General features: G+C 69.7%; 48 protein-coding genes (1 of these 48 running past the window's edge). 24 read left to right on the top strand and 24 right to left on the bottom strand.

What is annotated here, in order from left to right; all coding sequences use genetic code 11:
- Nucleotides 1–1341, bottom strand: the 5' portion of a protein-coding gene (gene zwf, locus D2K64_RS13160) for a glucose-6-phosphate dehydrogenase (protein ID WP_120008830.1). 135 nt of this gene lie to the left of the window's left edge; 1341 of the gene's 1476 nt are visible here — the first part of the coding sequence; the start codon lies at nucleotides 1339–1341; the stop codon falls past the left edge of the window.
- Nucleotides 1342–1465: 124 nt separating this feature from the next.
- Between zwf and D2K64_RS13155 the strand changes: the two genes are divergently transcribed.
- Nucleotides 1466–2965, top strand: coding sequence for a serine hydrolase domain-containing protein (locus D2K64_RS13155; RefSeq protein ID WP_120008829.1), 1500 nt, complete (start codon nucleotides 1466–1468; stop codon nucleotides 2963–2965).
- A gap of 87 nt (nucleotides 2966–3052) precedes the next feature.
- Here D2K64_RS13155 and D2K64_RS13150 read toward each other — a convergent pair whose 3' ends face one another.
- The 3 genes from D2K64_RS13150 to D2K64_RS13135 all read right to left on the bottom strand — a co-directional run bounded on the left by D2K64_RS13150 (nucleotide 3053) and on the right by D2K64_RS13135 (nucleotide 8666).
- Nucleotides 3053–6610 carry an indolepyruvate ferredoxin oxidoreductase family protein gene (locus D2K64_RS13150; RefSeq protein WP_120008908.1) on the bottom strand — a complete coding sequence of 1186 codons (3558 nt, stop codon included), beginning with the start codon at nucleotides 6608–6610 and terminating at the stop codon, nucleotides 3053–3055.
- 474 nt (nucleotides 6611–7084) lie between these two features.
- The gene (locus D2K64_RS13140) at nucleotides 7085–7522 is read right to left on the bottom strand and encodes a hypothetical protein (protein ID WP_120008827.1); all 438 of its coding nucleotides are present in this window, start codon (nucleotides 7520–7522) and stop codon (nucleotides 7085–7087) included.
- 118 nt (nucleotides 7523–7640) lie between these two features.
- On the bottom strand, nucleotides 7641–8666 hold the full coding sequence (locus tag D2K64_RS13135) for a serine hydrolase domain-containing protein (protein ID WP_120008826.1): 1026 nt from the start codon (nucleotides 8664–8666) through the stop codon (nucleotides 7641–7643).
- A 134-nt stretch (nucleotides 8667–8800) separates the two neighbouring features.
- Between D2K64_RS13135 and D2K64_RS13130 the strand changes: the two genes are divergently transcribed.
- The 13 genes from D2K64_RS13130 (at nucleotide 8801) to D2K64_RS13070 (ending at nucleotide 22695) form a co-directional block, all read left to right on the top strand.
- Nucleotides 8801–10411, top strand: coding sequence for an ABC transporter substrate-binding protein (locus D2K64_RS13130; protein ID WP_120008907.1), 1611 nt, complete (start codon nucleotides 8801–8803; stop codon nucleotides 10409–10411).
- Between the two features lie 7 nt (nucleotides 10412–10418).
- Nucleotides 10419–11489 (top strand): ABC transporter permease, encoded by a 1071-nt coding sequence (locus D2K64_RS13125; protein ID WP_120008825.1) that lies wholly within the window; start codon nucleotides 10419–10421, stop codon nucleotides 11487–11489.
- Complete coding sequence (nikC, locus tag D2K64_RS13120; protein WP_120008824.1) at nucleotides 11489–12394, top strand: nickel transporter permease; 906 nt, start codon at nucleotides 11489–11491, stop codon at nucleotides 12392–12394. The genes D2K64_RS13125 and nikC overlap by 1 nt, the downstream gene beginning before the upstream one ends.
- Complete coding sequence (locus D2K64_RS13115; protein WP_120008823.1) at nucleotides 12387–13253, top strand: ABC transporter ATP-binding protein; 867 nt, start codon at nucleotides 12387–12389, stop codon at nucleotides 13251–13253. The genes nikC and D2K64_RS13115 overlap by 8 nt, the downstream gene beginning before the upstream one ends.
- Nucleotides 13250–14038 (top strand): ABC transporter ATP-binding protein, encoded by a 789-nt coding sequence (locus D2K64_RS13110; RefSeq protein ID WP_120008822.1) that lies wholly within the window; start codon nucleotides 13250–13252, stop codon nucleotides 14036–14038. Before D2K64_RS13115 ends, D2K64_RS13110 begins: the two co-directional genes overlap by 4 nt.
- Nucleotides 14039–14202: 164 nt before the next feature.
- Nucleotides 14203–15903, top strand: a complete 1701-nt coding sequence (ade, locus tag D2K64_RS13105; protein WP_120008821.1) for an adenine deaminase — start codon at nucleotides 14203–14205, stop codon at nucleotides 15901–15903.
- Nucleotides 15904–16082: 179 nt separating this feature from the next.
- Nucleotides 16083–16721, top strand: a complete 639-nt coding sequence (locus D2K64_RS13100) for a TetR family transcriptional regulator (RefSeq protein WP_120008820.1) — start codon at nucleotides 16083–16085, stop codon at nucleotides 16719–16721.
- 57 nt (nucleotides 16722–16778) lie between these two features.
- The gene (locus D2K64_RS13095) at nucleotides 16779–17933 is read left to right on the top strand and encodes a Gfo/Idh/MocA family protein (RefSeq protein WP_120008819.1); all 1155 of its coding nucleotides are present in this window, start codon (nucleotides 16779–16781) and stop codon (nucleotides 17931–17933) included.
- A gap of 5 nt (nucleotides 17934–17938) precedes the next feature.
- A complete protein-coding gene (locus D2K64_RS13090) occupies nucleotides 17939–19111 on the top strand; it encodes a dihydrodipicolinate synthase family protein (protein ID WP_120008818.1) in 1173 nt (390 codons plus the stop codon).
- Nucleotides 19108–19920: a sugar phosphate isomerase/epimerase family protein gene (locus D2K64_RS13085; protein WP_238384170.1), complete on the top strand. Its 813-nt coding sequence runs from the start codon at nucleotides 19108–19110 to the stop codon at nucleotides 19918–19920. The genes D2K64_RS13090 and D2K64_RS13085 overlap by 4 nt, the downstream gene beginning before the upstream one ends.
- Before the next feature lie 30 nt (nucleotides 19921–19950).
- Nucleotides 19951–20949 (top strand): Bug family tripartite tricarboxylate transporter substrate binding protein, encoded by a 999-nt coding sequence (locus tag D2K64_RS13080; RefSeq protein ID WP_120008817.1) that lies wholly within the window; start codon nucleotides 19951–19953, stop codon nucleotides 20947–20949.
- A 130-nt stretch (nucleotides 20950–21079) separates the two neighbouring features.
- Nucleotides 21080–22048 carry a 2-dehydro-3-deoxygalactonokinase gene (locus D2K64_RS13075; RefSeq protein ID WP_238384169.1) on the top strand — a complete coding sequence of 323 codons (969 nt, stop codon included), beginning with the start codon at nucleotides 21080–21082 and terminating at the stop codon, nucleotides 22046–22048.
- Nucleotides 22045–22695: a 2-dehydro-3-deoxy-6-phosphogalactonate aldolase gene (locus D2K64_RS13070; protein WP_120008816.1), complete on the top strand. Its 651-nt coding sequence runs from the start codon at nucleotides 22045–22047 to the stop codon at nucleotides 22693–22695. Before D2K64_RS13075 ends, D2K64_RS13070 begins: the two co-directional genes overlap by 4 nt.
- 21 nt (nucleotides 22696–22716) lie before the next feature.
- Here D2K64_RS13070 and mnhG read toward each other — a convergent pair whose 3' ends face one another.
- The 12 genes from mnhG to D2K64_RS13010 form a co-directional block, all read right to left on the bottom strand.
- Nucleotides 22717–23088 (bottom strand): monovalent cation/H(+) antiporter subunit G, encoded by a 372-nt coding sequence (gene mnhG, locus D2K64_RS13065; RefSeq protein WP_120008815.1) that lies wholly within the window; start codon nucleotides 23086–23088, stop codon nucleotides 22717–22719.
- Complete coding sequence (locus D2K64_RS13060) at nucleotides 23085–23366, bottom strand: K+/H+ antiporter subunit F (RefSeq protein WP_120008814.1); 282 nt, start codon at nucleotides 23364–23366, stop codon at nucleotides 23085–23087. The genes mnhG and D2K64_RS13060 overlap by 4 nt, the downstream gene beginning before the upstream one ends.
- A complete protein-coding gene (locus D2K64_RS13055; protein WP_120008813.1) occupies nucleotides 23363–23848 on the bottom strand; it encodes a Na+/H+ antiporter subunit E in 486 nt (161 codons plus the stop codon). Before D2K64_RS13055 ends, D2K64_RS13060 begins: the two co-directional genes overlap by 4 nt.
- Complete coding sequence (locus D2K64_RS13050) at nucleotides 23845–25446, bottom strand: monovalent cation/H+ antiporter subunit D (protein WP_120008904.1); 1602 nt, start codon at nucleotides 25444–25446, stop codon at nucleotides 23845–23847. The genes D2K64_RS13055 and D2K64_RS13050 overlap by 4 nt, the downstream gene beginning before the upstream one ends.
- Before the next feature lie 8 nt (nucleotides 25447–25454).
- The gene (locus D2K64_RS13045; protein WP_120008812.1) at nucleotides 25455–25799 is read right to left on the bottom strand and encodes a Na+/H+ antiporter subunit C; all 345 of its coding nucleotides are present in this window, start codon (nucleotides 25797–25799) and stop codon (nucleotides 25455–25457) included.
- On the bottom strand, nucleotides 25799–28696 hold the full coding sequence (locus tag D2K64_RS13040; RefSeq protein ID WP_120008811.1) for a monovalent cation/H+ antiporter subunit A: 2898 nt from the start codon (nucleotides 28694–28696) through the stop codon (nucleotides 25799–25801). The genes D2K64_RS13045 and D2K64_RS13040 overlap by 1 nt, the downstream gene beginning before the upstream one ends.
- A 63-nt stretch (nucleotides 28697–28759) precedes the next feature.
- The gene (locus D2K64_RS13035; RefSeq protein ID WP_120008810.1) at nucleotides 28760–29236 is read right to left on the bottom strand and encodes a PTS sugar transporter subunit IIA; all 477 of its coding nucleotides are present in this window, start codon (nucleotides 29234–29236) and stop codon (nucleotides 28760–28762) included.
- 675 nt (nucleotides 29237–29911) lie between these two features.
- Entirely contained in the window at nucleotides 29912–30733 is an 822-nt protein-coding gene (locus tag D2K64_RS13030) for an ABC transporter permease (protein WP_202910660.1), read from the bottom strand.
- Nucleotides 30730–31923, bottom strand: a complete 1194-nt coding sequence (locus D2K64_RS13025) for an ABC transporter substrate-binding protein (RefSeq protein WP_120008809.1) — start codon at nucleotides 31921–31923, stop codon at nucleotides 30730–30732. The genes D2K64_RS13030 and D2K64_RS13025 overlap by 4 nt, the downstream gene beginning before the upstream one ends.
- Before the next feature lie 11 nt (nucleotides 31924–31934).
- Nucleotides 31935–32699 carry an ABC transporter ATP-binding protein gene (locus tag D2K64_RS13020; RefSeq protein WP_120008808.1) on the bottom strand — a complete coding sequence of 255 codons (765 nt, stop codon included), beginning with the start codon at nucleotides 32697–32699 and terminating at the stop codon, nucleotides 31935–31937.
- Nucleotides 32696–33775 (bottom strand): acyl-CoA dehydrogenase family protein, encoded by a 1080-nt coding sequence (locus tag D2K64_RS13015; RefSeq protein ID WP_120008807.1) that lies wholly within the window; start codon nucleotides 33773–33775, stop codon nucleotides 32696–32698. The genes D2K64_RS13020 and D2K64_RS13015 overlap by 4 nt, the downstream gene beginning before the upstream one ends.
- Nucleotides 33776–33783: 8 nt before the next feature.
- Nucleotides 33784–34356 carry a carboxymuconolactone decarboxylase family protein gene (locus tag D2K64_RS13010; RefSeq protein WP_120008806.1) on the bottom strand — a complete coding sequence of 191 codons (573 nt, stop codon included), beginning with the start codon at nucleotides 34354–34356 and terminating at the stop codon, nucleotides 33784–33786.
- A gap of 699 nt (nucleotides 34357–35055) precedes the next feature.
- On the opposite strand from D2K64_RS13010, the gene D2K64_RS13005 reads away from it, so the two are divergent.
- The 5 genes from D2K64_RS13005 to D2K64_RS12985 all read left to right on the top strand — a co-directional run bounded on the left by D2K64_RS13005 (nucleotide 35056) and on the right by D2K64_RS12985 (nucleotide 41120).
- Complete coding sequence (locus D2K64_RS13005) at nucleotides 35056–36588, top strand: glycosyltransferase family 4 protein (RefSeq protein ID WP_120008805.1); 1533 nt, start codon at nucleotides 35056–35058, stop codon at nucleotides 36586–36588.
- On the top strand, nucleotides 36585–37622 hold the full coding sequence (locus D2K64_RS13000) for a hypothetical protein (protein WP_120008804.1): 1038 nt from the start codon (nucleotides 36585–36587) through the stop codon (nucleotides 37620–37622). The genes D2K64_RS13005 and D2K64_RS13000 overlap by 4 nt, the downstream gene beginning before the upstream one ends.
- Nucleotides 37622–38752 carry a glycosyltransferase family protein gene (locus D2K64_RS12995; RefSeq protein WP_120008803.1) on the top strand — a complete coding sequence of 377 codons (1131 nt, stop codon included), beginning with the start codon at nucleotides 37622–37624 and terminating at the stop codon, nucleotides 38750–38752. Before D2K64_RS13000 ends, D2K64_RS12995 begins: the two co-directional genes overlap by 1 nt.
- A 45-nt stretch (nucleotides 38753–38797) precedes the next feature.
- A complete protein-coding gene (locus D2K64_RS12990) occupies nucleotides 38798–40183 on the top strand; it encodes a hypothetical protein (RefSeq protein WP_120008802.1) in 1386 nt (461 codons plus the stop codon).
- A gap of 79 nt (nucleotides 40184–40262) precedes the next feature.
- Nucleotides 40263–41120 carry an SDR family NAD(P)-dependent oxidoreductase gene (locus D2K64_RS12985; protein WP_120008801.1) on the top strand — a complete coding sequence of 286 codons (858 nt, stop codon included), beginning with the start codon at nucleotides 40263–40265 and terminating at the stop codon, nucleotides 41118–41120.
- Here the strand turns inward: D2K64_RS12985 and D2K64_RS12980 are convergent.
- Nucleotides 41117–42091 carry an alpha/beta fold hydrolase gene (locus tag D2K64_RS12980; protein ID WP_120008800.1) on the bottom strand — a complete coding sequence of 325 codons (975 nt, stop codon included), beginning with the start codon at nucleotides 42089–42091 and terminating at the stop codon, nucleotides 41117–41119. The two genes, D2K64_RS12985 and D2K64_RS12980, sit on opposite strands and share 4 nt — an antisense overlap.
- Before the next feature lie 194 nt (nucleotides 42092–42285).
- The gene (locus tag D2K64_RS12975) at nucleotides 42286–42705 is read right to left on the bottom strand and encodes a hypothetical protein (protein ID WP_157985831.1); all 420 of its coding nucleotides are present in this window, start codon (nucleotides 42703–42705) and stop codon (nucleotides 42286–42288) included.
- 142 nt (nucleotides 42706–42847) lie between these two features.
- Between D2K64_RS12975 and D2K64_RS12970 the strand changes: the two genes are divergently transcribed.
- The 5 genes from D2K64_RS12970 to D2K64_RS12950 all read left to right on the top strand — a co-directional run bounded on the left by D2K64_RS12970 (nucleotide 42848) and on the right by D2K64_RS12950 (nucleotide 48905).
- Nucleotides 42848–44308, top strand: a complete 1461-nt coding sequence (locus D2K64_RS12970) for a fused MFS/spermidine synthase (RefSeq protein WP_120008798.1) — start codon at nucleotides 42848–42850, stop codon at nucleotides 44306–44308.
- A 61-nt stretch (nucleotides 44309–44369) separates the two neighbouring features.
- Entirely contained in the window at nucleotides 44370–45317 is a 948-nt protein-coding gene (locus tag D2K64_RS12965; RefSeq protein ID WP_120008797.1) for a 1-phosphofructokinase family hexose kinase, read from the top strand.
- The gene (glk, locus tag D2K64_RS12960) at nucleotides 45314–46249 is read left to right on the top strand and encodes a glucokinase (RefSeq protein ID WP_120008796.1); all 936 of its coding nucleotides are present in this window, start codon (nucleotides 45314–45316) and stop codon (nucleotides 46247–46249) included. The genes D2K64_RS12965 and glk overlap by 4 nt, the downstream gene beginning before the upstream one ends.
- An 81-nt stretch (nucleotides 46250–46330) precedes the next feature.
- Nucleotides 46331–47317: an asparaginase gene (locus D2K64_RS12955; RefSeq protein ID WP_120008902.1), complete on the top strand. Its 987-nt coding sequence runs from the start codon at nucleotides 46331–46333 to the stop codon at nucleotides 47315–47317.
- 280 nt (nucleotides 47318–47597) lie between these two features.
- Nucleotides 47598–48905 carry a type III PLP-dependent enzyme gene (locus D2K64_RS12950; protein ID WP_238384168.1) on the top strand — a complete coding sequence of 436 codons (1308 nt, stop codon included), beginning with the start codon at nucleotides 47598–47600 and terminating at the stop codon, nucleotides 48903–48905.
- Between the two features lie 166 nt (nucleotides 48906–49071).
- Here D2K64_RS12950 and speB read toward each other — a convergent pair whose 3' ends face one another.
- The 6 genes from speB to D2K64_RS12920 all read right to left on the bottom strand — a co-directional run bounded on the left by speB (nucleotide 49072) and on the right by D2K64_RS12920 (nucleotide 56803).
- A complete protein-coding gene (gene speB / locus D2K64_RS12945; protein ID WP_120008795.1) occupies nucleotides 49072–49983 on the bottom strand; it encodes an agmatinase in 912 nt (303 codons plus the stop codon).
- A gap of 71 nt (nucleotides 49984–50054) precedes the next feature.
- Nucleotides 50055–51848, bottom strand: coding sequence for a glucan ABC transporter ATP-binding protein/ permease (locus tag D2K64_RS12940; RefSeq protein ID WP_120008794.1), 1794 nt, complete (start codon nucleotides 51846–51848; stop codon nucleotides 50055–50057).
- Nucleotides 51849–51972: 124 nt separating this feature from the next.
- Nucleotides 51973–53298, bottom strand: coding sequence for a hemolysin family protein (locus tag D2K64_RS12935; RefSeq protein WP_120008793.1), 1326 nt, complete (start codon nucleotides 53296–53298; stop codon nucleotides 51973–51975).
- Nucleotides 53299–53366: 68 nt separating this feature from the next.
- Entirely contained in the window at nucleotides 53367–54827 is a 1461-nt protein-coding gene (locus D2K64_RS12930; RefSeq protein WP_238384167.1) for a DUF4403 family protein, read from the bottom strand.
- A gap of 100 nt (nucleotides 54828–54927) precedes the next feature.
- Entirely contained in the window at nucleotides 54928–55578 is a 651-nt protein-coding gene (gene upp, locus D2K64_RS12925) for a uracil phosphoribosyltransferase (protein WP_120008791.1), read from the bottom strand.
- 16 nt (nucleotides 55579–55594) lie between these two features.
- Nucleotides 55595–56803, bottom strand: a complete 1209-nt coding sequence (locus D2K64_RS12920; protein WP_238384178.1) for a URC4/urg3 family protein — start codon at nucleotides 56801–56803, stop codon at nucleotides 55595–55597.
- Nucleotides 56804–56837 lie beyond the last annotated feature (34 nt).

The raw sequence follows: 56837 nt of genomic DNA, 5'->3' as shown, positions 1-56837 counted from the left end.
CCAGCCCCAGGCGGCCTCCACCTCGTCGCGGCGCATGAACAGGGTGGTGTTGCCGCGCACCACGTCCATCAGCAACCGCTCATAGGCGTCCGGATAGCGCTGGCCGAACGCCTTCTCGAAGGAGATGTCGAGGCCGGTGGGCTTCAGGTGCAGCCCGCCCGGTCCCGGTTCCTTGGTCATCATCTCGAGCCGCATGCCCTCGGCCGGCTGCAGCCGGATCAGCAGCCGGTTCGGCTGCAGCTCGTGCTGGTCGCGCGGGAAGATCGAGAAGGGCGGCGTGCGGAACTGCACCACGATCTCGCTCATCTTGCGCGGCAGCCGCTTGCCGGTGCGGAGGTAGAAGGGCACCCCCGCCCAGCGCCAGGAATTCACCTGCATCTTCAGCGCCACGAAGGTTTCGGTCAGGCTGTCGGGCGCGCCGAGATCGGCCAGGTAACCCTGCACCGGCCGCCCCTCGGCGGCGCCGGCGGCGTACTGGCCGCGCACCGTGCAGCTGTTGACCTCGTGGGCCTCGACCCGCTGCAGCGCGCGCAGCACCTTCAGCTTCTCGTCGCGCACCGCGTCGGTGTCGAGCGAGATCGGGCTCTCCATGGCCAGCAGGCAGAGTAGCTGCAGCATATGGTTCTGCACCATGTCGCGCAGCGCGCCGGAACGGTCGTAATAGCCGCCGCGCCCCTCGACGCCGACCGTCTCCGCCACGGTGATCTGCACGTGGTCGATGGTGTCGGCGTGCCACAGCCGCTCGAAGATCGGGTTGGCGAAGCGCAGCGCCATCAGGTTCTGCACCGTTTCCTTGCCGAGGTAGTGGTCGATGCGGAAGATCTGCTTCTCCGGCAACACCTCGCCCACCGCGTTGTTGATCGCCTGGGCGGAAGCCAGGTCGTGGCCGATCGGCTTTTCCAGCACCACGCGGGACAGCGCGTTCAGACCGCCATGCTCGGCCAGCCTGTGGCAGATCGGGCCATACAGCTCCGGCGAGGTGGCGAGGTAGAAGGCACGCACCTGTTCCGGCCGCTCCTGCAGCGTGGCCACCAGTTCGGGCCATCCCTGCGGGCCGAGCGCATCCACCGTCTGGTACTGCACCAGGCCGAGGAAGTCCTGCAGCAGCCCGGCCTCCAGGCTGGCGGCGTCGACGTGCTGGCGCAGAGCCGCTTCGGCACGGACCCGGTAGGCGTCGGTGTCGAGCTCGGTCCGCGCCGCGGCGATGATGCGGCTGCTGGTCGGGAACTGCCGGTCGCGGAAGCGGTGGAACAGCGCCGGCAGCAGCTTGCGCATGGTCAGGTCGCCGGTCGCGCCGAACACCACGCCGTCAAAGGAAGCCACGGGGAGGATTCGGGCCATGCTGGCGCTCCTGGATCAAGGAAGCCGCAGCATAGACGCGGCCGCGGCCTGCTCCAAACCGGCCGGTGGTTGACAACGCCGGCCGGATGCGGTGCTCCGGAATGGTGCAGGGAGGAGCGGCGCGATGGTTTCATGGCAGCAGGCGGAAGCCAGGGCGGCGGTACTGGCGAGCGGCTGGACCGCCGACGAACCCGGGGGCGTGGTGCTGGGATTCGACCGCGGCGGCGTGCGCTTCGTGCGGGCCGCCGGCCTCGCCAGCCTGGAACATCGGGTGCCATTCACCGCCGCGACGCCGACGCGGCTTGCCTCCATCACCAAGCACGTGTTCTGCGCCGCCGCGTTGCGTGATGGGCTGGATCTCGCACGGCCGCTCGGCGCCGTGGTGCAGGGCTTGTCGCCGGATATCGCCGCCGTGCCGTTGCGCCGCGCCCTGGACATGACCGGCGGCCTTCCCGATCTGGCGGAAAGCTTCGGCCTGCTCGGCATCCCGAGCACCGCCAGCATCGATCGCCCGACCCTGCTGGAGCTGGCGCGTGGCCTGCCGGGGGTGAACTTCACGCCCGGCCACAGCATCGCCTATTCCAATACGGGCTATCGCCTGGCCGAGGCGGCCTTGTCCTCCCGCTTCGATGAATTGCTGGCGCGGCACTTCCCCGGACACGGCCTGTTCTACCCCGAGGACGAGGCGGAGCCGGTACCCGGCCTCGCCACGGGCTATTGGAAGGATAAGGAGGGACATTGGCAGCGCGGCCGCTACGGGCTGAACTTCTCCGCCTCCGGTGGGCTGGCCTGCTCGGCCGAGGCGCTGATGCGCTGGGCGCAGCAGCTGATGGAGGGGCAGGGCGGCACCGCGGGGCTATGGCAGCAGCTGGCCTGTTCCGGCCGGCTGCAGGATGGCACCGAAACCGGCTACGGTCTCGGCCTGTCCCGCGTGGCGCTGACGGGGCCACTGCTCTGGGGCCATGGCGGTTCCCTGCCGGGCTACAAGAACCACATGCTGCTGGCACCTGAGCTGGGCGCCGGCGTGATCGTGCTCAGCAATCGCGAGGAAACCGCCGCCTACGGCTTGAGCCTCGCGGTGATGGCGGCGTTGACAGGAATGACGCTTCCGGGACCGGGTCGCCTGCCGCCGGGCCTGTTCAGCGAGGTGGACGGGCCGTTCTGGGCCGAATCCACCGGCGACGCGGTGCTGCTGCTGGGAGCGCAGGAGCCGCTGCATGCCGGCGATGATGGCACGATGCGCGGCCTGCAATCCCATCTTCCCTTCGAATTGCGGCCTGGCCCGGAGGGCGGGCTGGAAGGCCGGATCGGCCACCGTGCGGTTCGCCTGGATGCGGTCGAGGCGGAGGCCGGGCTGGATCACCGGCTGCTCGGCCCTTGGCGCGGCTCCGGCTTCGGCGACGAGGCACGATTGGAGATCAGCCTCTCCGGGTCCGGCGCGGTGCTGCGCCTGCCGGGCATAGCAGCGCCGCCGGTGCGCCTGCGCCCGCTGGGCCGAGGCAAGGCACTGGCGGTGCGGCCGAACCCTCCAGGTGCCAGCCGCTTCGCCCTTTGGCTGGAACAGCCGGATACGCTGCTCCTGGTATCCCAGCGCAGCAGGGTGCTGCGGTTCCGACGCTGCTGACCGGCTGAGGTGCCAGACGATTTTACATAAGATAACTTATACGGGATGAAGCAGGAGGTTCTTCCATGGGTCCGCGCGCGGGTTGTGTCAGGACATCTCGACCTCCGCCGCCGGGCGTGTCTGCGGCACGGTCCCACCCCTGCGGAAGGCATCCAGCAGGCGCTCGCGGCGTCGCCAGGCATGGCGGGCGAAGCGTTGGCGTACCGCTCCGAAACCGCGCACCTGATCCGGCAGGCTGGCGATCTCCACCGCCATGGCGTGGTTGGCTGCTGTCAGTCCCCTTGCGATTTCCTCCAGCGCGGCTTCGTAGTCCGCCAAAAGCCGACGATCGAGGCGACGGTCCTCGGTGAAGCGGAACGGGTCCAGAACAGTGCCGCGCAGGCCGCGCAGATGGGCCAGCAGACCGAAGGCACTTAGCATCCATGGCCCGAAGGCCCGTTTGCGCGGGGTTTCGCGCCCCGGTTCCGGCCGCGACCAGAGCGGCGGCGCCAGATGCAGCACCACGCGGTAATCGCCCTCGAACTGCTCCGCGATCCGCTGCCGGAATCCAGTCTCGTGGAACAGTCGGGCGACCTCGTACTCGTCCTTCACCGCCAGCAATTTGTGATAGCCGCGTGCGGCCGCCTCGGTCAGTGCGGTGTGCCCGGCGCAGTGGCGCTGCTCCGCCGCGCGGATGCGCTGCACCAGTGCGACGTAGCGTTCGGCAAGGTGGCGGTTCTGATAAGCGATCAGCTCCTCCACCCGCCGCGCGATCACCTCATCCACCGAGGTGGACAGGCGGTGATGCGCCGGGCGCGGCCGCGCGGGGGCTGCGGCGGCCTCCACCGCGGCAAGATCGAGCGCTGCCTTGCGACCCCAATGGAAGGCCTGCCGGTTCATCGGCACCGCCGCGCCGTTCAACTCGATGGCCTGCAGGATGGCGCGGGGTGATACCGGCAACAGGCCCTTCTGGCTGGCATAGCCGATCATGAACAGGTTGGTGGCGATCGAATCCCCCAGCAGCGCCGTGGCCAGCCGGGAGGCGGGAATCCGGCTGGCGTTTTCTGGCCCGACGGCGGCGGCGATCCGCTCCGCCAGGGTATCGGCCGCCAGATCCGGATCCGCGATGCCGGCTGCGTCGCCGCTGCGGGCCTGCGCAGCCAGTCCCCGCACCACGTCACTGGTCACCGCCACGTCGCTGTTCAGCACCGCACGGGTGGTGCCGAGATTGAGCTTGGACAAGCTGTCCTCCGCCGCCGCCACCACCATGTCGCAGCCCAGCAGCAGGCTTGCCTCACCGGTGGCGATGCGGGACGCATGCAGTGCGTCCTGCCGGTCGGCGATCCGCACATGCGACCAGACGGGGCCGCCTTTCTGCGCCAGCCCGGCCATGTCGAGCACCAGCGCCCCCTTCCCTTCCAGCGTCGCCGCAGTGCCGAGCAGCGCGCCGATCGTCACCACCCCGGTGCCGCCGACGCCGGTGACCAAGATGTTGAACGGCGCTGCTGCGCTGGCCACGTCCGGGTCGGGCAGCTCCTCCCCGGGCGCCAGCGCCGCGATGGCACGGCCCTGCCGCAGCCGGCCGCCTTCCACGGTGACGAAGCTGGGGCAGAAGCCGTCGAGGCAGGAGAAATCCTTGTTGCAGGAGGATTGGTCGATCGCCCGCTTGCGGCCGAACTCGGTTTCCACCGGCACCACGGACATGCAGTTGGATTTGTCGCTGCAATCTCCGCAGCCTTCGCAGACGCGGTCGTTGATCACCACGCGCCGGGCCGGGTCGGGCATCAGGCCGCGCTTGCGGCGGCGGCGCTTCTCGGCGGCGCAGGTCTGATCGTAGATCAGCACGGTGACATCGCGGATGTCGCGCAGTTCGCGCTGCACCGTGTCGAGGTCGCGGCGATGCCGCAGGGAAACGCCGGACGGCAGGGTGCCGGTGTGGCGCCGAGGATCCTCCGCCACCACCACGCAGCGCCCGACTCCCTCGGCGAGCACCTGCCGCGCGATCTGCGGCACGGTAAGCGTGCCCTCCACCGGCTGGCCCCCGGTCATCGCCACGGCGTCGTTGAACAGGATCTTGTAGGTGATGGAGGCGCGGGCCGCGACGGCCTGACGGATCGCGAGCAGCCCCGAATGCGAGTAGGTGCCATCACCCAGATTGGCGAAGACGTGCGGCGTATCGGTGAACGACGCCTGGCCGAGCCACGCCACCCCTTCCCCGCCCATCTGGCTGAAGGTCCGAGTTTGCTCCGGGTTCAGCCACAATGCCATGTAATGGCAGCCGATGCCGGCCAGGGCGCGGCTGCCTTCCGGCACGCGGGTCGAGGTATTGTGCGGACAGCCCGAGCAGTAATGCGGCACGCGCTGCGTCGTGGCGCCCTGGTTCTGCGCGGCGGTTGTGTCGCGGGCGTCCAGAAAGGCCAGACGCTCCTCGATGGCCGGATCCTCATGGAAGCGCCGGATGCGGCGGGCCAGCACGCGCGCGATCAGGGCGGGGGTCAGCTCACCCGAGGCTGGCAATTGCCAGCGATGCGCCGCCAGCTCCCATTCGCCGGTTTCGTCATACTTGCCGGTGACGCGCGGCCGCACATCCTCCCGCCAATTGTAGAGCTGTTCCTTCAGCTGGTATTCGATGACCTGCCGTTTCTCCTCGACCACCAGGATGTCCTCGAGGCCCTCGGCGAAGTGCCGCACGCCTTCCGCGTCTAGCGGCCAGGTCATGCCGACCTTGAAGATGCGCAGGCCGATCGCCGCCGCCTTGCTCTCATCGATGCCCAGCGACACCAGGGCCTGCCGCACGTCCAGATAGGATTTGCCCGTGGTGATGATGCCGAGCTGCGCCCTCGGGCTGTCCAGCACCACCCGGTTCAGCCCGTTGGCGTGGGCGTAGGCCATGGCGGCGTAGACCTTGAACTGCTGCAGCCGGCGCTCCTGCATCAGCGGCGGGTCGGGCCAGCGGATCGACAAGCCGTCCGGCGGCATCACGAAATCCGCCGGCAGCCGACTCTCGATGCGGTGCGGGTCGAGCGCCACGGCGGCGGAGGTTTCCACCGTGTCGGCGATGGCCCGCAGCCCGACCCAGCAGCCGGAGAACCGCGACATAGCCCAGCCATGCAGCCCGAAATCGATGAATTCCTGCACGCCCGACGGGTTCAGCACCGGCATCATCGAGGCGGCGAAGATGTGGTCGCTCTGATGCGGCAGGGAGGAGGATTTGGCGCCATGGTCATCTCCCACCAGCGCCAGGACGCCGCCGTGCCGCGAAGTGCCGGCGGCATTGGCGTGCTTGAACACGTCGACGCTGCGGTCGGCGCCGGGCCCCTTGCCGTACCAGAGTCCGAACACGCCATCATGCTTGGCGTCCGAAAACAGGTTCACCTGCTGGGTGCCCCATACCGCCGTGGCCGCCAGTTCCTCGTTCAGCCCGGGTTGAAAGGTGATGCGGTGCGCCGCCAGCGCATCCCGTGCCCGCCACAGCGCCTGATCGAAGCCGCCCAGCGGCGAGCCGCGATAGCCTGAGATGAAGCCCGCCGTGTTCAGCCCCGCCGCCGCGTCGCGGATCTGCTGCAGCATCGGCAAGCGCACCAGCGCCTGGATGCCGGTCAGAAAGCAAGGTGAGCCGTCGAACTGGAACTGCGCGGAAGGCGGAAGCCGGGCCATGTTTGCCATGATCGTGCTGTCCTGCTGCCGGGAAATCTCAGCCGCTGCCAGAGCGGGGCGCACCGGCTCGTCCGGTGGAGGCTTCCGCCGCGCCGGTACGAGGCGCCGTATGATACGGATGGCCGTTCATCGCCCGCGATCCTCCTGTGCCCGCCCTGCGGCGTGGCTTGGGCAGCCGGTTGATGGCCGCCATGATCATGAAGCCTGCTTGCAGCACGCGGGAAAAGCGCAGAATCAGACCCGGCCGGACCGCCTGCGCCGAGGGCTGAGGACCGATCGCCGCAGGAGTGGCGGCCATCCGACACGGATGGAAAGTCTCACGCCCCAAATCCGACAGCTTCTGAGGCCGGACATTGTCCGGATATCATGTTTGCGCTTTGCGGCAGTCCAGGCCGGCGCAAGGCAGGCGCCGAGGCACGGGTCCTGGAGGTGCACACATTTTCGTGTGAAAGAAAGCGCGGCCCCGACGCGACCGTAACGGCCTCAGGATTTCCCAGTTCGCGGCAACAAGCGACTGACACTGCCATGCACGCTCCGGATCAGGTCCGGAAGATCCGCAGCTTCCAGGGATCGGGCCGCCACCACGGCCGCCACCATCTGAGCCGTGGCGGCGAGAGTCGGGGCCGGAGAGGCCGCGGGTGGCGCCGTCACGACGCTCTCCGCAGGGGAGATGCTCGCCGGCTCCGGCTCCCGGGGCGGCAAGGGCGTGGACGGTTCTTCCGGCGCCGGCTGTTCCAGGATCTGCTGCAGCGTGGCCGCGGTTTCCAGGAAGCCATCCTGGCGCAGCGCCACCAGGGCCTGGGTGCCCTGCCAGAAGATGCGGCGTTGCATGGACAAGGTGCGGACCTGGCGTTCGGAGGCCGGCTCGAAGCGGCAGCCCTGCGCCTCGGCGGCGCGGATCTGCTCGGCGGTGATCTGCATGGGCTTCAGCTTTCAACAAGCGGTCGCGGCGTTCACTCGCAGCCGGCGGAGCACGGTCGGACCCCAGCCATTATGCACGGATCGCGGTTCGCGATCCATGCCGGAGGCGCCGCGTTGCTCAGTGACGTGGCGCAGCCCGCAGCAGCCGTGCCAGCAGCCGACCGAACTGCAGGTCGGACACGGCCGTTCCCTCCTGGTCGGTGTCAACCCGGTGCACCAGCACCGCCTGCAAGGACGGCATCACCAGCACCTTGTGGCCGCGGGTGCCGAAGGCCGCGAAGCTGCCGGGCGGCGTCACCACGCTCGGAAACATCACACCCTCCCGGGATATCCACCACATGAAGCCGTAGGCGCCGCGATGTCCGGCTTCCGAATGCGGCAGCACGCTGAGCCGGGCCCAGTCCGGCGGCAGCACGGCCCGGCCGCCGCAGCATCCGGCATCCAGAAACAGCTGGCCGAACTTCGCCAGATCCCGGGCCGTCATGCGGAACGGATAGGCCGGATGCTGGGAATCGGGCAGCGTGACATAGCTGCCATCCTCGGCCGGGCGGAAATCCTGCAGCCCGCATGGCACGGCGATCCGGTTGGCGAAATCGGCGAAGATGTCGGCCCCGGTGAGTTGCCGGAAGATGCTGCCCAGGGCGTTGAAGTCCCAGTTGTTGTAGCACCAAGTGGTGCCGGGCCCTGCACTGTGCCGCGCCGGCTTGATGGAGAGCATCCAGGGGGATTCGTAGCCGCTCGGGTGATACACGCCGGAGCGGGCGCACAGCAGGTCGTACACCGTGGCCAGCTTTTCCCGCGGCGTCAGGCCGAGCTTGTCGTCGATCCCCAGCGCGTCCAGCGTGGCGCCGAGATCGATGCGGCCCTCCGCCTCGTGGATACCGATCAGCGCGGACAAGATGCTCTTGCGGATCGAGTGCGTGTTGAACCGGGCCGCGACGCGGCCAGCCGACACCAGCACCCGGCCGCGCACCACCAGCATCAGCGCCGCGCTGTCCAGCGTGGACGCGAAGCGCAGGGCATCCGTAAGTGCCGACGTGGACCATCCGGCCGCCTCCGGGCTGCTCCAGACCGGCCAGTCGCCCGGATCGGCCTCCTGCGGCACGGGCACGGGAAGCGCATCGGAGAACGGCAGGGCAGACATGGTGGCGGTCACTCCTCGGGGCGGCAGGCTCGGCCTCGGCATTCTGGCCGTGTTGAAGATCCCGCGCCAGGGGGAGACAGATGGGATCAGGCTTGCTTACCATGTCATCCTTTCGGAAGTCGGGAGTGCTGGGCATGACAGATCGATGCGACCGGAGATGGCGCCTCACCTTGACCCTGCTGGCCGGCGCCGCGCTGGCGGGGCCAGCGCAGGCGGCGACGCCGCGCAACGCGCTGGTGATGGCGTGGAACATCGATGCCATCTCCACCTTCGACCCGGCGCAGATCGGCGAGGTGGTGACCAGCGAACTGATCCAGAACACCTGCGACGCCCTGGCCAGCTTCGACCCGAAGGACGAGGCCAGGGTGGTGCCGGCGCTGGCGGAGCGTTGGGAAGTGGCCGAGGATGGCCGGCAGATCACGTTCCACCTGCGTGACAAGCTGGTGTTTCCGTCCGGCAATCCCGGCACCGCGCAGGATCTCGCCTGGTCGATGCAGCGCGTGGTGAAGCTGGGCTTCGGCAATGCCGCGACGCTAACCGAATACGGCTTCAGCAAGGCCAATGTGGAGCAGATGATCAGTGCGCCGGATGAGCGCACGCTGGTGATGAAGCTCGACAAGCCCTACCCGACCAACCTGATCCTGCAGGCCATCGCCGCCAACCGCGTGGCGACGATGCAGGATCGCAAGACCCTGATGGCCAACGAGGTGAATGGCGACCTCGGCAACAAGTATCTCGCCACTCATACGGCCTGCGTCGGGCCCTACCGGCTGCGCCAGTGGAATTCCGGCGAGAGCGTGGTTTTGGAAGCCAACGAGAACCATTGGGCCGGCGCGCCGAAGCTGCGCCGCGTCATCATCCGTCACGTCGCCGAGGCCGGCACGCAGCGCCTGCTGCTGGAAAAGGGCGACGTGGACGTGGCGCGCGACCTGACGCCGGAGGACATGCAGGCGATCGAGAAGATGCCGGGCATCACCCTGGCGCGCACGCTCAAGCCTCAGCTGGTCTATTGGGGCTTCAACAACGCCCATCCGGCCTTTGCCCAGGAGAAGGTGCGGCTGGCGATGCGCTACCTGATCGATTACGAGGCGCTCGGCAAAACCGTGATGGCCTATAACGGCGTGCCGCGGGCCAGCTTCGTGCAGCTCGGCGCCTTCGGCGCACTGGACGCGAAGGAAGGCCAGCCCTTCAGCCTGGATCTCGCCCGGGCCAGGCAACTGCTGTCGGAAGCCGGCTACCCGGACGGCTTCGAGGCCGGCATGATCTTCTCCACGCTGCCCTATGCGGCGCCGATCGCGCAGCACATTCAGGCCAATGCCGCCAAGGTCGGCGTGCGGCTGAAGCTGGAGCAGATGGCCAATGCGCAGCTCTTCGCGCGGCATCGCGGCCGCGAGTTCGAAACCGTGATCGCCGCCTGGCAGACCAGCATTCCCGATGCGCAGGGCAACGCGTCCCGCCTGATTGCCAATCCCGACAACCGGGCCGAGGCGAAGCTGACCCAGTTTCCCTCCTGGCGCCATTCCTTCCAATCGGAATCCGCCAACCGGATCGCCGCCGAGGCCCTGCTGGAACGGGACGAGGAGAAGCGCGCGGCGCTGTATCACCAGCTGCAGCGCGACATGATGCAGAGCGGGCCGACGGCGATCATGTTCCAGACCGTGCATCTGGCCGGCGTGCGCACTTCCCTCAAGAACTGGACGTGGCACGGCTTCGGGAGCTACTACGACATGGCGTACAAGGAGTAACGCCTGCATGGCGGATGTGGCGGCGATGCCCGCACGCCGGCGCGGGCGCGGCAACACCGCCGCGCTGCCCGGCTGGGTGGGCAAGGCGGCACGGTTGATCGTCTCGATCGCCGTGACCCTGTTCGGCCTGATGGCTCTCACCTTCTTCATCGGCCGCATGCTGCCGCTCGATCCCGTGGCCGCCATCCTGGGCGACAACGCGACCCAGGAAGCTTATGAGGCGATGCAGCGGCAGCTCGGGCTCGACCAGCCGCTCTACATCCAGTTCGCGCATTATGTTTACGACATCGCGCGCCTGGATTTCGGCACCGCCCTGACGACGGGGAAACCGGTGCTCGATGATATCGGCCGCGTGTTTCCCGCCACCATCGAGCTGGCGACGGTCGGCATCCTGATCGGTACGGGCCTCGGCATTCCACTGGGTGTGCTGGCGGCAGCCTATCGCGACACGGCCATCGATTACTTCGTCCGGGTCTTCGGCTTGCTGGGCTATTCCACCCCGAATTTCTGGCTCGGGCTCATGGGGCTGGTGTTGTTCTACGCGACGCTGGGATGGGTCGAGGGTCCCGGGCGCATCGACACCGCCTACCAGTGGGACATCGAGCCGGTGACCGACCTCCTGCTGCTCGACACGGCGATGGCCGGACAGTGGGACATCTTCCGGAACGCCTTCGGCCACATCATCCTGCCGGCCTCGATCCTGGGCTTCGGGGCGATGGCCTATATCAGCCGGATGACACGCTCCTTCATGCTGGAACAGCTGGCGCAGGAATACGTCATCGCCGCGCGGGTGAAAGGCCTGTCCTGGGGACGGACCGTGTGGGTCCACGCGTTCCGCAACGTCGCCGTGCAAGTCGTCACCGTTGTCGCATTGGCTTACGCTTTTCTTCTGGAGGGCGCGGTGCTGACGGAAACCGTGTTCGCCTGGCCCGGCTTCGGCCGCTACCTCACCAATGCGCTGCTCGGCGGCGACATGAACGCTGTGGTCGGCTGCACCCTGGTGGTGGGCATCATCTTCGTGGGGCTGAACCTGTTGTCTGACCTGCTCTACCGCGTCTTCGATCCGCGAACCCGCTGATGCCTGCCGCCACATCCCTCGGCGCCTGGCTGCGCGCGCCCGTTCCGGCGTCTCCTTTTCAGGCCCGCATGCAGGCCTTCTGGCTGGGTTGGCGGCGACTGCGCCGCAATCCGCCGGCCCTGATCGGCGCGGCCATGCTGCTGGTGCTGATCGCCGTGGCGGCGTTCGCGCCGCTGATCGCGACGCACGACATCTACGCACAGGATCTGATGGCGCGGCTGCAGCCGCCGTCCGCGGTGCATTGGCTCGGCACCGACGACCTGGGCCGCGACATCTTCAGCCGCCTGGTCTTCGGCGCCCGCATCACGCTCTATATCGCCTTCCTGGCGGCGCTGATCGCGGCGCCGCTCGGTCTCGTGATCGGTGCGACGGCGGGTTATTTGGGCGGCTGGACCGACACCGTGCTGATGCGCCTGGTAGACATCTTTCTGTCCTTTCCCAGCCTGATCCTGGCGCTGGCCTTCGTCGCCGCGCTCGGTCCGGGCATTGAGAACGCCATCATCGCCATCTCCCTGGCCGCCTGGCCGCCGATCGCGCGGCTGGCGCGGGCCGAGACGCTGACGGTGCGGCAATCCGACTACATCGCGGCGGTGCGCCTGCAGGGGGCGTCGCGCCTGCGGATCATCGTGCACCACGTAATGCCGATGTGCATCCCCTCCGTGGTGGTGCGCATCACGCTGAACATGGCCGCGATCATCCTGACCGCCGCCGGGCTGGGCTTCCTCGGTCTTGGCGCCCAGCCGCCCAGCCCGGAATGGGGCGCGATGCTGTCGACGGGGCGGCAATTCGTGATGACCAGCTGGTGGATCGCCGCCATTCCCGGCACCGCCATCCTGCTGACCAGCCTGGCCTTCAACCTGTTCGGCGACGGGTTGCGCGACGTGTTGGACCCGCGGCATGGCTGAGCCGCTGCTGCGCGTCCGCGACCTGCGGATCACCTTCTCCTCGCCCACGGGGCCGGTCGAGGCCGTCCGCGGCGTGTCCTTCGATGTCGGGCGCGAGAAGCTCGGCATCGTCGGTGAGAGCGGTTCCGGCAAGACGATGACCGGGCGCGCTCTGCTCAAGTTGTCGCCCAGATCGGCAACGGTGCAGGCACGGCGGCTCGATTTCGCCGGCATCGATCTGGCGGCGGCGTCGGAACGGCGCATGCGCAGCATCCGCGGAGCCCGCATCTCCATGATCATGCAGGATCCGAAATATTCGCTGAACCCGCTGATGCGGGTGGGCGCGCAGATCGCCGAGGCCTGCCGCCTGCACCAGAAGGTCGGCGCGCGCGAGGCGGCGGCCCGGTCGCTGGCCATGCTGGAGGCGGTGCACATCCGTGAGCCGAAGCGCGTCTTCGACCTGTATCCCCATGAGGTGTCCGGCGGCATGGGGCAGCGCATCATGATCGCTATGATGCTGGTCACCGGGCCGGACCTGATCGTCGCCGACGAGCCGACCTCCGCGCTCGACGTCACCGTGCGCCGGCAGGTGCTGTCGATCCTGGACGAGCTGGTGACCCGGCGCGGCGCCGGCCTCATCTTCATTAGCCACGACCTGAACCTGGTGGCCGAGTTCTGCGACCGCGTGCTGGTGATGTATGCCGGGCGCATCGTGGAGGAGTTGCACGCGAGGGACCTGCATGCGGCGCGGCACCCCTACACCCAGGCTCTGCTGCGCAGCCTGCCGCGGCTGGAAGCCCCGGTTGCGGAGCTGGCGGTGCCGACGCGCGACCCGGAGTGGCGCGACGGCCCCACCTACCGCCTGGGTGAACTGGCATGAACCGGCCGCTTCCCGACGCCCTGGAACTCGCCGGACTGGACATCACCTTCGGCCATGGCGGCAAGGCCAACCGGGCGGTGCAGGATGTCTCCTTCCATGTGGCGAGAGGCGAGGCCTTCGGGTTGATCGGTGAATCTGGCTCGGGCAAGTCCACCGTGCTGCGCGCCGTTTCCGGCCTCAACACGCAGTATGAAGGCGACATCCTGCTGCATGGCGAGGTGCTGCCCAGGCTGCGCGACAAGGCGTTCTTCCGCCACACCCAGATGGTGTTCCAGGATCCCTATGCGTCGCTGCACCCGCGCAAAATGGTGAACCAGGTGCTGCTGGAGCCGCTGGCGATCCACGGCCTGGACCGGCCGCAGCAGCGCGTCGACGATGTGCTGAACGCCGTCGGCCTGGGGCCAAGCTTCCGCTTCCGCTACCCGCACCAGCTGTCCGGGGGCCAGCGCCAGCGCGTGGCCATCGCCCGCTGCCTGATCCTGGAGCCGGAGATCCTGCTGCTGGACGAGCCGACCAGCGCGCTGGACGTGTCGGTGCAGGCGGAGATCCTGAACCTGCTGCACCGCCTCCGCCGCGAGCGTGGCCTGACCTACCTCATGGTCAGCCACGACCTCGCCGTGGTCGCCCATCTGTGCGAACGCATCGCGATCATGAATGGCGGAAGAATCGTGGAAGAGTTGAGCGTGCGGCAGCTGCGGGCCGGGGAGGCGACGCAGCCCTACAGCCGGACGTTGCTGGCCGCTACGCATTACCGCCCCGTTCCTCCCGAGGATGTGGTGGCCTGAGAGCCCACGCGGCTGCGCTCCTCCCCACGCTCCGCACCGGCCGTCCCGTCCTTATCCACAGCTTCATCCACGAAATCTGTGGATGAAACCGGCGGCACGGCGATCGGCTTGATCCGGCCTGGAGATCCGCCGCAAGCTGCCGCGAGGCAGTGGAGCGGTAATCAATGCGCAGCGGCGTCGAGCAGGACATCCTCCAGGGCCACGGCGCTGCGCCGGCCGATCTGGTGATCCGCAACCTTCGGCTGCTGGATCTGGTGACCGGCGCCCTGGTGGAGACCGATGTTGCGATCCGCGGCGCCCGCATCGTCGGCACCTATGGCCGCTACGAAGGCCGGCGCGTGCTGGAGGGCGGCGGGCGCATCGCTGTTCCGGGTTTCATCGACACGCACCTGCATGTGGAATCCTCCTTGATCGCGCCACAGGAGTTCGAGCGCTGCGTGCTGCCGCACGGTGTCACCACCGCCATCTGCGACCCGCACGAGATGGCCAATGTGCTGGGAACGGCCGCCTTCGACTATTTCCTGGCCTCGGCCGAGCGGATGGTGATGGATTTGCGGGTCAATCTGTCCTCCTGCGTCCCGGCTACCGATCTGGAAACCGCCGGCGCGCGGTTGGCGGCGGCCGACCTCCTGCCCTACCTGAAGCATCCTAAGGTGATCGGGCTGGCGGAGTTCATGAACTTCCCCGGCGTGCTGGCGCGCGATCCGCATTGCCTGGAGAAGCTCGAGGCCTTCGCCGGCCGGCACATCGACGGGCATGCCCCGCTGCTGCGGGGCCAGGCGCTGAACGGCTACATCGCCGCCGGCATCCGCACCGAGCACGAGGCCACCACGGCCGAGGAAGCGCTGGAGAAGATGCAGAAGGGCATGACGGTGCTGATCCGGGAAGGTTCCGTCTGCAAGGATCTGGCCGCGCTCGCGCCGCTGCTGACGCCCTCCACCGCGGGCTTCATGGCGTTCTGCACCGATGACCGGAACCCATTAGAGATCGCGCATGAGGGTCACCTGGATTTTCTGATCCGCAGCGCCATCGCGCGCGGCGTGGCGCCGCTCGCCGCCTACCGCGCCGCGTCGCTCAGCGCGGCGCGGGCCTTCGGCCTGGAGGATCGCGGCATGATCGCGCCGGGCAGGCGGGCGGACATCGTGTTGCTGGACGACCTGGAAACCTGCGTCGTCTCAGCCGTGATCGCGGGCGGGCGGATGGTGGAGGAGGCGCTGTTCGAAGCGCGGGAGGCGGTGCCGCCGGTCGGCCTCGACAGCATGCGGGCGGCGCCGGTCCGCGCGGCGCAGCTGGCGGTTCGGGGCGCCGCCGAGCAGCCGGTGATCGGCGTGATCCCGGGCCAGATCATCACCGAGCACCTGACCCTGCGCCTGCCGGAACGCGACGGCTGCATCCTGCCGGACCCGTTGCACGATGTCAGCAAAGTCTGCGTCATCGCGCGCCATGGCCGGAACAACAACATCGGCCGCGGCTTCGTGCGCGGCTTCGGCATGCGGAGTGGGGCCATCGCATCGTCGATCGGGCATGACAGCCACAACATCTGCGTGGTGGGCCAGAGCGACAACGACATGGCCATGGCCGTGAACCGCCTGGGCGACATCGGCGGCGGTTTCGTGGTTGTTGCCGGAGGCCGCGTCCTGGGCGAGCTTCCGCTGCCCATCGCCGGCTTGATGAGCGACCGTCCGTTCGAGGAGGTCGCTGCTGCGCTGGAGCGCCTGCGCGACGTGGCGCGCGGCATCGGCAGCGGATTGCAGGAACCCTTCCTCCAGTTGGCCTTTCTGCCGCTGCCGGTGATCCCGCATCTGAAGATCACCGACCGGGGCATGCTGGATGTCGACCGGATGGTTCTGCTGCCGACCTCCTGAACGACCATCCGGCCTTCCCGCGAAGGAACGGGACGAGGCCGGCATGCGCCCCGGTCCCGGCCGGGCGCTCCGGGCAACCGTGCCACAAGGTAACCAAACGGTTCAGTTGGAGGCCTGAAGGTAGGCGCTGCCGCATCTTCCTGCTGTTCCGCCGCCGCAAACCCGGCAATGCTGCGGGTATGACAGACACGGTCGAACTGCCCCGCAGCAAGCGGGCCGAAGCCACCAAGGCGCGGATCCTGGAAGCCGCCATCAACGAGTTTGCCAATCACGGCCTGGCCGGCGCGCGGGTGGATGAGATCGCGGCTCGGGCCGGCGCCAACAAGCGCATGCTGTATGTCCATTTCGGCAGCAAGGAGGAACTCTGGCTGCAGGTGCTGGAGCATGTCTACGCCCATAAGCGGGAGGAGGAACGGGCCCTCGATGTCGGCAACCTGCATCCGCAGGAGGCTATGGCGCGGCTGGTTCGCTTCAATCTTCGCTACACCGCCCGCCATCCGGAATTCGTCACGCTGCTCAACCAGGAGAACATGCACCAGGCGCGCTATCTCGGCACCAGCGAGCGCGTCCAAGCGCTCTACTCGCCCCTGCTCGACCTTGTGCGGGAGGTGCTGGCACGGGGCGCCGCCGCCGGCGTGTTCCGTCGCGATGCCGAGCCGTTGCAGACCTATGTCACGCTGGTGGCGCTGGGCCACTTCTACGTGGCCAACCTGCATACCCTGTCCGCCGTGTTTCAGGCCCGCCTTTCCTCCGAGGCGGCGCTCGGCGCGCGGGAGGCCCACTGCGTGGAGGTGCTGCTCGGCTATCTTCGTCCTTGACCTGCCCCTGGCTTTGGGTAACCGTATGGTTACCGAAAGAACCATGGGAGGGACGTCATGGCGGAACGCCGCATCGGCCTCGTCATGCATGGCGTGACAGGCCGCATGGGAATGAACCAGCACCTGATCCGCTCGATCGCGGCGATCCGCCGCGATGGCGGGGTGCTGCTGACGAATGGCGACCGGCTGATGCCGGACCCGGTGATCGTCGGCCGCAACCGGGAGAAGCTGCAAGCTCTCGCCGCAGCGCACAATATCCCGCGCGTCAGCACGGATCTCGATGCCTGCCTCGCCGATACGAAGGACGAGATCTTCTTCGATGCCGCCACCACGCAGATGCGGGGCGAGCTGATCCGCCGCGCCATCGCCGCCGGGAAGCACATCTATTGCGAGAAGCCGACCTCGGACAATCTGCCGGAGGCACTGGAACTGGCTCGGCTGGCGCGGCGCGCCGGCGTGAAGAACGGCGTGGTGCAGGACAAGCTTTTCCTGCCCGGCCTGCGCAAGCTGAAGATGGTGATCGACAGCGGCTTCCTCGGCCGCATCCTCTCGGTGCGCGGTGAATTCGGCTACTGGGTGTTCGAAGGCGACCTTCAGCCGACGCAGCGGCCGTCCTGGAACTACAAGAAGGCCGAAGGCGGCGGCATCATCCTCGATATGCTCTGCCACTGGCGCTACGTGCTGGACAATCTGTTCGGCGAGGTGCGTTCCGTGTCCTGCCTCGGCGCAACCCACATCCCCGAGCGCCTGGACGAGCAGGGCCGCCGCTATCAGGCCGACACGGATGACGCGGCCTATGCCACCTTTGAACTGGCTGGCGGCGTGGTCGCGCAGATCAATTCCTCCTGGACCACGCGGGTCCGGCGCGACGACCTTGTCACCTTTCACGTGGACGGAACCCATGGCAGCGCCGTCGCCGGCCTGACGAAATGTCTGACGCAGAGCCGCGTCAACACGCCGAAGCCGATCTGGAACCCGGACGTCCCGCAGCCGATCGACTTCTTCGCCGGCTGGCAGGAGGTGCCGGATACCGACAGCTATCCGAATGGCTTCCGCGTGCAATGGGAGATGTTTCTGCGCCACGTCGCCGGGGAGGTCCCGGACTACCCTTGGGACCTGCTGGCCGGTGCCAAGGGCGTACAATTAGCGGAGGCCGGCCTGCAATCCTGGGCCGAGCGCCGCTGGGTCGATCTGCCGCAGCTGGAGGCCTGAGCACCATGCCCTCTCTCACCTTGCCGCAGGCCGATGGCAGCCTGGCGGACTACACGCTCGGCCGGCCGCGCGATTTCGCGGCGGCCACGCCACCCTTCCCGCGCCTCGCTCTTGCGGCGGCGCATGTGGTGGCCGATCCACGGGCCGAACAGGATCCCTGGGTTTCCAGCGCCATCGACTGGGACCGCACCATCGCCTTCCGCCGGCATCTGTGGTCGCTCGGCCTGGGCGTGGCGGAAGCCATGGACACGGCGCAGCGCGGCATGGGACTCGGCTGGCCCGAGGCGCGCGAGCTGATCCGCCGCTCGCTGGATGCCATTCAGGACGTGCCGGGCGCGGTGATGGCCAGCGGCGCCGGCACCGACCACCTAGACGCCACGCCGGACACCACGGTGGACGACGTGCTGCGCGCCTATGAGGAGCAGTGCGAGGCGGTGGAGGCCATGGGCGGCCGCATCATCCTGATGGCCTCCCGCGCCCTGGCCAAGGCGGCGCGCGGCCCGGACGACTACATCCGCGTCTATGACCGCGTACTGCGGCAGGTTCGGCAGCCGGTGATCATCCATTGGCTGGGCGAGATGTTCGACCCGGCGCTGGACGGTTACTGGGGCCATGCGGACCACCACCAGGCCATGGAGGTGGCGCTGGAGGTGATCAACGGCCACGCCGAGAAGGTGGACGGCGTGAAGATCTCGCTGCTGGACAAGCACAAGGAGATCGCCATGCGCCGGCGCCTGCCCACCAATGGTCGTGGCGGGGTGCGCATGTACACCGGGGACGACTTCAACTATGCCGAATTGATTGCTGGCGACGAGCACGGCCATTCCGACGCACTGCTCGGCATCTTCGACCCGATTGCGCCCGCGGTGGGCGGCGCGCTGGCTTCCCTGTCGCGCAACGACCTCGGCACCTTCCACGACATCCTGGCGCCGACGGTTCCGCTGTCCCGCCATATCTTCAAGGCGCCGACGCGCTTCTACAAGACCGGCGTGGTGTTCATGGCCTGGCTGAACGGCCACCAGGATCATTTCGTCATGGTGGGCGGGCAGCAATCGGCGCGTTCGCTGCAGCATTTCTCCGAATTGTTCCGGCTGGCCGACAAGGCCGGGCTGCTGCGCGACCCGGAGATGGCGGCCTCCCGCATGAAGGCGCTGCTGGCGGTGCAGGGGGTATCGTGAACTTCCCGCTTTCCCTCAACACCATCACGGTGAAGCAGCGCTGGGGCCTGGCCGAGTGCATCGAGGGCTGCGCCCGGCACGGCATCTCCGGCATCTCCCCCTGGCGCGACGTGCTGCAGGCCATGGGCGTGGAGGCGGCGGCACGGCAGATCCGCGAGGCCGGGCTCACCGTCACCGGCCTGTGCCGCGGCGGCATGTTCACCGCCGCCGATGCCGCCGGGCGGGCCGCCGCTATCGAGGACAACCGCCGCGCCATCGGCGAGGCGGCGGCGATCGGGGCGCGTTGCCTGGTAATGGTGTGCGGCGGCCTGCCGCCCGGCTCCCGCGACCTGCCCGGTGCCCGCCGCATGGTGGAGGACGGGCTGCACGCCATCCTGCCGGAGGCGCGCGCCGCCGGCGTCACCCTGGCGCTGGAGCCGTTGCACCCGATGACCTGCGCCGACCGCTCGGTGCTGTCCACGCTGGGTCAGGCGCTCGATCTGTGCGAGGCGCTGGGCCAGGACGTCGGCGTCGCTGTCGACGTCTACCATGTTTGGTGGGACCCGGATCTGCGCCGGCAGATGCAGCGGGCGCGCGGCCGCGTCGCCGCCTTCCACACCTGCGATTGGCTGGTGCCCACCACCGACACAGTGTTCGACCGCGGCCTGCCGGGCGACGGGGTGATCGACATCGCGGGCATCCACGGCATGGCGCTGGAGGCTGGCTGGCCCGGCGGCGCCGAGGTCGAGATCCTGTCGCATCGCTGGTGGGCGCAGGATCCGGACGAGGTGTTGCCGCTGCTGAAGGAGCGCCATCAGGCTTTCTGCTGAGCCCACCAAGCGCAAGGGAGGACAACAACAATGAACACCACGCGTCGCCGCCTGCTGCTGGCGGGTCTCGCCCTGCCGGCCGTGGCCAAGGGGGCTGCCGCCGCAGCACCAGGCGCTGCTGCCGGCGGCTGGGCGCCGGGCCACCCCATCCGCTTCATTGTTCCCTTTCCCGCCGGCGGCGCCACGGATGTGGTGGCGCGGGTGCTGGGCGAACGCATGCAGCAGCGCCTCGGCCAGCCGGTGGTGATCGAGAACCGCACCGGATCCGGCGGCAACATCGGCATGGAGGCCGCCGCCCAGGCGGTGCCGGACGGGCACACGCTCGTGATGGGCACCATGGGCACGCTGGCGATCAACCAGCACCTGTACCGCAGTCTCGCCTTTGACCCCGTGCGCAGCTTCGCGCCGGTTTCCATGGCCTTCGGCACCGACCACGTGCTGATCGTCAGCCCCAAGGTGGAGGCGCGCACGGCGCAGGATTTTGTGGCGCTGCTGAAGCGCAGCCCCGGCGGGATCAGCTACGGCTCGGCCGGTTCAGGCTCTTCCACGCACATGGTGGCGGAACTGTTCCGCCTGGCCGCCGGGGCGGAGCCGATGCACGTGCCCTATCGCGGCAGTGCGCCGGCGCTGAACGACACCGTGGCAGGCACGGTGCAGTTCATGCTCGACCAGCTGCCCTCGGCGATCGGGCAGATCCAGGCCGGCACGGTGCGGGCGCTGGCGGTCACCGGGACCCAGCGCTCCGCCATGCTGCCGGAGGTGCCGACCATGGCCGAGATCGGGCTGCCGGCGGCCCAGGCCACCTCCTGGGGCGCGGTGATGGCGCCGGCCGGCACGCCGCAGGCGGCGGTGCTGCAGCTCAACGCGGTGCTGCGGGATGCCCTGGCCGACCACGCGGTGCAGGAACGGCTGGCCGCGGCCGGTGCCGATGCCATCGCGTCCTCGCCGGAGGAGTTGAGCGACATCATGGCGCGGGAGGTGAAACGCTGGGGCGAGGTGGTGCGGGACGGCAGGATCACCGTCAACTAGCCTGCCGGATCGGCGCCCCCGCGCGCATCATCGCCTGGACAGCGTCGCCGCGTCAGCCAGAATACGGCGCGGCGGCGCCTGCCCGGTCCCTGCGGGAATCGGCGGCGTCCCGAACCGGTGGAGACGCGGCGTGGGCCCTGTTCTGATCGCCCTGGACTGGGGCACATCGAGCCTGCGCGGCTTCCTGATGGAGGCTGGCGGCAGCGTGCTGGAACAGCGCGGCAGCCCGCACGGCATCACCAACCTGCCGGAGCCCGGCACCGCCGGCTTCGATGCCGCCTTCGAGGCGCTGTGCGGCCCCTGGCTCGAGCGCTGGCCGGGCTTGCCCGTGGTGGCGGGCGGCATGGTGGGCAGTGCGCAGGGCTGGCGGGAGGCACCCTACGCCGAATGCCCCGCCGATGCGCGGCAACTCGCCGCCGCCGCGGTGCCGGTGGAGGCGCGACGCGGCACGCGCATCCTGATCGCCCCCGGCGTGGTGTCGCGCCCGGCCGGCGCCGCGCCGGACGTGATCCGTGGCGAGGAGATCCAGATCGCCGGCGCGCTGCTCCTGCATCCGGAGCTGGCCACCGGCAGCCACTTCCTGATGCCTGGCACTCATTCCAAATGGGCCGAGGTGCGGGAAGGCCGCATCACCGGCTTCCGCACCTACATGACCGGCGAGCTGTTCGCGGTGCTCAGCCGCCACTCGCTGCTGGGCCGGCTGATGACCGAGGCCGCGGCCGAGCCGGACATGGCGCAGGCTGCCTTCGCGCGCGGCGTCGCCATGGCCCGCGCGGCCCAACCCGGCGAACTGGCGCACCACCTCTTTGCGGCGCGCACGCTGGGCCTGACCGGCGAGCTGCCCGGCGCGGCGCTGAAGGATTTCCTGTCCGGACTGCTGATCGGGCATGAGGTCCTGGGCGGCCTCGGCGCCGCAGGGGCAGGCGACGTGCCGCTCGTGCTGATCGGCGAGGAAGAATTGTGCCGTCGCTACGCCGGCGTGCTGCGGACGTTCGGCAGGACGCCCGACCGCCTGCTGGGTAACACGGCGCCGCCCGGCCTGTTCCATTTCGCGACCGCGGCTGGGCTGCTCGCCCCGCCGCAGGAGGCCTCCCGATGACCCCTTCCCCACACCAGCCGCGGCTCGACTCCGCCTTCGCGCAGCTGCCGCTGGTCGCCATCCTGCGCGGCCTGCGGCCCGAGGAAGCGGCGCCGGTTGCCGAGGCGCTGTTTGAGGCCGGGTTCCGGCTGATCGAGGTGCCGCTGAATTCGCCGGAACCGTTCAACAGCATCGCCACCATACGCCGCCTCCTGCCGCGGGATGCGCTGGTCGGCGCCGGCACGGTGCTGCGCAGCGAGGATGTCGGCCGCCTGGCCGATCTGGGCGCCGAGCTGGTGGTGATGCCGCATGCCGATGCCGCGGTGATCCGTGCCGCCGCGGCGGCGGGAATGCTGTGCACCCCAGGCGTCGCGACGCCGACGGAGGCCTTCGCGGCGCTGGACGCCGGCGCCGCGGCGCTGAAGATCTTTCCGGCCGAGATGGCCGGCCCGCCGGTGATCAAGGCAATGCTGGCGGTACTGCCGCGCGGCACACGGCTGCTCCCGGTGGGGGGCATCACGCCCGACACCATGGCGCCGTTCCGCGCCGCCGGCGCCGCCGGATTCGGCCTCGGCTCGGCCCTCTACAAGCCCGGCATGACGGCGGATGACGTCGCCGGCCAAGCCCGGCGCTTCACCGCCGCCTGGGCGGCCCTGCAGGCGGGCTGAGGCGGCGTGCCGGCCCTGCGCTCATGGCGCCCTGGGCTGACGGGTGGGCCTGGCCGAGGCGGGAACGCGCCTGTTGCCTTCCTGCCGGTCGCGGTGCAGCGCCGCGCGGCCGAGCAGCATCAGCGTCACCGGCGTGGTGGTGACCACCAGCAGGCCGATCAGCACCTCGTGCACCACGGGCCTTCCCTTCTGCACCGAGAAGAACAGCACCGAGCCGAGCAGGACGCAGGCCATGCCGAAGGACGTGCCCAGCGTCGGCGCGTGCAGCCTCTCGTAGAAATCGCCGAGCCGTACCAGGCCCAGCGAGCCGATCAGCGTCAGCACCGCACCGGTCAGCACCAGCAGCCCGACCAGCACAGCGACGATCAGCGGCAGTTCGGCGGCGTGGCTCATTCGATCACCTCGCCGCGCATCAGGAACTTCGCCAGCGCCGCCGTGCCGACGAAGCCGAGCAGCGCGATCACCAGCGCCGCCTCGAAATACAGATCGGTGCCGGAGCGGATGCCGAAGCACAGCAGCAGCATCATGCCGTTGACGTAGAGCGCATCGAGCCCGACCACGCGGTCCTGCGCGCGTGGCCCGCGCAGGATCCGCCAGGCGGCGCAGAACATGGCCAGACCCAGCAGCATCTGGGCCATCAGCACCGACCAGAACAGCACGGCCTCGCTCATGGAAAGATCTCCATCAGGGGTTCCTCATAGCGGTCGCAGATCATGCGCGCCCAGCTTTCCTCGTCGATCAGGTCCAGCACGTGCAGCAGCAGCCAGCCCTCCTCCGCGTCGAACTCCACCCACGCGGTGCCCGGCGCGGCGGTCAGGATGCAGGCCAGCACCGCCAGCGCCTGCGGATTGCGCAACCGGAGCTGGATCCGCAGGAAGCCCGAACGGCGCGTCTTGCTGCGCCCCAGGATCAGGCCCGCCACGGTGATGTTGGAGCGGGCGATGTCCACCAGCACCGCCCTGGTGAGGCGCAGCACCGCACCGAACCGCGCGAGGCGCGGCCGCCCTGGCCGCAGCACCGCTAGCGCCCAGCCGCCGAGCAGCGCCAGTACCAGGCCCACCAGCACCGGCCCGGGCGACACCGTCTGGTTCAACAGCAGCCACATCACAAGCAACGCGGCGGATATCACCGGATGCGGCAGGAAACGGCTCATGGCGCGCGCCCGATCACGCCGGTGAGATAACCCTGCGGCGCGTGCAGCTCGGCCGCCGCGGCCTGCATGTAGCGCATCAGCGGCCCCGCCGCGGCGGTCATGGTGGCGCAGCACAGCAACAGCAGCAGCACCGGCGCGATCTCGATCAGGCCGACCCGCGGCACGGAACGCCCGGCGGTGGCCCACAGGCTGCGGATGCCGGCGCGGGTCATGGCCAGCACCGTGGCGAAGCCGGACAGCACCAGCGCTGCCAGCAGCCCCCAGCCGGCTGGCGACACCTCCACCGGGCCACGCCCCAGCCCGGCCGGATTCAGGATGCCGGTGAGCATGGCGAATTTGGCGATGAAGCCGGACAATGGCGGCAGGCCGGCCAGCAGCAGGGCACAACACAGGAAACACAGCCCCAGCACCGCCATGGTGGCAGGAACGGCGACGCCGACCTCGTCGTCCAGCTCGCCATCGTCGTCGTCGCCATCGCCGAAGGCTTCCAGCGTCACCGCCAGCACGTCGGCGCCGAGGTCGCGGCCGCGCTCGATCAGCTCGATCAGCAGGAACAGCGCGCCGATCGCCAAGGCCGAGCTGGCCAGATAGAACAGGGCGCCGCCGGTAACGGTGACCTGCCCGGCGCCCACCGCCGCCAGCAGCGTGCCGGAGGAGATCAGCACCGACGCCCCGGCCAGACGTGACAGATCCTGCGTCGCCAGCACCGAGACGGCGCCGAAGCCGATGGTGACGATGCCGCCCGCCAGCAGCCAGGTGGAACCGAACCCGGCCGAGGCTCCGGCCTCGGCGCCGAACAGCAGCAGCCACAGCCGCAGCACCGCGTAGATGCCGACCTTGCTCATCATGGAGAAGATGGCCGCCGCCGGCGGGCTCACCACCGAATAGGTCGGCGCCAGCCAGAAGCCGACCGGCCACATGCCCGCCTTCACCAGGAAGGCCATGCCGAGGATGGCAGCGCCGGCTTCCAGGATCGACCGGTTCTCCGCCGGAACGGCGGCGATGCGCTCGGCGAGGTCGGCCATGTTCAGCGTGCCGGCGACGCCGTAGATCATGCTGACGCCGATCAGGAACAACAGCGACGCGGCCAGGTTGATGGCGATGTAGTGCAGCCCCGCCTTGACCCGCGCCACACCGGAGCCGTGCAGCGCCAGGCCGTAGGAGGCGGCCAGCAGCACCTCGAAGAACACGAACAGGTTGAACAGGTCGCCGGTCAGGAAGGCACCGTTCAGCCCCATCAGCTGGAACTGGAACAAGGCATGGAAATGCACGCCCATGCGTTGCCAGCGCGCCAGCGAGAACACCAGCGCCGCCAGCCCGAGCAGCGCCGTCAGCACCAGCAGCAGTGCCGCCAGCCGGTCGGCCACCAGCACGATGCCGAAGCTGGCCGGCCAGTCGCCGAGGCGATACACGGTGACCATGCCCGGGCCGCCACTGCCATGCGCCTGCAGGGCGATGGCCACGGCCACCGCCAGCTGCAGCACGGCCGAGCCGATGCCGAGGCCGGCGCGCAGCCGGGCGCGCCGTTCCTCCAGTGGGATCATCGCCGCTCCGGCCAGCAGCGGCAGCAGGATCGGCAGGATCGTCAGCTGTTGCATCAGGCCGCTCACCGGTCGCGCGCCCGGCCATCCACGTGGTCACCGCCGGTCAGGCCGCGCGCCGCCATCATCACCACCAGGAACAGGGCGGTGGTGGCGAAGCCGATCACGATGGCGGTCAGCACCAGCGCCTGCGGCAGCGGATCGGCATACACCGCCGGGTCGCCGGCGGTTCCCGGCTCCAGCACCGGTGGTCGTCCGACCGGGAAGCGGCCCATGCTGAAGATGAACAGGTTCACGGCATAGGACAGCAGCGAGAGGCCGATGATCACCTGAAAGGTGCGCGGCCGCATCAGCAGCCACACGCCGGAGCCGCCGAGCACGCCGATGGCTAGGGCCAGGATCAGTTCCATTAATCGTCTCCGGTGGCCAGGGCGGACAGGGAGGGTCTGGCCCCCACGGGCGGCGGCGGCGGCGCGGCGCGCTGGCTGCGCACCGATTGGTGCGCAATGGCGATCAGCATCAGCACCGTGGCGCCGAACACCAGGGCAAAGACCCCGAGGTCGAACAGCACCGCGCTGGCCACCGGCAGCCGACCCAGCCAGCCGAGATCGGCATAAGCGAAGTAGGAGGTCATGAACGGCCGGCCGAACAGCATGGCGCCGGCGCCGGTGCCGGCGGCCAGCAGCAGACCGGCCCCCATCCAGCGCAGCGGGCGCACCCGCAGATGGTCCTCCACCCAGCGCGTGCCCGCGGCCATGTATTGCAGCAGGATCGCCACGGACATCATCAGCCCGGCGGCGAAGCCGCCACCCGGCAGGTCGTGGCCGCGCAGCAGCAGAAACACCGCGACAAGGCCGACCACCGGGAACATCAGCCGCATCAGCACGCCGGGCACCAGCAGCCATTCTCCGGCCTCGCCTTGCTGCTGCTCCGGCACGCCGACGCTTTCCGGGGCGGGGCGAAAGCGGCGCAGCAGGGCATAGACGGTGAGCGCCACGATGCCGAGCACGGCGATCTCGCCCATCGTGTCGAAGCCGCGGAAATCCACCAGGATCACATTGACCACATTGGTGCCGCCGCCCTCGGAATAGGCGCGCTCCAGGAAGTGGCGGGAGATGCCCTCCGGCGAGACCCGGGTCATGGTGGCGTAGGACAGGACGGCCAGCCCGGCGCCGGCCGCCACGGCCACGGTGAGGTCGCGGAAGCGGCGCAGCCGGGCGCGGGTGTCGCCGCCGCTCCGGCGTTCCGTCCGCTTCGGCAGCCAGCGCAGGCCGAGCAGCAGCAACACGGTGGTCACTACCTCCACCAGCAGCTGGGTCAGCGCCAGGTCGGGGGCGGAGAACCAGACAAAGGTTAGGCAGGTGACCAGTCCGGCCCCACCCAGCAGGATCAGGGCGGCCAGCCGGTGGTACTTGGCCTGGTAGGCCGCCGCCATGGCGCAGCCGCCGCCGACGATCCACATCAGCGCCACCACCGGATCGATTCCGGTCAGCGCCACTTGGCCCGGATAAAGGCCATAGGGCAGCAGGGCCAGAATGACGGCCAGGATGGTGACGCAGACCACCAGCCGCAGCTGCATCTGCAGCCGTGCGGTGCCGAGCAGCCGCTCCAGCGTGCGGGCGAAGCGCCAAGACAGGAACACCATGGCCTGGTCGAAGATGCGGCGCCCGTCGAGGCCGCGCAGCAGCGGCACGTCCTCGATCCCGGCATTCAGGTGGGGCTGCAAGACGCGGTACAACAGCACGCCGCCCGCCAGCGCGATCAGGCTCATCACTAGCGGCAGGTTGATGCCGTGCCATACCGCCAGGCTGTATTCCGGCGTCGCCGCGCCCAGCACCGAGTGCACCGCCACATCGAGGTAGGGGCCGATGGTCGCGGCCGGCAGGATGCCCACCACCATGCAGCCGAACACCAGGATCTCGACCGGCACGCGCATCCATTGCGGCGGCTCATGCGGCGTGCGCGGCAGGTCGTTGGTCACCGGGCCGAAGAAGGCACCGTGGATGAAGCGCAGGGAATAGGCCACGGCCAGGATGCCGGCCAGCAGCGCCGCCAGCGGCAGCAGGCTGTGCAACAGCGTCGGCGCGCTGGAGGCATCCAGCGCCTCGGTGAAGAACATCTCCTTCGAGATGAAGCCGTTCAGCAGCGGCACGCCGGCCATCGCCGCGGCCGCCACCAAGGCGAGGCGGGCGGTGAAGGGCATGGTCTCGTTCAGGCCGCTGAGGCGGCGGATGTCGCGCGTTCCGGTTTCATGGTCGATGATGCCGACCGCCATGAACAGTGACGCCTTGAAGGTGGCGTGGTTCATGGTGTGGAAGATCGCGGCCACCAGGGCCAGCGGGCTGTTCAGGCTGAGCAGCAGGGTGATGAGCCCGAGATGGCTGATGGTGGAATAAGCCAGCAATCCCTTCAGATCGTGCTGGAAGATGGCGACGTAGGCACCCACCAGCAGAGTGATCGTGCCCGAGGTGCCAAGGATCCAGAACCAGGCATCGGTGCCCGACATCACGGGCCACAGTCGCGCCATCAGGAAGATACCGGCCTTCACCAGCGTGGCCGAGTGCAGGTAGGCGGACACCGGCGTCGGCGCCGCCATGGCCTGCGGCAACCAGAAGTGGAACGGGAATTGCGCGCTTTTGGTGAGGGCGCCGAGCAGGATCAGCACCAGGGCCGGCAGGTAGAGGGAATGGCCGCGGATCGCCTCGCCCGAGGCCAGCACCCGGTCCAGATCGTAGGAGCCGACGATGTGGCCCAGCAGCAGCATGCCCGCCAGCAGCGCCAGCCCGCCCGCGGCGGTGACGGTGAGGGCCATGCGCGCCCCATCCCGCGCCGCCGCCGAATGCTGCCAGTAGCCGATCAGCAGGAACGAGAAGAGCGAGGTCAGCTCCCAGAAGAAAACGAGCTGTATCAGGTTGCCCGACAGCACCAGCCCCATCATCGAGCCCATGAAGGCCAGCAGGAAAGCGAAGAAGCGCGGGATCGGATCTTCCTGCGACATATAGTAGCGGGCGTAGAGCACCACCAGGAAGCCGATGCCGGCCACCATCACCGCGAACACCGAGGCGAAGCCATCCATGCGCAGCACGAGGTTGAGGCCGAGTTCCGGCACCCACGGGATCTCGAAGCGCGGCACGGCGCCGCCCGCGATGGACACGTAGCAGAGCCAGACCATCGCCAGCGACAACAGCGCCACGCCGCCCGCCAGCCAGGATTCCAGGTGCCGGGCGTTGTTCGGCAGCATGGCCGCGACAACGGATCCCAGGAACGGAAGCAGGATCGCGGCCGAAAGGTAGAGGGCGTCAGGCATCAGGCACCGGGCTTTCCAGGGATCGAAACGGGGGGCACGCCGCGGCGAGGTGAGCCGCGCGGGTCACCCCTCTTCGTTGTGGTCGTCGGCCTGATCGGCGGCCCGGAGCAGAGACAGCGCCTCGGCGGCCGAGCCAGCCTTGCGCAGCCGGCGCGGCAATTGGCTGCCGCGCAGCGAGCGGCAGATGTCGGACAGGGCCGGCAGGAAGCCTTCCGAATTCTGCTCGGGCCACAAAACCAGGAACACGAGATCGACCCGTTCGCCATCGCGTGCCTCGAATTCGATCGGCTGCTCCAGCCGCGCCAGAACCGCCAAGGGCCGGTCGAGCCCGGCCATACGCGCATGGGGCAGGGCAATGCCGCGCCCGAGCGCCGTCGAACCCAGCTTCTCACGCCCTTCCAGCGCCTCGAGGATGTCCTTGCGCGAATGACCGAGCCGCTCCGCCGCCTCGGTGGCCAGCAGCTCGAGCAGTTCGGCCTTGTTGGCGGGACCGAGCCTGAGGACATCTTCCTCGGCCGGAAACAGATCTGCCAGCGCCATCGAATCTTCCCACCATATGTTTCGGTCCATGCTGGCCGGGACAGCCCAGAATGGTGCGGCACCTGGAACCAGTTCCCACCGGAACGCTGCTCCACGCGCCCACAACGCCGCAAACCTCCGATCGGCGTCGCTGCTGCAGCTGCAACAACATTCCCGACAGATCAGCCCCAGTATAGTTCAGCATCCCCGATCATCCAATAGTACCCGACCGGTCACTGGCTGTTGTCCGCCGATCATGGCGGAACCGGAGTGGTAATCTTCAAGATGATCGGGACGTGCAGCACCAATCAATCGACCAAATGTTCACCATGAGGAAAGATATTCTTGGATAACTGAGCAAGTTACGTGCAGTACACGTTGTCATCGGCTCTTGAACTCTGCAGTAACCGATTTTTCCTTGGGGGTCGACGCCGTGGCTTAATGCGGCGCCCTGCAGGAGCTCGAGCGAAACCGGCGCAACCGAGACCGCCCGATCCGGACGTGATCCGCCGGACGGAGATCCGGATGCCGGCCGAGGCCCGGTGCCGGAGGAACAAGGGACGGCTTCCGGGCCGCCCCATGCCGCGCCATCAGTGAAACCGGGGTGGCTGACAGCCGGATCTGATGGAGGTGCGGCGAAGCGCTGGGCGAGGCAGGTGGCGATGCCGCCTCGCTGGTGAGGCGGGTGCGGGCCGCTCAGTTCTGCGGCGGCCCGGCGGCACGCCAGCGATACAGGGCACGGGCCAGGGCATCCAGCAGGAAACCCAGCAGGCCGATCAGCACCACCACCGCCATCAGCTCGGAATAGGCGAGCCGATCGCGGGTATCGAGCACCAGATAGCCGAGCCCGCCCGAGACGCCGAGCATCTCCGCCGGTACCAGCACGATCCACAGGATGCCGATGGCCAAGCGGGTGCCGGTCAGCACGGGTGCCAGGATGCCGGGCAGCACGATGCGGAACAGGGTTTCGCGACGCGTCGCCGCCAGGCTGCGGGCCAGCAGCAGCCAGCGCCGGTCCAGCCGGCGAACGCCCTCGGCGGTGCTGAGCAGCACCGGCCAGACGGCGGCGAAAAACAACAAAAAGAAGATCGGTGCATCGCCGACGCCGAACAGCATCACCGCCAGCGGCATCCAGGACAGCGGCGAGATCATGCGCAGGAACTGAAAGGCGGGAGAGGTCGCCGCCTCCACCACCCGCAGGCTGCCCACCGCGAGGCCGAGCGGCACGCCCACCACCAGCGCGGCGCCCAGCCCGACCAGCACGCGCCTCAGGCTGAGCCAGATGTGCTGAAACAGGTCTCCGTAGCGCACCAGCTCCACCAGGCTGGCCGCCGCAGCGCCGGGGGCGAAGCGGCGGGCAAATCCGCCCGGCTCGGCCAGCGGCCCGGTGCCCAGCCACCACAGCGCCAGCAACAGGGTCAGGCCGGCCAGCCCGAGCAACAGCCGCTGCCAGCCGGCGCCGCCGCCGGGTCGGACTCGTGGAGCCGGGCTGACGAGCGAGGCGGCGGCGCCGCTCACGCCAGCACCGTTTCGCTGCGGGTGAAGCTGTCGGGGATGCCGAACACGGCGGGTCCGCCTACCTCGGCGATCGCGGTGCGAACGAAGCGGTCATCCACCAGCTCGCGCGCCGCCTGCGCCGGATCGAGGGCATCAAGGAAGCCGCGCTCGCCCTCAACCAGCGTGTTCTTGAGCCGCCGGACCAGCTCCTCCGTATAGGAAGGAAAGGGATAGGGCTGGAAGTCGATGCGCCGGTTGCTCCATTCCGCGTGGCGAATGGCGCCCGAGGCGAGATAGGCGGCACGGTCCGCCGCGTCCGGGGCCAGCACCTTGGCCAGCACGGCGGCCGGGTGCGGGGTATAGCGGTTCGGGTTCTCGCGCGACAGGATCCGCGCCGTCTCGGCACGGTTGTCCCGGATCCAGGCCTGCGCCTTGACCACGGCGTTGACCACCTTCTGCGACCATTCGGGCCGGCGCTGCAGGTCGGATTCCTGCATCGCCACCACGCAGCAGGCATGGTCGCGCCACACATCCCCGGTGAAGCGCAGCACCTTGCCGACGCCCTGCGCCTCGGCCGCGGCGTTGAACGGCTCGGCGACGATGTAGCCGGCGATGCGCCTGGCCGCGAGCGCAGGCACCATGTCGGAGGGCGGCATCACCACCAGCGCCACCTCATCCGCCGCCGGCGCGGCGCCGCCCCGCGTCACCACCGGCTTCAGGCCGTTGGCGCGCAGCAGCGTGCCCAGCACCACGTTGTGGATGGAATACCAGAACGGCACCGCGACGGTCTGGCCGCCCAGCGCCCGCACGTCATTGATACTGGGCTGCACCGTGAGCCCTGAGCCGTCCAGGTGGTTCCAGGCCACGACCTTCAGCGGCGCGCGGCTGCCGAAGCGGGCCCACACCGTCATGGGCGACAGCAGGTGAACCACGTCCACCTGCCCGGCCAGGAAGGCCTCGATCACCTGGGCCCAGGAACGCAGCAGCACCGGCTTCTCGGCGCGCAACCCCTCGGCCTCGAACAAGCCCCGCGCATGGGCGACCAGCAGCGGCGTGGCATCGGTGATCGGCAGGTACCCGATCCGCACCGCGGCATCCGCGCCGGGCTGCGCGCGGGCGGAGCGGGCCCGCAGCAGCGGGGCGGCGCCGGCGGCGGTGAACAGCGTGGCCAGGCGCAACGCATCGCGGCGGGAGAAGAACTCGCTTTCCATGCAGAACTCCGTCAATGGCGCCGCAGGGCGGCGCGCAGCGCCTGCAGGATCTCGACGCGCAGGGCTCCCAACTCGGCGAGCAGGTCCTCGCGCGGCTGCGGCAGCGCAACGGGCCAGTCGCCGACCAGCCCCGCCGGGCTGCCGCCCAGCAGCAGCACGCGGTCGGCCAGCAACAGCGCCTCGTCGATGTCGTGGGTGATCAGCAGCGTGGCGGGCCGGCGGACTGCCACCACCTGCAGCAGCAGGCGCTGCATCTCGCTCCGCGTCACCTCGTCCAGCGCACCGAAGGGCTCGTCCAGCAGCAGCACCTCGGGATGGCGCGCCAGGCAGCGGGCCAGCGCGGCGCGGCTGGCCATGCCGCCGGAAAGCTGCGACGGGTGCAGGTGCCGGGCGTGGCGCAGCCCGACGGCGGCGATGGCATCCTCCACCCGCGCCTTCCGCTCGAAGCGCGACAGCGCCGGTTGGTGGCGGAAATCGAGCCCGAAGCCGACATTCTTCTCCAGCGTCAGCCAGGGCAGCAGCGCCGGATCCTGGAAGGCCAGGGCGATGCGCGGATGCGTGCCGACCAGCGGCGTGCCGCCGATGCGGATCTCGCCCCCGCTTGGCGCTTCCAATCCGGCCAGGGTGCGCAACAGGCTGGACTTGCCGACACCGCTCGGCCCCAGCAGAGCGGTGATCTCGCCGGACCGCAGGTCGATGTCGAGCCCCGCCAGCACCGGCTGCGCCGCGCCGGGATAGCGCAGCGTCAGGTGCCGGGCGGAGAAGCTGGCGCTCATGCCGCGACGGCCCCGGGCCGGGCGGCCAGGGCCGCCTTCAACTGCACCAGGCTCGGCGTGATCACCGGGATGAAGGCAGCCTCGCGCCAGCGACGGGCGAACCCCTCGCCATGCGGCTGCAGGTAAGCGCGGCCGCCTGACGCCTGCAATTCCAGCCCCACAGCCTCGGCGACGAGGCCGGCGAGGCGGATCCGCAGTTCGAACAACGGCGCGGCACGGGTCTGGAAGGCCTGCGCGCGCAAGCCTTCACGCAGCGACGCTTCCTCGGCGGCGAGGCGCTGGCGCAGCAATAACACGGGCTGGCGCAGCACCTCGCGCGCGGCGCCTCCCTGGTCTGCGGCTTCCTGCACGGAACGCCGCGCCAGGCCGATGGACATGCCGCATTGCAGTCCCAGAAAGGCCGGCCGCACCTGCGGCAGCCATGTCGCGGCATCCGGGTGGATGATGTCGGCGGGCGCGAGCGGCACCGCGCGCAGATCGATCGCCGCCGTGCTCGTGCCGCGCAGGCCCAGCAGCGACAGATCCTCGCTGCGACGAAGTCCAGGGGCGTCATGCGGCAGGCTCGCGACCAGCGCGCCACTTCCATCGCTATGGGCGATGGCGGCGGCGACGTGGAAGCCTTCGGCGCGCAGGTTGGTCACCCAGGGCATCCGCCCGCCGAGGCGGTAGCCCTCGTTCTCCGGTGCGGCGACAATCTGCAGCGGCTCCAGCCCGGCCAAGGCCTTCATGGCGTTGGACAGGCCGGTCGCGCCGGCCACTCCGCCGCGCAGCAGCGCCGGCATCAGCCGCCCGCGGAGCGCCGCGTTGGGACTTTGCAGCAGGTATTCGATGAAGCTGCGCTGGCTCCAGAACACGAAGCCGGCCGCCAGGGACCGGGCCGAAACGGCGGCAATGGCCTCCACCGCATCGGTGACGTCACCCCCCTGCCCGCCGAACTCCGCCGGAACACCGATCCCGAACATTCCGGCGTCGCCCAGGCGCGGCAGCAACACTGCCGGATCGGCGTGGCCGTCATCGAGGCCGGCAGCGTGGTCGTCAAGCCATTCCAACAGAGCGGGGCAAGCAGGAGCGCCCATGGTGACGCTTATTCCGCCGCAACGCTGGTTGGGCCGTCCCAGCGGAAGGGCTCCAGCTGCGGGTTCAGCGGGGGCTGGCCAAGGTTGTTGGCGAAGTTGCACAAGGTAGCCAGGCTGACGCCGAGCACCACCTCCAGCGCCTGCCCGTCAGTGAAGCCGGCGTTCTTGAACGCGTCCAGATCGGCATCGGCCACCTGGCCGCGGGTGGCGATCACGGCGCCGGTGAAGGCGGCGACGGCCGCGAGCCGCGGATCAGCCACCGGTTGCCGCCGGCGCAGCGCTTCCACAGCATCGGCGTCAAGCCCGGCCTTCTTGGTGGCGATGGCAGTGTGGCCGGCAACGCAGAAGCCGCAACCATGCGTGGCGGCGGCGGTGATCTGCACCGCTTCGCGCTCGGCAAGCGTCAGGCTGGCACGCCCGTTGATGCCGGAGACGGTGAGATAGGTTTCCAAGGCTACCGGCGCATTCGCCAGCACGCGCAGCAGGTTTGGCAGGAAACCATTGTTCTTTTCGGCCGCGACGAGGACGGGTACGGCTTCGGCCGGAGCATCCTCCGGCGTGCGGAGCGGCAAACGGGACATGGCACGGTCTCCTACGGGTCACACGCGAACTAGAAAGAGTTTTCGCTAAAACACTATATGATTTAGTTTTTAGTTAATATCACTCTATAGCCTGCGGCTTCCGTGGCGAACAAGACCTTCCTAACGTCAACACAAGAAATACAGCTCCCCACATTCTACTGCAGTCGACCGTGTTTTACAGAGCTTTGCGGCCTGCTGGGGATGCGGCTCCAACTGCCTCTGCGCCAGCTCGCATCATCGGCGCCCGCCTGACGAAGCCGCAGGGCCAAGGCAATGGTTCCACGTTATCTTCGTGTAATTTCAGAGAAGTCGTTTGCGGCGGGAATAGGTGCCTGGAGGTGATGGAGAGCAGTGTGGAAACGGGTCCGGCCTCGCACCCGAGGTGCCGCTGCCAGTGGTTCAGCCTGATCCCTGATCACCCGACGGCTTACCGCCACGACTTCTTCAACGCATGCTGCGGACGTGAGCCGGCAGAATCTCGCCACCTACGTCATTCTGCGGGGTAGACCACAATCTACGGCAATAACCCTGACAGATCTGGCCAGAGAAAAGCGAATTTCAGAGGGATGAATCAATCCTCTTGCCTCCTAGCAGAAAATTGAAAATATTCTGCCGCGGCAGGTCCTGCTGCTCGCTTCAGGGGAACGCCTCAAGGCTGTGCTGCGAAGGCAGATAGCGTGAAACTGGAGAGGTTCTTCGATGGACGTGACGCGCTCACCTCTTGGTTTTTTCAGTCCCCTGCCGCCCGAGAAGAACGGGATCGCCGATTATTCTTACATTCTTCTAAACGAGATCAGGAAATACTACGACATTTCTGCTTTTTGCGACGATCCTGCCGCGCAGGCACCGGATGGCGTCAGGGTGCGGGATCAACAACAATCCTATCGTCACATCACGCCTGACAGCCGGGTGCTGCACCAGATCGGCAATAATGCCGGCCACGTCTTCGTACTTCGGGCGCTGCGCCAGTTTCCCGGCCTGACCACCATCCACGACATCGGCCTGTTCTACCTGTACGAGCTGGAGCAGCCGGGCATGGAAGGGATGCTGGCCGAGATGGGCCGCTCCGCGCCCCTGCTGGCGCCGAGCTTCGGCCGCCACTGGAAGCGTCTGGGTCTCAAGACCAAAGCCAATTACGCCCTGTTCGACATGCAGCGGGAATTGCTGGCCAGATCCACCGGGGTGGTGGTGCACTCCCTCTTCGCCAAGGCGAAGCTGAGCGGCATCTATGGCGAGGCTGCCACGCGGCACGTTTCGGTGATCCCGCATTTCGCGCCGCCGGTCGAGATGGCCGACCAGCAGCAGGCGCGCGACTGGCTGGGACTGCCGCAGGATGCCTTCATCGTCACCACCTCCGGCTTCGCCACCAACGCCAAGCGCTTCGACTGGCTGATGCAGGCGCTGGAGCAGGTTCTGGCGCAAGGAACGGAGCTGCGCTGGATCCATGCCGGCGAGGAACGGGCCGAGGAATACGATCTGTCGGCCGAGCTGGCGCGCTTTCCGTTGCTGAAGCAGCGCTCGCAGATCACTGGCTACGTCGATGAGCCAACGCTGAACGCGCATGTCTCGGCCTGTGACGTTCTGGTCAACCTCCGCTTTCCCTCGGTGGGCGAGAGTTCCGGTTCGCTGGCTCGCGCCTTCTCCGCCGGCCGCTGCTGCCTAGTGACCGATACCGCTTCCTATCGGGAATTGCCGCGCGAGGCGGTGGTGCACCTGCCGCTGATGACTCCGGTGCCGTCCCTGGTGGCGGCGCTCTCCGCGCTGCACAAGGATCCGGCCTTGCTGCGGGCGATCGGCGACAACGCCCGCCGCTATGCCGAGACCACCTTGTCGCTGGAAGTGGTGGGCCGGCAATACCGCGACGCAATCGAGGAGGCTGCCCGGCGCCCGCTGTCCCGCCCGGGATTGCACCCGCCGCCCCGCCCGCTGGCCGAGCCGGCCTGCCTCACGCTGGACGGTACTGCGCTGCAGGACCGTGCGCGGCTGGCCCGCAGCCTGCAGCAGCAGCATGGGCCCTGCCGCGTACTGCTGACCTTCGACAGCCTAGCCGAGTTGGCGCGCGCCAGCCGGGAACATGCGCCGCTGCTGGGCAGCGTGCTGCCGGATCATGTGAAGCTGCTGGATACCCGCATCTTGTCCGGTGCCGCGCGATCGGATGACCAATGGCCGGCCGGGATGGCAGGCACCTGCGGCATCCTGCTGCACCTCGATGTTGCCGGAGAGGCCGCATGAACCTGGCTCCGGAAGCTCCGCTGCAAGCTGGCGCCGCGCTGCAATTCGGCGTCGCGATGGCCCGCTGGCTGGACGCCGCCTTCGATGCGCTGGCCGTGCTGGACCTCTCCTTTCCCCGCAACAGCCTGGCCAATGCGTTGCCGGGCAGCCTGGTCGGCATTGCCGATGCCGAGGCGCTGCCGCGGGCCGAAGCGGCGTTCCTGCGGCGGTTCCGTGCGGCTGGCGGCTGGGCGCCGCTATGCGACGCGGCGACCCTGGCGGAGCAGCCATCCGCCGCGCGCTGGCAGCAGCCCGGTGCTCGGCGTCTGGCCTATGCCGAGGCACCGGTCGCCGCGCCGATGCTGGACGCCTTGCTGGTCGCGGCGCCACGTCCCTGGTTCCTTTGGCGGGACAATGCGGGCGGCGAGGCAGCCGGCCTGCTCGCGAAGCACCCCGACCACGCCTCCGTGGCGCTGCAGATCGATGTGGGCACCGACGCTGCGCGGTACCACCTCGTGTTGCCTGCATCGGACGCCGCCGCGGCGGCGGAAGCCCTGGAAGCAGCGGGCCGCCGTCTCGGACTGGCCGTAGCGCTGGGCGGGACGGCGGAACTGCAACTCCGCCTCGACGTGCCATCGGCCGCGGCAGCGCCGCGTCCGCCGCTGCTCGCCAAGCTGCCGGCCGGGCTGCTGGCGCATGACGGTGCCTACCGCAGCGAGGCGGATGGCGATTACAGCTGGCTGTGGAGCGGGCCGGAGCGCCATCTGCGGATCGCGCTGGGATCGCTGCCGCCGTTCAGCCGATGGCTGAAGCTCGCCGTGATCGGAGTACCCCGGCCGGAGATGCTCGACAGGATGGCCGTGTCGCTGAACGGCGACCAAGTGCCCTGCCGGCTGGAGCGGTGGTCGGACACCAGCGCTGGCGTGGTGGTCGACCTCCCGGCCGAGCTGCCGCCCGACCTCATCCTCGGCCTGTCGGTGCCGTACCTGGTCAAGGAAGACCAGGGCGAGCGCCGCCTGGGCTTCTGCATGGACAAAATCGAGGTGTTTTCCTGATGCCCGCACCCCGCATCCTGGTGGTGTCGCCAATCCCGTCGCACCCGGCGGACCAGGGCAACTCCGCCCGTATTCAGGCTTTCGGCCACCAGCTGAAGCAGCGCGGCACGGTGGCCGACTTCTTTTATTACGGCATGGAAGGGCTGACCGCCGATCAGCGGACGGCGATGAGCGGCTTCTGGAACCGCTTCCACTTCATGCCCTCCGGAGCCCTGGCCCGGCCGCGCTTCGCCGATTGCTGGGGCATCGATGACTGGTGCCCGGCGGAGCTGGTGGAGGCGGTACGCAAGGTCTGGCAGGAAGGCCGGCACGATGCGGTGATTGTGAACTATGTCTGGATGTCGCGCGTGCTGACCGGCATCGACGGCGCCGTGCGGATCCTGGACACGCACGACCTGTTCGGCGACCGGCATCTGGTGTCGCGCCAAACCGGCCTGGAGCCGCGCTGGTTCTTCACCACCAAGGCGGAGGAGGATCGTGGCTTCGCCCGCGCCGACATCGTGATCGGCATCCAGAACGAGGAATCGGCGCAGATCGCCGGACGCTTCGCGGGCGAGGTTCTGACGGTGGGCCACGCCATGACGCCGCATTTCCTGACCGAGGAACTGCCGGCCGAGCCGCCATTGATGTTCGGCTATCTCGGCAGCGCCAATCCGTGGAACATCCGCTCGATCGCCGCGATGGACCGGCAGCTGGTGGGGCTGGACCTGGAATGGGCGCTGGCCGGCACCATTCTGCGGCGCAACCCGGTGCTGTTATCCAATCCGGTGCGGCTCGGCGTGCTGCCAACCGTGGATCAGTTCTATCAGCAGGTGCGTTGCGTGCTGAACCCCATGCTGGGCGGCACCGGGCTGAAGATCAAGACGGTCGAGGCCCTGGCCTATGGGCGCGCCACCCTTGGAACGCGCGATGCCTTCGTCGGCCTTCCGGTGCGGCATGCGGCGCATGGCCTCGAAACGGTGGAGGAGATGGCGTTGCTGATGCGCGAATACCGGCGCTCGCCCGCATTGCGGCAGGAATTGCTGGATGCCTCGCTCGAGCTTTACCTGAACTACCTGGCGCAGGTCGGCGACGACTACGACCGGCTGGTGCATCGCGCCGGCCTGCCGCGTGCCCTGCGTGCCGCCTGATCAACACCCCGCCGGACCTTTCCCATGCTCTCAGTGATCCGATCCATGACGCCCCCTAGCGAGACCGGGGCGCCCTTCCGGCTCGAAGGCAGCCAGTTCCAGCAGCTGATCCTCCGCTGCCAGCAGGATTGCACCGTGGACGACGTCGCCTCGGCCCATGTTCTCGGCATCCAGGTCGGCGAGCAGGCGATCCAGGGCCGATTCAGGGCCGGCGACACCATCGCCATCCCGGTGCGGTACCTGCCGCTGGTGGAGCTGCCCGCCACCATCCGCCTGCGCAGCGCGAGCGGCTGCGTCGACGAGGATGCCTCGCTGGTGGTGAAATCGGCGGATGCGGCCGAGCAGCTGGTGGGGCCCGGCGAAGTCAGGGTGGAACAGTTCGACTTCAACCAGGGCATGCTGCGCGGCTTCGCGGTGAACCGTGTCAACGGGCTCCACAACCCGGTGATGTTTCTGCGCATCAACGGCGTATTCACCCGCCAGGTGGCCGTGGACCGTCCGCGCCTGCTCGATGATGGCGGCTGCTCCTTCAGCTTCGCGGCGCAGCTCTACCTCAGCGACTTCAGCTCCAACGGCTTCCAGGCCGAACTGCACGCGCTGGGCCAGGAGGCGCCGGTGGCCAGCTTCCAATATCTGCGCGACCGCGGCGATTCCCTCGCGCGGCAGGTGCTGGAGCTGGAGGCGAAGCTGGCGCAGGTGCAGCAGATGGCCAGCCTGCAGGTGGCAACATTGTCCGCTGATTTCCGGCAGCAGCTCGGCGCGCAGCAGCAGCGCATCGACGCCTTCATCGACTACGCGTCCTGCCTGCTTTTCGATCAGGTGGCGAGCGACGCTCTGGCCGGCGCCGATGCCGCGGCGCTGGAGCCCGATCCGGCCATGCGGCAGAAGATCAACAGCTTCCGTACGCTGATCGCCTCCGCCACGCCGGAGGCCGGCATCGCGGCGGCGAGCAGCCCGGGCGGCGGCGCTCAGCCGCCGCGGGCCCTCAAGGTCGGTGCGCGCTCGTCGCGACTGAACTTCGGCTGGTACGATGCCGAGGGCGATGCCCAGGGCGAGTTCCGCTGGATGGGGCAGAGCGGCATGGTGCTGAACCCGGCGCCGAACCGGGTGCTGCGCGAGGTCACGATCGAGCTGCGCCACCTGTTCAAGGCGTCGAAGCCGATGCTGCGGCTGTTCCTCGACACGCGTGAGATGGAGGCGGTGGTGCTGCCCGGCAGCGCCCCCAACGTGTCCCGCATCACCATTGCGGTGCCGCCCGAGGACCTGCCGCGGGAGGGATTCCAGACGCTGCGGATCGACAGCTTCATCGCCGGCCGCCCGGCAGACGAGGAGGAAGGCGGCAACGACCAGCGCCTGTTGTCCCTTGCCGTGAGCGAGGTGGTGTTCACCTACGCCAATGGCGAGGACGTGGTGCAGACCGTGGCGGACTGAAGCTCACGCCTCGGCGAGCACCGGTGTCCGCCCGAGGTGGAGACGCCACCTTGGCGCAGGCACCGAAGGAGTCTGCGCCATGAGTTTTTCTGACCTGCTTCCGGACAGCACCGCCGTGATCACCGGCGGCGCCTCCGGCATCGGCCTTGCGGCCGCCCGCCGGCTCCTCCAGCGCGGGCTGCGCGTCTGCATCGCCGATCGGGACGCCGCACGCTTGGCCGCGGCGGAAGCATCGCTGCGGCAGGCCGCGCCGCGGCCGGAGGTGATGACCGCCGAAGTGGATGTCAGCCGCCCCGAGGCGCTGCTGACCCTGGAGGAACAGGTTCGCGCGCGGTTCGGCGGCACCGACCTGCTGATGAACAATGCCGGCATCCAGCCGGGCAGCGCCTTGTTCGGCCCGGCGGAGCGCTGGGCCGAGGTGATCGGGGTCAATCTGTGGGGCGTGATCCATGGCACCCAGGCCTTCGCGCCCGGCATGGTAGCCCGGGGCCGGCCGGGGCTGATCATCAACACGGGCTCCAAGCAGGGCATCACCACGCCGCCGGGCGATCCGGCCTACAACGTGTCGAAGGCCGGGGTGAAGGCGTTCAGCGAGGCACTGGCGCATGAGCTGCGGCAGGACCCGGCCTGCCGCATCACCGCGCATCTGCTGATCCCGGGCTTCGTGTTCACGCCCCTGACCGCACAAGGCCGCGCCGTAAAGCCGGATGCCGCATGGACACCGGAGCAGACCGTGGACTTCATGCTGCCACGGCTGGAGGCGGGCGATTTCTACATCCTGTGCCCGGACAATGACGTGCCGCGGGAGCTGGATGAGATGCGCATCCTGTGGGCGGCGGGCGACGTGGTGGAGAACCGGCCGGCCTTGTCGCGCTGGCACCCCGATCATGCCGCGGCTTTCCAAGCCTTCGTGCAGCAGGGCCGCGGGCGCAGCTAGGCGCGTCGGCTCCGGATTTCCTTGAGCGCGTCCTCGATCGCCTCCACCACCGCGCCCGGATGGGTATGGTGCAGCATGTGCCCCCCTTCCGGGATCACGCGCAGGCGGCTGCCCGGCCAGATGCGGTGCAGGTCCATGGCGTGCCGGTCCGGCAACACCATCCGGTCCTCGCCGCCGGCCAGGATCAGCACCGGCATCGCGGGCAACGGGTGTTGCTGCGCCAGCCAGGCCGCGTCGGCGTCCATGCTGCGGGTGTCGGCGGCGCTGGCCCGCAATGCCGCCGGCCGCACCGCCAGCGGCGCCGGGAAGCATCGCCGGAACTCCGCCGGCACCGGTGCCGGCGCAAAGATCCGCCGCAGGAGGCGAGGCAGCAACCGGGATGCGAGGGGAGGCAACAGCGTCGCGCAGAGGAGCCCCCCCAATCCGGGCCAGTCGGCCACCGAAGCCAGGGCCGCATCCAGGCGCCGTTCCGGCCTGTGGTAGCCGGACACCAGCACCAGGGCGGTGACCTGGGCAGGCACCTGCGCCGCCAGGGCACGGGCCACCAGCGCGCCCCAGGAATGCCCCACCACCACCGCCTGCTGGACGCCGAGCCGCTCCAGCGCCGCCGCGATCAGGACCGCCTGCGCCGCGGCGTCCCAGCGCTGGTGGGAGGGCCGCTCGGTATGGCCGAAGCCGGGCCGGTCGAAGGCAAGCACGCGGAAGCGCGCGCTGAGCCGGTGCAGGATGCCGCTGATGGCGAAATCCTCCGCCATGGCGCCGTTGCCGTGCAGCAGAACGATTGTTTCGGACCCGTGGCCTTGTTCCAGCAGGTGGATCCGTACGCCCTCCACCATGATGAACCGGCCGCGCGGCGGCCACGCCCTTGCCGCACGTTCCGCCGCGCGCGCCTGGCTCCAGAACAGCAGCGCCAGCGCCCCGCCGCCCGCCGCCACCAGCCGGAGCCAGGGACGGCCGGTGGCCCGGCTCATGGCTCCATGTCCGGTGTGCTACCCGGGGGCGGCTCACCGCTGCGGCGGATCACGACGGGGCTGCGGCACGTCATCGGCGTCAACCTTTCATGCCGGCGAAAACAGCGCCGGGGCATTTGTCCGGGATCCGCATCGCCGCTCGGGGATGTGCGGTGGCCGATGGCTGCGGCAGCGCGCGCGTCGCCATCCCCGCCTCAACCGTCGCGAAACTGTTCCGGCTCGGCTACGCCGAGTTCGTGTCCCTTGGCGTCAAAGGCCGCCTCGTAGACCAGCGCCAGCCGCGTCTTGGGCGCGCCATCGCTGTAGTGCTCGCCGCTCGGCTCCGTTGCCACCGAGACGTCGGGGCCCAGGCCCAGCAAATGCGCCGCCTGCGCCGCCAGCCCGGCCGCGTGCATGGTTTCCACCAGCAGCCGCGCCTCGGCGAGGCCCAGCTGCCGTTCCAGGTCGGCGATCCGCCCGCGCTGCTCACCCAGTGCCGATTGCAGAGCGGCGAGCCGGACCGTGGTGTCCCCGGCGACGCGTTCCAGTGCGGCGAGCGGCGAATCGACGGCTTCCAGGATGCTGTGCAAGGCATCGCCGACCGTGGCGGAGGGTGGAACGTTCACCTCGGACATCAAAAACCTCGCGGCGGATGGAAAGCCCGCCATAGCGTCCGCCTGCGCATCGGAAAACCCCGGCACCCCTGGCCAACCCAGGCGGATGCGGCAAGGCTGCGGCGGCTGGCCCCCCTGCTCTTGCCTCACCTCGGAGAAACGCATGCCGCGCCCGGACACTCTGGCCACCGCCTTTGCCGCCTTCGCCGCTGGCTGGAGCGTCATGGCGCTGGAAATGCTGGATGGCCGGCTGATGGCGCCGGTATTTGGGCAAACGCTGTTCCAATGGGGCGCCATCATCGGCACCGCGCTGTTCTTCATGTCGCTGGGCTACTGGGCCGGCGGGCGGTTGGGCGCCGGGCGCCATTCCAGGGCAGCGCTGCCCGCTCTGCTCGGCTTCGCCGCGCTGTGCGCCGCCCTGACGCCCTGGATCGGGCGCGGCATCGCCGCGGCGGCGGAAGCCGGGCTCGGGCCCGTCGCTGGCGCCGTCGGCACATCGGCCGTGCTGATCGGCCCGCCCGCCTTCTGCCTCGCTGCCGTGTCACCACTCTGCGTGGCCCGGCTGGCGGAGCGCGGCGGCGCCGGGCCGGCCTCCGGCGCCATCTCCGCCTGTCAGGCGCTGGGCAGCATCGGCGGCACCTTCTTTGCCGCTTTCTTCGCCGTGCCGGTGATGGGGCTGGTGGCGGGCTACGCCTCGGCTGCCGCGCTGGCGGCGCTGGCGGCGCTGGCCACCGGCCTGGCACCCTGGCGGGCCGCGCTTGTTCTGCTGCCGCTGCTGCCCGGCTTGTTGTCGGAACAGGCACGCGCCGCCCGCTTCGCGCATTATGATGAGACCCCCTACAACACCATCATGGTGTGGGAAGATGCCGCGGCCCGCTACCTGATGCTGAACTCGCCCCTGGCCGTGCAGTCGATGCAGCGGCGTGACGGCACCCTGCCCGGCTCCTATTGGGAATTGCTGGGCGCGACGCCGGCCCTGGCCGACGGACGCCGCGCCCTGTTTCTCGGCGTGGCGGGCGGCTCGGCGATCGCGGCCATGCAGCGTGCGTTCCCGGATCTGCGCGGCGAGGGCGTGGAGCTCGATCCGGAGGTCACCGCTGTGGCGCGGCGTGATTTCGGCTTGTCCATCCCAGTGCGGCACGATGACGCCCGGCGCGCCATCGAACAGGCGGGGCCCGAATATGACCTCATCGTCAGCGACCTCTACGCCACGGCGCAGATTCCGCCACACGCGGCCACGGTGGAGTTCTTCGCCGCCGCCGCGCGACGGCTGGCTCCAGGCGGCGTGCTGGCGCTGAACGTGTTCAACACCGGCGATGCCGGCGGCATCGTCGGGCCGCTGGCGGCCACGCTGCGGGCCGTGTTTCCGGCTGTGCTGGCGGCCCGCTCCGATAGCGGCAACACCTTGCTGTTCGCCACGCGGGAAGGGCTGACGCGCGAAACGGCGCAAGCGCGGCTGGCGGTGGTGCCGGCCCCGGCTCAGGCCGCGGCGGGCCGCCTGCGGGTGCGGCTGGAGGACGCCGCGCCGCTGCTGGCAGGGTTCACGCCGCTGACCGACAACCGCTCCGACCTGGAATGGCGCAGCGCGCGGATGCTCGCCGCCTGGCGCGAACGCCAACGCTGATCTGCAACTTTGCCAGCCGTCATCCCATAATCCCTGCGAGCCGAGGAGGAATTTCCGCCGCATGCCACCCCGCATCACCACCCTGACCCTGAACCCCACCATTGATCTGGCCAGCGAGGCGGACACGGTGCACCCGGTGCGCAAGATCCGCACCCGGGCCGAGCGCCAGGATCCCGGCGGCGGCGGCGTCAACGTCGCCCGGGTGGTGCGGGAGCTGGGCGGTGACACCCTGGCCATCATCCTGGCCGGCGGGGTAACCGGGGGCTTCCTGGAGCAATTGCTGGAGGAAGCCGGGGTGCCGTGCCGCAGCGTGCCGGTGGTCGGCCGCACCCGCATCAGCCAGACGGTGTTGGAGCGCTCCACCGGCCTGGAATACCGCTTCGTGGCCGAAGGTCCGCAGCTGTCGGAGGCCGAATGGCACTCCGCGCTGGATGCCGCTGACGAGGTCCGGGATGGCTGGCTGGTGGCCAGCGGCAGCCTGCCGCCCGGCGTGCCGGCGGATTTCTATGCCCGGCTCACCGCCCGCGCGGCGCGGCATGGCACGCGGCTGGTGCTGGACACCTCGGGGGAGGCGCTGCAGCTGGCGCTGCAGCAGGGCGGGCTGGAGTTGGTGAAGCCCAGCATCGGCGAGTTCGAGAGGGCGATCGGCCGCAAGCTGTCCGATCCCGCGGCGCAAGAGGCGGCGGCGATGGAGCTGGTGCAGGCCGGCAAGGCCCGCCTGGTCGCGGTGACCATGGGCGGCGACGGCGCCCTGCTGGCTCGTGCCGAGGGCGTGCTGCGGCTGCCAGCCCTGCCGGTCGAGGTGCGCGGCGCGGTGGGCGCCGGCGACAGCTTCGTGGCCGCCATGGTTATGGCACTGGCCGATGGACGTGGCGCAGACGACGCGTTCGCCTGGGGCGTGGCGGCCGGCGCCGCGGCGGTGTCGCAGGCCGGCACGGCGCATCCGGCGCGGGACGACGTGATCCGGCTGCGCCGGAAGGTCGCGGTGCCGATGGAACAGCCTGCATGATCCGGCTGCTGGGAGACCTGGGCGGCACCAATGCCCGTTTCGCGCTCAGCGTCGATGGCGGCCCGCCGCAGGAGGAACGCAAGCTGCCGGTGGCCGATCACTCCGGCGTGGTGGAGGCGGCGCACACCTATCTGGCGGGCCGCGCCGCGGATGAGGCGGTGTTCGCGGTCGCCACCCCGGTGCGGGGCGACCATATTGCCTTCACCAACAACAACTGGCGCTTCTCGATCCGCGAGGCGGAAGCGGCGCTGGCGCTGCGCAGGCTGACGGTGATCAACGACTTCGTTGCCCAGGCCGCCAGCATTCCCGCCTTGTCCGGCGGCGATCTGCGCCCCTTGAAGCCCGGCGAGCCGCATCCCGGGCAGCCCAGCCTGGTGATCGGCCCGGGCACCGGACTCGGCGTCGCCTTTATCCAGCCGGAACCGGGCGGGCCGCGCATCCTGCCCAGCGAAGGCGGCCACATCTCCTTCGCGCCGCAGGACGCGTTGCAGGCTGAGATCCTGGCCAGCCTGCGGGCGGAACACGGCCATGTCTCGGCGGAACGGCTGGTGTCTGGCCCGGGGCTGCTGGCGCTCGGGCGCTTCCTGGTGGCGAAGCGCGGCTCTGCCTTTCGCTGCGACCGGCCAGAAGACGTGGCGCGCGGCGCGGAGCAGGGCGATGCGGCCTGCGCCGAAGCGGTGCGGCTGTTCTGTTCCATCCTCGGCGCGACCGCTGGCAGCCTCGCACTGGCGCTGCTGACCGGCGGCGGCGTGTACGTGATGGGCGGCCTTTGCCGCAATCTCGGTCCGCTGCTGGACCCCGCCGCGCTGCTGGATGGCTTCCATGCCAAGGGCCGGTTCGAGACGGTGCTGCGGCCGATCCCGGTGATCCAGGTGGTGCGGCCGCACACCGGACTGGTCGGCGCCGCGGCGTTCCGCACCGGCCTGACTTGACGGCGGCGCCGGGCGGGTGGATCTCGCCGGCAGGATTATGGCGGAGGCGAGGCGGTGCAGGATCCGGTTTTGGTTGAGGTCATGCGCGGCGGCCGGATGGAATCCCGCCACGCCGGCGCCTTTGCGGTGCTGGATGCCGGGGGCGGCGTGGTGCTATCCGCCGGCGAGATCGACCGGCCGGTGTTTCCCCGCTCCGCCGTGAAGGTGATCCAGGCGCTGCCGCTGGTGGAATCGGGCGCCGCGGACCGCTTCGGGCTGGAAGCCGAGTCCCTGGCCCTCGCCTGCGCCTCGCATGGCGGCGAGCCGCGCCACGTGGTGGTGGCCGAGCGTACCCTGCGCGCCGCCGGCCGCGATGCGGGCTGCCTGGAATGCGGCAGCCATTGGCCGAGCCACGCCGAGGCGACGCGCGCCCTGGCCGCTACGGGAGGTCAGCCCTCGGCCCTGCACAATAATTGCTCCGGCAAGCATGCGGGCTTCGTGTGCCTCGCCTGCGGGCTGGACGCCGATCCGCGCGGCTATGTGCAGCCGGAACACCTGGTGCAGCGCGAGGTGAAGGCCGCGCTCGAAGTCGTCACCGGCTACGTCCTGCCGCAAGGCAGCCACGGCATCGATGGCTGCTCCATCCCAACCTACGCCATCCCGCTGCGCGCCCTGGCCCTGGGCTTCGCCCGGATCGGCACCGGCCATGGCTTGCCCCCGGCCCGTGCCGCGGCGGCGCACCGGCTCCGGCAGGCCGTGGCGGCGCATCCTTTCCTGGTGGCCGGCACCGGCCGCTTCGACACGGCGGTGATGGAGGCCCTGGGCGAGCGGGTCTTCGTCAAGGTAGGCGCCGAGGGGGTGTTCTGCGCCGCCCTGCCTGAGTTGGGGATGGGCATTGCCCTGAAATGCGGCGATGGCGCCACCCGCGCAGCGGAAGTGGCCATCGCCGCCCTGCTGCGCCGCCTGTTGCCGCGGGATGAGGCAGCGGAGCGGGTCCTGGAACCCCTGGAAAACCCCGTGCTGCGCAACTGGAACGGCATCGAGGTCGGCTCGCTGCGTCCGGCCGAGGCTCTGGTAACGGCGGCGTGAACACGCCGTCATGCGCGCAGCGGGGATCGGCGGCCGGAAGATCGCAGGGCTGAGCCAGAGAATCCCGGTGATTTTTCCGGAAAGCTTCGCTATATAGCTTCCACGACGCAACCGCACGTGCCCGGTGCCCCGGTGGGGGTGAAGCAACGACGTAACGCGTCCTTTTTGGTCGAGCCGGTCACCCATGGGCCGGCGTCCTGAAGGGAACCCGATATGTCCGTTCATCCCAGTGGCGTGCTGCGCCTACCCGCCAGCATCGCCTGAAGAATCCGGTCCGCGCTTGCCGCGGCCCGCTTTCCCGCTGCGCCACATGGCGCCCCTCTCCTCCGCGATGTTGCGAGTTCCGCCCTTGTCCCAGTTCCGCTCCCGCGGCGCCGTGGCGCCGCTGCGCCGCCGTCCCTCCGCCGACCGGTCGCCGCTGTTGCTGCCGGCGGTGGATGAGGTGGTGGCCACCGACCGCCCGTCCGATCCGATGCACTGCCTGCGCCCGGCCACGCTGGCCGCCGCCGCGCGCCGGTTCGTCGGCGGCTTTCCCGGCGACGTGCTGTATGCCGTGAAGTGCAATCCGGAGCCGTCAGTGCTGCGCGCGCTCTGGGCCGGCGGGGTCCGCCACTTCGACTGCGCCTCGGCCGGCGAGGTGCGGCTGGTGCGCCAGATGTTCCCCAAGGCGCAGATCCACTTCATGCACCCGGTGAAGTCGCGCGCCGCCATCGCCGAGGCTTATGCGCGCCACGGCGTCCGCGACTTCGTGCTCGACAGCGCCGAGGAGCTGGAGAAGATCGGGCAGGAAACCGGCGGTGCCGCCGATCTGGGCCTGTTCGTGCGCCTCGCCATGCCGAAGGGCGCGGCGATGTACGACCTGTCCGGCAAGTTCGGCGCCTCGCCGGAGGAAGCCGTGGCCCTGCTGCGGGCGGCGCGCGGTCGCGCGGTGCGGCTCGGCCTGTGCTTCCACGTCGGCTCGCAGTGCATGGACCCGGGCGCCTATTCCCGGGCCCTGGCGCTGGCCGGGGAGGTGATCCGCGCCGCCGGCGTGGCGGTGGAGGTGATCGATGTGGGCGGCGGCTTCCCCGTCTCCTACCCCGACATCACGCCGCCGCCGCTGGGCGAGTTCTTCGCCGCCATCCGCGAGGGCTTCAACAAGCTCGCGCTGCCGGGCACACGCCTCTGGGCCGAGCCGGGCCGCGCCCTGGTGGCGGGCGGCGCCTCGGTGGTGGTGCGGGTGGAGATGCGGCGGGGCGACGCGCTATACGTCAATGATGGCGTCTATGGCAGCCTGTCGGATGCCGGCGTGCCGGGCTTCCGCTTCCCGGTGCGGCTGATCCGCCCGGGGCAGCCGGCGCCTGCCGATGCCGTGCAGCCCTTCCGCTTCTTCGGCCCGAGCTGCGACAGCGCCGACCACATGCAGGGCCCGTTCCTGCTGCCGGCCGATGTGCACGAGGGTGACTGGATCGAGATTGGCCAGCTCGGCGCCTATGGCGGCTGCCTGCGCACCGCGTTCAACGGCTTCGACCGCGTGATGCTGGCCGAGGTGCGGGACGCGCCGCTGCTGGAGACCCCGGGTCACGCGGAGGAGGTGGCCGCCGCCTGACCGGCGGCCGGCCTTTCCTCCGTGCCGCGCGGCGGGTGGCGGCCCGATCCTTCCCTGGTTGCCGGCCCTATGGCCAGCGCCTTTCGGAAGCGGGCGGGCCGCCCCCGGTGCGCGGAAGCCGGCACGCCCGGCCGTTTCCATCCCCTGTCCGGGAACGGCCTCGCGTTCAGCCGGCGGACCGCGCCGCGACCATCGCCAGGTATTCCCAGGCGATGGTCGCGGCGGCCAGGGCCGTGATTTCGCCGTGGTCGAAGGCGGGCGCCACCTCGACGATGTCCATGCCCCGGAAGTCGATGCCATCCAGCTTGCGCAGGATCGCCTGGGCCTGCCAGCTGGCCAGGCCGCCGACCTCCGGCGTGCCGGTGCCTGGCGCGAAGGCCGGGTCAAGCGCGTCGATGTCGAAGGACAGATAGGACGGAGCGTCGCCCACCACGGCGTGGATGCGCCGCGCGACGGCCTTGATGCCCATCTCCTGCACCTCCTGCCCGCTCAGCACGGTGACGCCCTGGTCCAGGGTCCAGTCCCAGACCTCGCGCTGCACGGGGGAGCGGATGCCGACCTGGATCATGCGCCGGGCATCCACCAGCCCTTCCCGGATGGCGTGGAAGAACACCGAGCCATGGCCGTAGACCTGGCCGAAATTGTCGGCCCAGGTGTCCACATGCGCATCGAAATGCACCAGCGCCAGCGGGCCGCCCAGCCGCTTCGACAGGGCCCGCAACAGCGGCAGGGTGATGCCGTGCTCGCCGCCCAGCGCCACGAGGTGCGGGATGGCGGCGGCCTGCTGCTCGATCAGCGCCAGGCTGCCGGCGATGTCACCGAGCGCGATCCTGAAATCCCCGGCATCGGCCAGCGGCCAGTCCTGCGGGTCGGTCCAGCGCGTCGGGTGCGCGCCGTCTACCAGCATCCGGCTGGCCTGCCGGATGGCGGCGGGCCCGGAGCGCGCGCCCGCCCGGTTGGTGGTGCCGATGTCGAGCGGAATGCCGGCCACGCTCAGCGCGGCCGGCGCGGCGCCCGGAACCTGCCAGGGGGCGCCCAGAAAGGACGGCGTGATCGCGAAGGTGGGCACCAGGGACATGCCGGAACTCCGTCAGGCTGCGAGGGCCTGCCTTGTCCCGCCTTCGCGCGCCGCGCGCAACCGCGGCGGCGTTACGCCGCCCGCGCCGCCGGGAACGGCACCACCACCGGATCCACCGCCGGCACCGCCTGGCTGGCCGCCAGCTCGGCGAACAGCCCGCCCTGCGCCGCCAACGTGTCGAATCTGCCGCGCTCGGCGATCTGGCCGTTCGCGAACACCAGGATTTCGTCCGCGTCGCGGATGGTGGACAGGCGGTGGGCGATGACAAAGGTGGTGCGGCCGGCCATCAGCGCCTTCAGCGCCCGCGTCACCTTGGCCTCGGTCGCGGCGTCGAGCGCCGAGGTCGCCTCGTCCAGGATCAGGATGGGCGGGTTCTTCAGCAGCGCGCGGGCAATGGCGAGCCGCTGCTTCTGCCCGCCGGACAGGGTGCCGCCGCGCTCGCCCACCAGCGTGTCGTAGCCCTGCGGCTGGCGCAGGATGAAGTCATGCGCCTCGGCCAGGCGGCAGGCCTGCTCGATCTCCGCCTGCGTGGCATCGGGCTTGCCGACCAGCAGGTTCTCGCGGATCGAGCGGTTGAACAGCAGGCTGTCCTGGAAGACCACGCCGATGGCGCCGCGCAGGCTGTCGAGCGACACCTCGCGCAGATCCTGCCCGTCGACGGCGATGCGGCCGGCGGTGGGATCCCAGCCCCGCTGCAGCAGCGTCATCGCGGTGGACTTGCCGGCACCGGTCGCGCCGACCAGCGCCACCACCCGGCCGGGCCGCGCGGTGAAGGAAACGCCGGACAGGATGGCCGGGCCATTCGGATAGGCGAAGCTGACATCCTCGAACACCACCTCGCCGGCCGTGGCACGCAGGGGCGCGGCGCTCGCCGCTTCCGGCACGGAACTGGCGGCATCCAGCACGGCGAAGAATTCCCGCAGCGCCGGCGCCTGCGCGAACAGCTTGGAGGTGAACCACACCATCTGCTCCAGCCGGCCGATCAGCATGGCGGCGAAGCCCATGAAGGACACGATCTCCCCGACGCTGGCCTGGCCCCGCAGGTGCAGCAGCGTGCCCAGCACCACGATGGCCAGGATCGCCAGCGTGCTGGCGCTGCGCGTCAGAATGGACAACAGCGCCCACCAGTTCAGCACCGGGAACTGGCGCGACAGCGCCTCGCCCTGCAGCGCGGCGAAGGCGCGGCGCTCGGCGGCCAGGCGGGTGAAGGCCTGCACCACGGCGATGTTGGCGAAGGTGTCCTGCGCAGTGGCCGCCAGCTTCAGATGGCACTGCTCGGCGCCCTGCTGCAACGCCTGGGTGCGGTGGATCACCAGCGCCGTCAGCACGCCGGACAACAGCACCAGCACGATCAGCGCCAGGGAAAGGCGCCAGTTCAGCAGCACGGTAAGGGGCAGCAGCACCAGCACCGACACGAAGCCGACGAACTGGTCGCGGAAGAAGCCCAGCCAGAGCTGGAACAGCGTGTCGGCCCCGACCGTCAGGGTGCGCAGCAGCACGCCCGAATGGGTGCGGCCGTGGAATGCGGCCGGAAGCGACAGGGTATGGGAGAAGAAACGGCCCATCTCCCGCATGCGGGAGCGATGCGCCATGCGGTCGGACATCAGGGCGACCAGCATGCCGGCACCGATGCCGGTGACGCCAACTGCGGCCCATAATCCGAGCAGCGAGGCTGCCTCGTCCCAGAGCTGGGCAACGGAGAGGTGCATCGAGCGGGACAGCAGGTCGATGACCCGGCCGAACAGCACCGGCTCCAGGAAACCGATCCCGGCGATGGCCAGTCCGCAGGGCAGCATGGCGGCGCAGCGCCGCCATTCAGGGCGCAACAGGCCGAGAACCCGGCCGTAAACCTTCAGGATGGACATGGATGGTGGTCTGATCAGGCAAGGTTGGCGATGGGCCCGCCCCTGCCCAAGGGCGGGCTTGAGCGTTATCGCATCCCAACATCACCTGATTGTGACCACGCTGAGGTGTTTTTTACCGGCCGGTTTATTTCTGCGGCAGGGTCCCGCGGCCGGAACGCCCCGGTACGGGCACCGCCTTGGCCGGTGCCACCAGCACCTTGTCGATGCGGCGGCCATCCAGGTCCAGCACCTCGAATCGGAAGCCGAGGATGTTGCGGGACTCGCCGACGGACGGAATGCGGCCGAAGGCCGCCAGCACGAAGCCGGCCACCGTGTGGTAGGAACGGACTTCCGGAAGGCGGATATTCAGCCGAGCCGCCATGTCGTCGGCCGCCAGCCAGCCGGCCAGCAGCCATGTTCCGTCGTCGCGCTCCACCGCGCCCGGCTCATCGGCATCCTCGTTGGCGCGGAAGCTGCCGGTGATCGCTTCTAGCAGGTCGGCCGGGGTGACGATGCCCTCGAAATGGCCGTATTCGTCATGCACCAGCGCCATTGGCACCTCCGCCTGGCGCAGCACGTCGAGCGCGTCGAGCGCGTCGGCGGCGTCAGGGATCACCGGGGCGACGCGCATGGCGGCGCGCACGTCGAAGGAGCGGCCGGCCAGATGCGCCGCCAGGAGCTCGCGCGTCTGCACGACGCCGAGCAGCGTCTCGACACTGCCCTCGCCCACCGGCAGGCGGGAATGCTGGGTGCGCATCAGCAATGCGTAGGTGGCGTCGTCCGGCGCGTTGAGGTCGATCCAGTCCACGTCGTTGCGTGGCGTCATGATGCCGCGCACCGGGCGGTCACCGAGGCGCAGCACGCCGGTGATCATCTCCCGCTCGCTTTCCTCGATGGCGCCGGACTGCTCGGCCTCGGCCACCAGGGAGTGAACGTCGTCTTCCGTCACCTTCTCCTCCGACGCACCGCCCTGTCCGAGCAGGCGGAAGATCGCGGTGGTGGAGGTATCCAGCAGCCACACCACAGGTGCCGCGATGCGCGACACCAGCCGCATCAGCGGGGCCACTAGGCAGGCCAGCGTCTCGGCGTTGCGCAGGGCCAGGCGCTTCGGCACCAGCTCGCCCACCACGATCGACAGGTAGGTGACCAGCGCCACCACGACGCCGAAGCCCAGCGGGTTGGCGACATCGAGCGGCACGCCGGCGTCCAGCAGCAAGGCCGAAAGCTGGCCGCCCAGGGCGGAGCCGGAGAAGGCGCCGGCCAGCACGCCCACCAGGGTGATGCCGATCTGCACGGTGGACAGGAAGCGGCCGGGGTCCTCGGCTAACCTCAGGGCTGCGGCGGCGCCGGCGCGGCCTTCGGCGGCCATGGCCCGGAGGCGCGGGCGGCGGGCGGACACGACCGCCAGCTCAGACAGGGAAAAAACTCCGTTGATGATGACAAGGAGCAACACGATGGCGATGTCGAACATGCCGACGATGCTAGGGCATGTCCGGCACCGGCAGAATGGGGGTGCGGCAAAATGTCACCCACTGCCGGTCACGGGAATGGCAGCGCGGTCACCTCGGCCAGGATTCCCGCCTCCGCCGTGCCCAGCACGGCCAGGGCATCGAGCTCCGGCACCACACGCTGCAGCCGCAGGCGCGGGTCGGTCAGGGTGACGCGCATGCCGCCGGTGAAATCCGGGTCCGACAGGCGGCGGCGCAGCTCCGCCAGCCCGTCCCGCATGATTCCGGACAGATCGTAGACGGCGAGGTCGGACAGGGCGGCGCGGATCTGCGGCTCCAGCGCCAGGGTGGCGAGTGACCACAGGGCGCTGTCGAGGTCCCGGGTGAAGCGCAGCTCCTCCAGCCGGATCCGGGTGCCGTTCCGGTCCAGCACCGGCCGGCCCGAGATCACCACCCGCCCGGTAGTATCGGGCAGCATGCCGGGCAGGTCGGCGCTGAAGGTGACCGCCATGGCGATGGCGGGATCGCTGGGATAGATGAACAGGTCGCGCAGTCGCAGCATCACCGTGCCGAACCGCGTCTCGACAGGCAGGTCCTTGTTGCCGAACTCCGCCATCAGCCAGTCGCGGATCATGTCATATCCGGCGCGTACCGGCACCGACAGGCGGAGCCGGCCGCCGCGGTCGGCGCGGTCCGGCAGCTGGCGCAGCGGCGGCAGAAAGCTGGGCGGGCTCTTCTTCGGCGGCTCGGATGACACGGTGGTGCGCGCCCGCAGGGCCAACACGACCCGGATGGCGTCCCGCTCCACCGTCATGTCCGACAATCCAACCGCCTGTGGCTCGATGCCGATGTGCAGCGGCGGCGCCGCCGGCAGCTGCACCTCGATGGATTGCGGCTGCCACAGTTCCAGCGCGGCTTCCCGCACCTTGTCGCAGGGCAGGATTTCGCGCAGCTGCGCCGGCAGCCCGGACAGGGCCTGGCTGACCGGGCCCTTGACCTGGTCCTCGACATTGAGCCAGACGCCGCCCAGCAACTCGATCCGCGGCGAGCGGGTCCAGCGGTAACTGATGTGCACCTCCACGATGGGGCACCAGCCTTCGTCCAGCGACAGCGAAAGATCGGCCGACACCTCGGCCGCGGCATCCACGTTCTTCTCGCCCAGCGACAGGGCCCGCGCCAGCCCGCCGCTGAGCCCGGCCTTGCCGTTCACCGCCAGCGGCACGGTGGCGCGAAGGCGGCCACCCACCTCCGACAGGTTGAAATCGCCGGTGCGCCGCACGGTCAGCTCGTAGCGGGCGCCGCCGCCTTCCCCCGCCTGATGGAACTCGGCGGGCAGGGATTGCTCGGCGGCGCGGCGCAGCGTGTCGAAGGGCAGGCGGAAGCGCAGCGCGGCCAGGCTTTCCTGCGGCGGCAGGTCCAGCGTGGCGGAGCGGCGCGGCGGCGCCTGGCTCAGCAGCAGGTCGCGCCCGTGCAACCAGAGCGAGCCGCCAATGCCGCCGCTCACGACCAGCACCGGCAGCACCAGCAGGATGAACCAGCGGCGCCGCACCATTCGCAGCAATTTCCTCATGGAACGAGCATAGCGCGGGCGACGCGGAGCGCATGGTTCATCCCGGCCCCGCGATGCCGCACTTCCGCCGCCATGCCGCCGGCTACTTGGTGCCGTAGAGCCGGTCGCCGGCGTCGCCGAGGCCGGGACGGATATAGGCGTGGTCGTCCAGTTCGCGGTCGATCGAGCAGGTGAACACCGGCACCTCGGGATGCGCCTGCGTCAGCACCGACACGCCTTCCGGCGCGGCGAGCAGGCAGGCGAAGCGGATCTGCTCGGCCCTGGCCTGCTTCAGCCGCGACAGCGCCGCGGCGGCGGAATGGCCGGTGGCCAGCATCGGATCCACCACGATCACGAGGCGCTCGGCCACGTCTTCCGGGAGCTTCAGGTAATACTCCACCGGCACCAGCGTCTCCGGATCGCGGTACAGCCCGATATGGCCGACGCGCGCCGAGGGCACGAGGTCCAGCATGCCTTCCAGGATGCCGTCGCCGGCGCGCAGGATGGACACGATGCAAAGCTTCTTGCCCGACAGGATCGGCGCCTGCATCGGCTCCAGCGGGGTTTCGATCCCCGTCATCTCCAGCGGCAGGTCGCGCGTCAGCTCATAGGCCATCAGCAAGCTGATCTCGCGCGCCAAGCGGCGGAACTCGCCGGTGGAGGTGGATTTCTGCCGCAGCAGGGTCAGCTTGTGCTGCACCAGCGGGTGGCGGATCACGGTCACGCTGTCCGGCAGAGCGGCGGCGTCGGTCATGGTTCGGGCTTCTCCATCAGAACACAGTGCCATCGCTGGCCACCTGCAGGGGCGGGCCGCCGCCGGGGCGCAGTTCCCGCGCGATGCGCCGGCCCGCCGCCCAGCTGCCGCCTTCCAGCACGCGGGCCAGCGGCAGGGCCTCCGCATCGAGGCCCAGCCGCGCCCGCACTCCTTCAGCCAGTCGGTCGAGCAGCGCGACGGTCAGCGCCCGCCATTCCACCACCGCCACGTGGTCGACCGGCAGGGTCGCCGTTGCCAGCGCCGGGTCGCGCAGGCGCAGCACGCCGAGATCCAGGAACAGCCCGCCATTGCGGTATTCCGGCAGCCCGGTCAGGGCGTCCAGCTCCAGCACGGGAATGCCGGCATCCTCCATCACCTCGGCCAGGGAATAGCTGAGCCATTGCGACAATTTGTGGAACGGCACCAGACCGGGCGCCGGGCCTTCCGGCGTGGCCAAAGGGTGGCGCCAGACGTCGCCCAGATTTTCGCCGTCCAGCGTCAGGCGGGCAGGCCAGATCGGCGCCAGCCCCGCCAGCACGGCGTCGAGGATCCGGGCCGCAGGCAATCCGGCTTCCGGAGCGTGGCGGCGCAGATGATCGAACAACCCGCCCGGGCGCGGCGGCGCGGTGCCGAACAGGGCGGGCGCGGCCCGCAGGGCGGTGCCGAGGTTGCGCAGCAGCGCCGCCCGCCCTTCCAGACCGGTCAGCGGGTTGTCGGGGTCGGCCTGAAAGGCAAGCCCCAGCGCCCCGGCGGTCAGCGCCTCCAGCCCGGCGGCGTCGACGCGCAGCGGATCGCCCCGATCGGAGGAGAACAACCCGGCGGCAAAAGCATGCAGGCTGGCCACGCCGAGCCCTTCCGAGCGGCCGAGCCGCGTTCCGTCCGGCTCGGTGAAGGACCAATCCGCCCCGGCCCCGGCGTCGAGCAGCACGGACACGACGCAAAGGTCGATGCGCCGCCGCGCCAGCGACGCCGCGTCCGCGCCGCCGAGACGCCGGACCACGGCGCCCCAGCGATCCACCCCGCCGGCGGCGAAATGTCGCCAGCGCGCGTGGTAGGGAATGCGCAGATCCGGGTAGTTCCGCCGGATGGTGTCGGTGACGTAATCAACCGCGGCCGGGATCCGTTCCGGCTCGAGGCGGAAGAAGGGCAGCCGGTCGGCCTCGGCCAGGCGCAGCAGATCGTGGCAGCGTGCCCGGATGGTGTCCGGCCGACGCAGCAGCGCCACGGCGTTCGAACTCAAAGGGCGCGGCCCTTGGCGA

It is taken from the genome of Teichococcus vastitatis (assembly GCF_003604215.1).
In the GTDB taxonomy this organism is placed as follows: domain Bacteria; phylum Pseudomonadota; class Alphaproteobacteria; order Acetobacterales; family Acetobacteraceae; genus Pseudoroseomonas; species Pseudoroseomonas vastitatis.
The sequence above is the reverse complement of the archived record's forward strand: the minus strand, read 5'-3'. Positions and strand labels throughout refer to the sequence as shown.

What these genes read in the sequence shown, in the direction of transcription:
- D2K64_RS13155 (WP_120008829.1), top strand. Translation starts at nt 1,466, where the DNA reads ATGGTTTCATGGCAGCAGGCGGAAGCCAGGGCGGCGGTACTGGCGAGC.
- D2K64_RS13150 (WP_120008908.1), bottom strand. Translation starts at nt 6,610, where the DNA reads ATGGCAAACATGGCCCGGCTTCCGCCTTCCGCGCAGTTCCAGTTCGAC.
- D2K64_RS13140 (WP_120008827.1), bottom strand. Translation starts at nt 7,522, where the DNA reads ATGCAGATCACCGCCGAGCAGATCCGCGCCGCCGAGGCGCAGGGCTGC.
- D2K64_RS13135 (WP_120008826.1), bottom strand. Translation starts at nt 8,666, where the DNA reads ATGTCTGCCCTGCCGTTCTCCGATGCGCTTCCCGTGCCCGTGCCGCAG.
- D2K64_RS13130 (WP_120008907.1), top strand. Translation starts at nt 8,801, where the DNA reads ATGACAGATCGATGCGACCGGAGATGGCGCCTCACCTTGACCCTGCTG.
- D2K64_RS13125 (WP_120008825.1), top strand. Translation starts at nt 10,419, where the DNA reads ATGGCGGATGTGGCGGCGATGCCCGCACGCCGGCGCGGGCGCGGCAAC.
- nikC (WP_120008824.1), top strand. Translation starts at nt 11,489, where the DNA reads ATGCCTGCCGCCACATCCCTCGGCGCCTGGCTGCGCGCGCCCGTTCCG.
- D2K64_RS13115 (WP_120008823.1), top strand. Translation starts at nt 12,387, where the DNA reads ATGGCTGAGCCGCTGCTGCGCGTCCGCGACCTGCGGATCACCTTCTCC.
- D2K64_RS13110 (WP_120008822.1), top strand. Translation starts at nt 13,250, where the DNA reads ATGAACCGGCCGCTTCCCGACGCCCTGGAACTCGCCGGACTGGACATC.
- ade (WP_120008821.1), top strand. Translation starts at nt 14,203, where the DNA reads ATGCGCAGCGGCGTCGAGCAGGACATCCTCCAGGGCCACGGCGCTGCG.
- D2K64_RS13100 (WP_120008820.1), top strand. Translation starts at nt 16,083, where the DNA reads ATGACAGACACGGTCGAACTGCCCCGCAGCAAGCGGGCCGAAGCCACC.
- D2K64_RS13095 (WP_120008819.1), top strand. Translation starts at nt 16,779, where the DNA reads ATGGCGGAACGCCGCATCGGCCTCGTCATGCATGGCGTGACAGGCCGC.
- D2K64_RS13090 (WP_120008818.1), top strand. Translation starts at nt 17,939, where the DNA reads ATGCCCTCTCTCACCTTGCCGCAGGCCGATGGCAGCCTGGCGGACTAC.
- D2K64_RS13080 (WP_120008817.1), top strand. Translation starts at nt 19,951, where the DNA reads ATGAACACCACGCGTCGCCGCCTGCTGCTGGCGGGTCTCGCCCTGCCG.
- D2K64_RS13070 (WP_120008816.1), top strand. Translation starts at nt 22,045, where the DNA reads ATGACCCCTTCCCCACACCAGCCGCGGCTCGACTCCGCCTTCGCGCAG.
- mnhG (WP_120008815.1), bottom strand. Translation starts at nt 23,088, where the DNA reads ATGAGCCACGCCGCCGAACTGCCGCTGATCGTCGCTGTGCTGGTCGGG.
- D2K64_RS13060 (WP_120008814.1), bottom strand. Translation starts at nt 23,366, where the DNA reads ATGAGCGAGGCCGTGCTGTTCTGGTCGGTGCTGATGGCCCAGATGCTG.
- D2K64_RS13055 (WP_120008813.1), bottom strand. Translation starts at nt 23,848, where the DNA reads ATGAGCCGTTTCCTGCCGCATCCGGTGATATCCGCCGCGTTGCTTGTG.
- D2K64_RS13050 (WP_120008904.1), bottom strand. Translation starts at nt 25,446, where the DNA reads ATGCAACAGCTGACGATCCTGCCGATCCTGCTGCCGCTGCTGGCCGGA.
- D2K64_RS13045 (WP_120008812.1), bottom strand. Translation starts at nt 25,799, where the DNA reads ATGGAACTGATCCTGGCCCTAGCCATCGGCGTGCTCGGCGGCTCCGGC.
- D2K64_RS13040 (WP_120008811.1), bottom strand. Translation starts at nt 28,696, where the DNA reads ATGCCTGACGCCCTCTACCTTTCGGCCGCGATCCTGCTTCCGTTCCTG.
- D2K64_RS13035 (WP_120008810.1), bottom strand. Translation starts at nt 29,236, where the DNA reads ATGGCGCTGGCAGATCTGTTTCCGGCCGAGGAAGATGTCCTCAGGCTC.
- D2K64_RS13025 (WP_120008809.1), bottom strand. Translation starts at nt 31,923, where the DNA reads ATGGAAAGCGAGTTCTTCTCCCGCCGCGATGCGTTGCGCCTGGCCACG.
- D2K64_RS13020 (WP_120008808.1), bottom strand. Translation starts at nt 32,699, where the DNA reads ATGAGCGCCAGCTTCTCCGCCCGGCACCTGACGCTGCGCTATCCCGGC.
- D2K64_RS13015 (WP_120008807.1), bottom strand. Translation starts at nt 33,775, where the DNA reads ATGGGCGCTCCTGCTTGCCCCGCTCTGTTGGAATGGCTTGACGACCAC.
- D2K64_RS13010 (WP_120008806.1), bottom strand. Translation starts at nt 34,356, where the DNA reads ATGTCCCGTTTGCCGCTCCGCACGCCGGAGGATGCTCCGGCCGAAGCC.
- D2K64_RS13005 (WP_120008805.1), top strand. Translation starts at nt 35,056, where the DNA reads ATGGACGTGACGCGCTCACCTCTTGGTTTTTTCAGTCCCCTGCCGCCC.
- D2K64_RS13000 (WP_120008804.1), top strand. Translation starts at nt 36,585, where the DNA reads ATGAACCTGGCTCCGGAAGCTCCGCTGCAAGCTGGCGCCGCGCTGCAA.
- D2K64_RS12995 (WP_120008803.1), top strand. Translation starts at nt 37,622, where the DNA reads ATGCCCGCACCCCGCATCCTGGTGGTGTCGCCAATCCCGTCGCACCCG.
- D2K64_RS12990 (WP_120008802.1), top strand. Translation starts at nt 38,798, where the DNA reads ATGACGCCCCCTAGCGAGACCGGGGCGCCCTTCCGGCTCGAAGGCAGC.
- D2K64_RS12985 (WP_120008801.1), top strand. Translation starts at nt 40,263, where the DNA reads ATGAGTTTTTCTGACCTGCTTCCGGACAGCACCGCCGTGATCACCGGC.
- D2K64_RS12980 (WP_120008800.1), bottom strand. Translation starts at nt 42,091, where the DNA reads ATGAGCCGGGCCACCGGCCGTCCCTGGCTCCGGCTGGTGGCGGCGGGC.
- D2K64_RS12975 (WP_157985831.1), bottom strand. Translation starts at nt 42,705, where the DNA reads ATGTCCGAGGTGAACGTTCCACCCTCCGCCACGGTCGGCGATGCCTTG.
- D2K64_RS12970 (WP_120008798.1), top strand. Translation starts at nt 42,848, where the DNA reads ATGCCGCGCCCGGACACTCTGGCCACCGCCTTTGCCGCCTTCGCCGCT.
- D2K64_RS12965 (WP_120008797.1), top strand. Translation starts at nt 44,370, where the DNA reads ATGCCACCCCGCATCACCACCCTGACCCTGAACCCCACCATTGATCTG.
- glk (WP_120008796.1), top strand. Translation starts at nt 45,314, where the DNA reads ATGATCCGGCTGCTGGGAGACCTGGGCGGCACCAATGCCCGTTTCGCG.
- D2K64_RS12955 (WP_120008902.1), top strand. Translation starts at nt 46,331, where the DNA reads ATGCGCGGCGGCCGGATGGAATCCCGCCACGCCGGCGCCTTTGCGGTG.
- speB (WP_120008795.1), bottom strand. Translation starts at nt 49,983, where the DNA reads ATGTCCCTGGTGCCCACCTTCGCGATCACGCCGTCCTTTCTGGGCGCC.
- D2K64_RS12940 (WP_120008794.1), bottom strand. Translation starts at nt 51,848, where the DNA reads ATGTCCATCCTGAAGGTTTACGGCCGGGTTCTCGGCCTGTTGCGCCCT.
- D2K64_RS12935 (WP_120008793.1), bottom strand. Translation starts at nt 53,298, where the DNA reads ATGTTCGACATCGCCATCGTGTTGCTCCTTGTCATCATCAACGGAGTT.
- D2K64_RS12930 (WP_238384167.1), bottom strand. Translation starts at nt 54,827, where the DNA reads ATGGTGCGGCGCCGCTGGTTCATCCTGCTGGTGCTGCCGGTGCTGGTC.
- upp (WP_120008791.1), bottom strand. Translation starts at nt 55,578, where the DNA reads ATGACCGACGCCGCCGCTCTGCCGGACAGCGTGACCGTGATCCGCCAC.